This is a genomic window from Halobacteriovorax sp. RT-1-1 (assembly GCF_047085455.1).
Taxonomy (GTDB): Bacteria; Bdellovibrionota; Bacteriovoracia; order Bacteriovoracales; family Bacteriovoracaceae; genus Halobacteriovorax_A.
The window spans coordinates 690,656-748,326 of record NZ_JBKIXZ010000001.1 but is presented as its reverse complement, the minus strand read 5'-3'; the positions used below and the strand labels follow the sequence as shown (position 1 = coordinate 748,326).

Here is a 57,671-nt window from a genome sequence, read left to right as displayed (position 1 = left end):
ACGCAGCTCTATCGGATAATTTAGTTATCGCAGCAACTTGCTCTCCAGGACAAGTGGTTTCTGTAAACGCATCTAATGAACTTGAATGTGTGAATCAAACTGCTGCAGTAACTGTTGATTCAACGCTTGTTAACAATGCAGGGGTTATAGGTTTACCAAACCTTGTGACTGATAATACTACTTACTATTCTGTTGTTGTGGATGCGCAGGGACGTGTAAAAAGTGGTAACACAACACCTCCTTCAACAACGGCAAATGATATTCAAGACAACTTAATCGTTGATGCTGATATCAACACGAGTGCAGCAATTGCTTGGTCAAAAATTAATGCACCAACAATTGATAAAACATATGTCGGGCTTGCAAATGTTGCCAACGTTGCACAAATTCCGGCAAGTGATCTTGATAACTCAGGAACTCTAGATTCAGCGACACAAGTTCCAAGTGAACTTGCAGTAAAAGGCTACGTCGATACGACGGCACAATCCATGGCCGATGCAAAAGTTATTAACTCAATGGCAGGAACACAAACGGATACTGCCCCTTCTGTTGATTCAGTAAAAAATTATGTAACGGCCCAAACTAGTGCTATTACGTCATCTCAGTGGACGACAACAGGAAGTGACCTTTATTACAACACAGGTAATATCGGAATTGGTACAACAACACCAACTTACCCACTACACATTCAGAGTGCCACATGGGCCGAGATTGGAATAGAAGGTACAACTTCAGCAGCAGGAGCAAGCCTGAACCTTCTTGGACACGAAGATAAGAAGAGTGCAATAAGAATGCAAACAGGAAACACTGCAAGTGCTTACTGGGATATTATGGCATTCGGCTTAAACTCAGCAGCAACAACAAGTCGCAATGAACTTCACTTTAACTTCTTTAATGGAAGTAATAATACAGCTCTAGTCTTAGATGGTGACACTGGAAATGTTGGTATTGGTATGGATGAGCCTACTGAAAAACTTGATGTTGCTGGTAAAGTCAAAGCAACCGAGCTTTGTATCGCGGCCGATTGTCGTGCGGCATGGCCGACAGGTAATGCAGGAACTGTTACTGCCGTGACAGGGGGAACAGGACTTACAGGTGGAACAATTACGTCATCAGGAACTCTAGCAGTAGATGTTGGAACAACTAATGGTAAAATTGCGCAAGTTGGGGCCGGTGATAAGTTAGCAGATTCAATTATTAATTATAATCCTGCAATTGATGTTGCTTTAACAGGTTTTACAACAGGTGCAGCTTCAAGTGTATTAGCGACAGATACTGTTATTCAAGCATTTCAAAAAGTTCAAGGTCAACTTAATTCACACGCCTCTTCTCTTGCTGCTATTTCGGCATATGATACAGATGATATTGGAGAAGGTTCAACAAACCTCTATCACACTGATGCTAGAGCAAAGGCTGCAGCAATTGTTAACTCGACAGTAGGTAGCGAGACAGACCAGGCACCTTCAGTAGCTGCGATTAAATCATATGTAGATAATCGCGCAACTCAATGGACAACAGCAGGAAGTGATATTCACTATCCGACTGGAAATATTGGAATTGGTGTAACAACACCTTATTCTCTTCTTGATATTAACGGTGTGGATAAAACGGTTAGCCTTGCAGCAGCTAGAGACTTCCCTGCGATGCTACGTTTAAACTCAACTGATCCAGCGATTGGCGCTGAAACAAATATTCTTTTTACATCTAACTACTCTGGATCTTCAAAAGTTGCTAACGCATCAATTGCTTCAATCCAAGAAACTGATGGTGCGAATGCAGATTACGGACAAGCGGCTCTTGTTTTTAGAACAAGTGGGCCACTAATTGCAGATCTTAATAAAGAAAGAATGCGAATTGATGGTACAGGTAATGTTGGGATTGGTGTTGCATCTCCAGGCCACAAGCTTACCGTAAATGGTGGTGCAAACTTTGCAACAGCATCTGGTACACAACCATTCTATATTTCAAGAGCAGGTGCTACAGTAGAAGCCTTTTCTCTAACTGTTGGTGATACAGCATCTTTCTTTGATTTGATTGAAGATAATGGTGAACCTGACTTTCAAGATATGAATTTCCGCCTAATCTATGAAGGTGGTGCAACACATACCTATCTTAGAACTTTAGCATCAGGTCCTAATGCTGGTGATGTCGATGTTTATCTACAGTCTTCTGGTGGAAATGTAGCCATCGGAAATATTGCACCTACGCAAAAACTAACTGTTGATGGTGGCATGAATGTCACAACAGGCAATGATATCTGTATAGATGGTGCAGGCTGTTTATCAACAGTTGTTGCAGCAAGTGGAGAACAAAACACAGCTTCAAGTGCCGGTGGAACTTCTCTTTATAAAACAAAGACTGGAACTGATTTAGTATTCAAAGGTTTAACAGCTTCTAGTGATCTAACTCTAACGGCAAACACTGATGATGTGAATCTAGCTATTAATACTTCAAATGGTGCCAATGAGCTTCTAAGACTCGATGCGAGTGGACGTGTTCCTTCTTCAGTTATCGATGGATCTACTGTCCTTAGTACACCTCTAACAGGATACTCTGTAGGTGCAAACTCAGCTTTAGTAGCAACAGATACGGTTCTCGATGCTTATGGAAAATTACAAGCACAAATCAATGCAAACTATACTGCAATTACAGGATTAGCAGACACTGATGATCTTGCGGAAGGTGCGACCAATTTATACTTCACAAATGGACGTGCCCAAACAGCAGCAGTTGTAAATTCGACAGCTGGAACAGAAACTGTACAAGCTCCATCAGTTAGCGCGATGAAAAGTTATGTAACGACTCAAATTGGTGGAGTTAATCAATCTCAGTGGACAACGACAGGTAGTGATATTTATTATAACACTGGAAAGGTGGGAATTGGAACAAGTGTACCAACATCTGATCTACTTATAGTTCATGGAGTTCGTCAACTTAGTTCAACAGGTTTAGGCGGTCTAGTTGTTCAATCTGGAAATGATCAAGTCGGTATGCAAGTTTTCGATATTGATGGAGATGGAGCAACAGGAGATGACAAGATTCCTTCTGTTACGTGGGGAGATAATCCTTCTGACCCGTTAGTTTTTGCAAGATACACTAGTGGGAGTAGCTATACTGAGTACATGAGGCTGACGGGGACAGGTGAGCTAGGTCTTGGTACAGATGCACCATCTGAAAGGCTTCATGTAGCAGGAAACGTTCTTGCAGCAGCTTACCTTTATACTTCAGATGAAAGATTCAAAGAAAACGTTGAAACGATTATTGATCCACTTCATAAGGTAAACGCTCTACGTGGTGTAACTTTTGATTGGAAAACAGATGAATTTCCAGAAAGAAATTTTCCAAAAGAGAAGACTGTAGGTTTTATCGCTCAGGAAGTTGAAAAAGTTCAACCAGAGTTAGTAAAGACTGGTCAAGATGGTTATAAATCAGTTCAGTACGGTAATATTACGGCCCTTTTAGTAGAAGCAGTAAAATCAATTTCGCATAAAATTGATAAGCTCTTTAATAATGATGAAGAAGTGAAAAGAGAGATTGCTTCACTTAAAGAAGAAAACGAGCAACTTAAAGCAGATATGCAAGAGATGCGCAAAGCAATTAAAGAGTTACAAAAAGCAAATAAGAAATGAAAATTCAAATAGGTTTTCTATTTACTCTACTCTTCTCGCAATCTGTTCTTGCGATCAATACAGTTGATACTGGTTTTAAACTAGCAAGCAATGAACTTAAAACTATTGTGGCCCATAATACTTGTAAGAAAGTATGGAATACATCAACAACAAATGAGCATTTTGTTGCAACGAAAACTAATCCAGAGTGGATGAATTTCTATGCTAATGCACCATCTGATATTGTCGTTCGCGACTGTCAGGTTTCTTGCTCGACTTTAAATAAAACAGGATCATATCCTAGTGGACTTTATACAATCGACATAGACGGCGCAGGACCACTTGCTGCTCTAAGTGTTTATTGTGATATGGATAATAATGGCGGTGGTTGGACGAGAATTTACAGACACGATGTAGCTGGAGGATACTTTCCAACAACGAATTCGGCCCTACTCTACAATCAAGCAGCACCTACAGGAAACCTCTACTCAATTGTTCAATATATTGATGAGCTCGAAAGTCTAAATCGTTTTACATTTTGGATTAATTATCCGAATGAAGGTAAGAAAAATATTTGGTCACAATTTACAAATCCAATTTACGACACTCCTGTACGTGGCTATCGAGGAATTGATATTGAAATGAATAGCCAAAGGTGGGGAGGCCTTGAGCTTGGAAATAATAATTTCAGCTACTCTAATGGTGATCAATCTCTTATTGATGGCTCCGTTAACCACTCAAATTGGTACTTCGCCATTGGATCAGATGCTGCTTATAAAACGGGAATTCCTTCAGATCATAATAATGATGTGGGGACGCAATTAGCAGAGCTCTATCTTCATGATGAAGGGATGAGACCAATGTCATGTCAGCATCTTGTGGAACTAGGTGAATCCAAAGGTTCAGGAGTTTATACGATCTATCCAGATCAAGTAACAGCGACTCAAGTTTACTGTGAAATGGATATTGATAATGGCGGCTGGACTCTTTTCTATGCCAACGCTGCAGATCCTACAATGACGATAAAGAAGTCATATAATACGATGAAAAGCGAATTTGCTGGCATTAATATCACCAGCACAAATTACGCAGAAATTAATACCGTTGGTATGCATAATTTCTTTGATTTTTCAGCAACGCAAATGATGGCCCGTGATATCGGTAACTGGGGAGCGACAGATTTCTCGACAGTAGAATTTTTTAATCCTAATGACTTAAATCTTGTTCTCGACATCAAAGCAGGACCAAGTAGGACGACACCAGGAGATTGTGACATTATGACAGGTGGCTCACAATTTCGCTTTAGAAATAGCAATGGAACAAACTACTATTTAGATAGGCAAACTAATTGGGCCGGAGTTGGTTTTGGATGGGGAGACTGCTTCCCTACTTATACGCAAACACCAAATTCTGATGTACACGATTATCCACGACACTATATTTATCATACAAATGGTAGTGATGACCTTAACCGTGTTCGTGGCGTTGGTGGTTTCAACACAGGACAGGCAACTGTTAAGGCACGCTACTTTTTAAGAGAGAAATACGACCGTCCAAAGAACTGTATGGATATTCTCTTAAGTGGTAAGTCACGTGGAAACGGTTCCTACACAATTTATCCAGAAGGGACGGCCGTCACAGTTGATTGTGATATGACCACAGAAGGTGGTGGCTGGACAAAAGTATGGCACGGCTACCCTACTCACGCTATTCGTGGAGATACTTCAGCGGAAGTTTACTCAAGATCAAATTCAATTGCCTTCAATCAAATGCGCGTTGAAGGTGTGAATACAGATTTCAGTATCACTGACAATACTTGGGAGACGGCTTATTTAGACAAAACAATTCCTAACTATTTTCAACAAGTGGCCGCTCTTACAGATGCAAGTAAACCACAAGTAAAGTTTGCAGATATGGACGGTAATGAAAACGTAGGACTTGTTGGAAACTATTTCTTTCATGGCTACGGAAATAATTGGCGTGTTTTTTATTCATGCGTAAATGTTGACCCCAATACTACGGATCGAATTTTTATCGGTGGTGCCTATGGAAAAAGATGTACTCCAAGAGACTCCATGGCCAGAGCTGAAATCACAACTTGTACTTCAACCGGTAATAGTTACTGTACAAATGCTTACAATAGTACAGAGGTAGAATCAGGCCTTGGTCTAACATTAAAACAATACCAAGAAACACGCGTTTGGGTACGCTCTCTTCCTTCAATGAAGTCATGTCGAGAGTTTCTTGACCGTGGCTATTCAAGTGGCACAGGGGTTTACTTAATTGATCCAGATGGACCACGAGGTTCAAATCCGGCCTTCCCAACAGTTTGTGATATGACAACTCATGGTGGAGGCTGGACGCTTGTATGGGGAAATACTCGTGGTGGAACGAATAAGCCTACAACTGCTATTACATATGCTGATTCAATTTCAACTCTGCCAAAATGCTCTGCAGCCGCTGGAAGCGTAAGTGATACAACAGGAAAATGTAGTCTATTATCGACTACAAGTATTGCATCAAATAACACTAACGACTACCTAGACTACTTAAACTACTTCGTCGGTCTCTCTCATTGGGATAATATTGCTGGTAATGGAGATTTTCAACTACTCTATTCTTGGTCTTACGATTACGATCAGTCATTTTCACAACAGGCGATGATGACGGTGAAAAATTTTAATCCTGCGGATAAGTACCGTTTAAATATTGAATCCTATACTCAATTAATAGGTACAGTAAAAGCGGCAATTGCCACAAGTCATAATGGAATGATGTGGTCAACACTTGATCAAGATAACGATAATCATACTGGAAATTGTCCGTCATTCTATTCTGACACTCCATTTTGGTATGCAAACTGTTGGAACGGTAAGATCAATGGAGGAGGAGAAACTTCAGAAGGTGGTTATTTCAATGGTGCCTATTGGAATGGAACTGCTATGGAATTTGCTACTGACCCAGCAACTGCAATTGGTGCGGGGAACGGTTGGTTTATGATTCGAGAGTCAAACTCATACGGAGATTATAAGTCTTCATGCAAGCAGATTTTGGAAGAAAATCCAAATGCTCCATCAGGTAATTACACTATTAACTTCTATCCTGGTCAAAATGCTCTACGAAGCGTCTATTGTGATATGACAACAGATGGTGGTGGCTGGACATTAGTAGCACGCTCAAGTGGAGTTACAGATCTTGATAATTCAATCATGGTAAGCTCTATTGCTGATAACCTTATAACTGAAAGAACACTTCCTGCAACTAGAGCTTCAATTAATCCAGAATACTTCTCTCGTGCCAATGGAACAACTGATGCGATGTTTATCTCTCCTTCATACAATGCTGGTGCTCCAATAATTGAAAATGGCAATGGAACTTGGGATTATGACTATACTGATTGCGTGGGAAATCTACGCCATACAAGTCGTACAGCAGGATGTTCAGGACAAAATGCCAATGATAATTACAATAGTGCAGATGCCTTTAATATCGCAATCAATTCAGGAAATGAAGGTGTCGTGCCAGCTTATGGAACAGAAGTCTGCTATTCAGGAAAAGGTGCATGTAGCTTTGAGTTCTACCTACGTTAATTTAGTCTGCTAAAAGCTTTGCTAAGAAACAGGTCTTGCCATCTGATTCCCTAATACCTTTATAGACAATATCGTGAGCAACCTCACCTTCCTCATTACGTGCTCGTAAGATATCAATTTTATCACCAAGGTGTGTTTCGGCCATGAAGTTAATTTCAAATTCATTAAGCTTTGCCGTTTTATGAAGTTCAATCGGAATCGAATCAAGAATCCACTGTGAATACTTTGTATTATTAACGTGCATATTTAAATCAAGATCACTATTTCGTACTGTAATGGTATTAACTTTTTCAAAGTTATCCCTCACTTCTACTTTATGAGCAATATAATCAAGATGATAATCTGTACGAGGATTAATTCTCTCCATTGGAAAGTCAGGCTTTTTAACCTTTCTTGTCACACCATCTAAAATCATCCATACCGTTGAACAGTCCCCAATCTTCTCACCATTAAGGAAGATCTCAAATTCGCGAAAGGCATACATTCCCTCTGGTGCTCGAGACCACGTTTTAATCTCAATAACCTCATTCCAATGAGGAAATCTCTCCATGCGAAGCTTTTGTCTAACCAGTACCCAAAAGGATTGATCCTTAATCATATCTTCGATACCAAAGCCTGCCTCTTCGCCGTGAACAGTCGCAATATCTTGAAGATAGCCTAACATTCCAAAGAGCCCAAGGCGCTTGTTGATATTCACATTATTGATACTGACCTGATAAGTCTTTTGATAGATTGGATTTTTCATAGAGCTATTAAAGCAAAAGCGCATTGGTTTTGGCCAGTGTCTAAAATATGAACAGTATCCATGGCATTTTTGCATGGTTTTTGACCTTTTTCTTGGCATAGCAGTTGCATCTAATAAATTGAATCAAATTCTTGGGAGGAATTTATGAAAGCTTGTTACAAAAAGCTATTTATTATGAGTGCATTATTTCTATCGAGCACTTATGTGCAAAATGAAATGTTAGTTTCAGACAACTCATACCATAGTGGCCACTACCGCGAGATCGCAGGTGAGAAGCAAATTTCTGTAACATCTTATCAAGTCCACCAAAAAGGTATCTTTGACCTTTGGTTCGATACTGCAAAGCTATTTGGAAAAGTAGAGAATATCGTTAAAATTGAAATTAAAGATGTTGATGAAAAGCTAGTAAAAGATTTTAAAGATCTTTCAAAAAGATATGAAGAGCTTCAAGGTAAGTCTAATACACTAACTGAAGAGCTTGCAAAAAGTAGTGAAGAAATCACAAGTCTAAAATCTCAACTTGCTAATGTACAATCATCAGATCCTGTTGATGATAATATTCGCCAAGAAAAAATTAAGGCACTTGAAGAACTAATCGAGCAAAGAACTTCTGAGCTAGATACGGCCAAAGAAGCAATTTCAAAATTTGATGAAACAAGAGAGAAACTTCAGGAAATTAGTGAAAAGTTATCTTCTCTAGAACTAGAGAATGAAGAGCTCAAGAAAGAAAATGCTGTTTTAGCCTGTGAACTAGAAAATGCTAAATCAAAAATAGATACTGACGAAATAAAAAAGCTTCAAGATGAACTTGCAAAAATTACGGCAGAACTTGAGGAATATAAGAACGAGTCAGAACAGAAAGAAGTTATCGCAGAAGCAGGTAGCAAAGAGATTGATAAAGATAAAATTAAAGCAAAGAAGAAGGATAAAAAAGAAGATAAAGAAGATAAAGACGATAAGTTTTCAGAAGCAGAGCTAGCTCTTATCGAATATATCAGAGAAATGAAAGAGCAAGCAGAGTACCAGCGCCAGCAACAACAAGAGGCCATGGCCATGCAACAATTTGTAAGCATGCTTACATCTCAATTTACGCAGCCACAAGTTAACTCTTACTTTGGAACATACGATGCGCTTAACCAGAGACAAGATAGTTTCTCAAGTATGGTACGCGACTTTAGAGAACAGTCTTTTATGATGCAAGATCTTAATCGACTAAACAACTGGAACTATAGTTACAATGATTACTATGGAGCAAATGCACCAATGCTAAGAGTAAGTGAATCGATGCCTTGGGGTAATTACTACACTCCAGAACAATCGATTCAAGTACAAAACTTTGACTACTCTAAAAGTGGATATAATTGGGGAAGCAGTATTCCAAATCAAAACTTTAATATGGGAATCAATACTGCAAGCAGCTCTCCTATCTTAAATAATTTTACGACTGCTCTAGACGCTACTAACAGCGCTAATATAAAGCTTTTTTAATACCCTCCCCCCTTTAATTTGATACTGAAGGCCGAGTTTAACACTCGGCCTTTTGTTTTTTTCGGTAATTATTGCCGATTTTTCTAAACTTATTCATCTATGTTTCGAAGAGGTAGGTACTAAATCTAAAGGAATTAAGGTTAGAATGATGAAAGAAATAAATATGGAAGTTGCGAAGAAAAGAATTATCAAGAAATGTCATGTTTGTGGCCATGTGCACGATACCGCAACTGAAGTTCAAAAATGTCAGAGTTGTAAAAAGTCATTCTTACCAACAAAATACTTTGATAAAGTCCATGCAAAGAACTCTTCAGACTTTAAGCTATTGTTTTCAGATGTTAACGAGCTGCACGAAGAAGATATTATCAAAGGCATTACTGTACTTTGGTAAGACTTTATTAATTCTCGATCAAGTTCCAACGTGATATCGTTCTCTTATGGAGAACACTACACACGCTACTCAGAATTTTAATTTACATCCAGTCGTTCAAAGGCTCTTTGCTAAAAGAGAGATGGGACCTCAAGAGATTCAAGAATTCCTATCTTGGGATCTGAATTCCCTACCAAACTTTGGAGCACTCATTGATATTGATGTTGCCGCAGATGAAATAATTAAAGCTATTGATAATAATGAGAAAATTGCCATTTATGGTGATTATGATGTTGATGGGACGACTTCTTGTGCTCTCTTCTATCAATTTTTTCAAAAGCTAAATCTCGAAGTAGACCTCATTCAACCTTCCCGTTTTGTTGAAGGTTATGGACTTCATAATTGTTCAATTGATCGTGCAATAGAAGAAGGTATCGATTTAATGATCACAGTCGACTGTGGAATCTCAAACGTTGAGCAAGCCGCTTATGCAAAAGAGAAAGGTCTAAAATTAATTATCACCGACCACCACAAAGATGGACGCGAAACAATGCCAGAAGCGATCGCTGTTGTAAATCCTTCGCGCCGAGACGAGCCAGCAGATTCAGACATGAAACCACTTGCTGGTGTTGGTGTAGCATTTGCGATTTGTGTTGAAATTAGAAAGAAGCTCTTGGCCCGTGGACAAGATATCCCTTCAGTATATGATCTACTTCAATACGTAGCGATTGGTACAATTTGTGACCTTGCACCACTAAGTCCAATGAACTTAAAACTTGTTCGTCATGGAATGAGACTTATTAAGAACACTCAATATGAAGGAATTAAGGCTTTCTTTGATCCAACAGATCGTGGAAAAGATATTATTCCAAGCGAAAAACTATCTTTCAATGTTGGCCCGTTAATCAACTCTAAAGGGCGATTAGACCACCCAGAAGTAGCATTAAAACTTTTAATCTCAAAAGACTATAACGAAGCACGTGAGTACTATCACCAGCTTGTTAACTGTAATACAGAACGTAAGGCCATTCAAAAAGAAGTCTTTGAAGAGGCAAAAGAACAAGTCATAGACGAACTTAAAAGAGATGGCGAACTAGACATTGCAATTGTCTATGCTCCTCACTTTCATGAAGGTGTTATCGGAATTGTTGCTTCAAAGCTTGTTGAAACATTTAAAGTTCCGGCCATTGTTTTCAGTGATGCCGAAGATGAAGGTGTGATTAAAGCATCAGCAAGGTCTGCAGGTGATCTCGATATTTATCACCTACTTAATGAGCATCGCGATCTGTTCTTAAAATTTGGAGGCCACAAGGCGGCCGCAGGGCTTTCAATGCCAGTTGAAAATCTGGAAAAATTTAAAACTTCGATGAATGCAATGTTAAAAGAAATTCCCTTGATCCAAAGAACGGTACAAGATTTTTATGATCTTGAGATAACTCCAGATGAAATTGATCCAAATCTTCTTAGAGGGCTAGATGCGCTTGAGCCTTTTGGAATGGGAAATGCAAAACCAATCTTTAAATTAAAAGGTGCAAAGCTTAAAAGTTTTGATCTTCTAAAAGATGTACACGTTAGATGGAATTTTACATCAATAACAAATCAGAAAATTAATCTTAAAGGGATTAGTTTTAATTATATGTCTAAGTGGGGAGCTCTTACACCGAACGAAATTTATGAGCGCCAAAATGATCCAAGTGTTGAAATTGATGTCTACTTCACACTTGCTCTAAACTACTTCAATGGAAATAAGTATATTCAGCTAATGGTTGAAAGAGTGGACCTTAACTAGAGTTAAGGTCCGTATCTAATTATCTTTCAATAGTCACTTTTTCCATAACTACATCTTGCATTGGACGGTCATGCATACCAGTGCGAACCTCACCGATCTTCTCAACAACATCCATACCTTCGATAACTTTACCAAACACTGTATGGCGTCCATCTAAGTGTGGAGTTGCACCAAGAGTGATGAAGAATTGAGAACCATTTGTTCCAGGGCCAGCATTTGCCATAGAAAGAATCCCTGCACTATCGTGGCGAAGGTCTGAGCGACATTCGTCTTCGAATTTATAACCTGGACCACCCATTCCTGTCCCATCTGGACATCCACCTTGAATAACGAAACCAGAAATAACTCTGTGGAAAATTAGACCATCATAGTAAGGACCTTCTTTTGCAGGAGTCTTTTGTCTCCCTTCAATAAGGTTAGCAAAGTTCCATACTGTTTCTGGACATTCTTTTGCGTAAAGCTCTACTTTGAAATTTCCCATATTAGTTTCAAAGTTTGCGTATAGACGATCAAGATCCTCTTTGTGGGCATCTTTCTTAGTTCCAAAACCGAACATAATTACTCCTTAATAATTTATATATTTAAAGCGTCCCTTAATAAAATTCGGGCGTTTCTTATGAGAATAAACACGGCGTACTTTTACACTTGCGCTTAAGTATTGATCTAAATAAAAACTTTCCTCTGAAGATAACTCTCCCTTAGGCGTATAGTAAGTTAGATAGCGATAATCGACAAAGTAGGCACCTTCAAAATTTACATTAGCTTCTTTTAAAGAAGCCTTCACTTCAATATCATTCAGGCACAGGGAGACAAATACAGGTCTTCCTTCTAGCATTGATTTTGAGGACATTAATTTTTTTAACTGATCTAAATTCTCACGATAGCTATCAAACCAAATGATATTAACTCGATTAAATTTTGGAAGCTTGATATAGCCACCAGTGGCCGTTACAAAATCATTAGCGCTAAAAAAGATTTGCTCAACTTCTTTAAGAGTTGGGCTTCTCTCCATATTATGCGCACGTTCAGAGTACATACGATTAAAGGCAAATTGTATTTGCGAAGCGCTTTGATGATCTATTGAGAAACTATCCATTAGATTCAAAATATTTAAGTATCTCATATCTCTTGTGCGTTTACATTGTCCTTCTCCTGAAAAGTTTCTCCATTCAGGAAGAATTGGAAGCATATAAACGGCAGCACCCGAGTCACGATAGTATTCATCTGTTTGCACTCTTTTATACTCACGATCAACAGTCGTGGTACAAGAAAGAAGTGTTAATATGAATACGATATAAAGTAATCTCAATATAAAACCTATCTTTTAATTATTGCTTAGAGAAATATCTTAACATATTTTCTTTAATTTCATCTAACGTCATTGCATGAAGAGGATAGAAGCCTTCTTCATCCATTGCTAGGCCCCTAACTTTACTAGACTCAACACTTACACCCTGATCAACACAAATTCGATCACAAGCAAGAGTCTTAAGCTGTTCAGCTCCACCAAGTAGGTCACTGCCTTCAATCGTAACAAATAGACCCTTACGATCTAAAAGCTTATCAACAGAAGAAACGACTGCACTATTATAAATCATTAGCCTAGGCTTTGGTTCAGCCGGTGTAGGAGTTTTGGCCTTAATATGAGGCTCAAGAGATCTCCACTGCATAATCTTTTCTTCAAACTCTCTCTTCTCTTCGTCAAATTGCTGGCGATCCTTTGCTAAAAGGTCACTAAATTGAGAAATTTCATCTTTATATTCTTTAACCTGAGCTGAAGTTAGATTCCCGAAAGGAACTTCTTCAGCAGTGATTAGCTGGAGTGTTTTTGTTAGATCATTTAGATAATCTTCTTTTATTAGACTTAGAAGCCTTAGATTCTCAATACCAGTTCCAACTAAGCATAGATTTCTTGTCGCTTTAATATCTTCAAGACTAGCATGGTGTTCATTGTGATAAGTGATTCTTTCATCATCGGCAAGGGCAAGCTCATTAAGAGCATGAACTTGAGCTGCACCCATAGGATTTGCTATTGTTAACTCATTTGAGTAACAGATAAAATCAAAGTCTTCAAAAGATTCAATCGAATTTTTTAATGATTCAAGAACATCTTTACCAAGCTTTTCAAAAACTTCAGGGTTTTCTAATTTTTGGCGTTCAATTTCAGTTGTAGCATTTACCTTAAAAACGACGCGAAAAGTATCGGCCATACGAGAGCGACTCTCCAAGACAGAGTTCGGCGATAAAAAGCGCTTATGAACGCGAATCACTTCCACATTACGGTGGGCGATTTCCCTAAACTCTGCTTGCGAGTCTGTTGGAATTTGACCAATAATTTTAACGTGGACACCTAAGTCTTCAAAAAAACGATAAGCGGCAAGGGCCTTCTTATCACTACCTAAAATCGCGATTTTCATGGCCCGATCTTATAAGCTTAAAGGCTTAATGACAATTAGATACCATTAAATAAAAAGAGATTTCATCTCTCCATTATCCACTACTGAATACTCAGAAAATGCATAAATAAAGTTGATGAATTGCTCCATGGCCTTGAACGAGTGCATCGATTTATCGAACTCACAACCATATTGCATATAAGTGACACCGTCAGCACCTTGAGTTAGTGCGCTGTGACGAATTTTAACGATAACAGGGATATATGATCCTTTTGTAAAATAGAATTTAAGCTTTAGCTCATCCCCTTCTTTTAGCTTTGCATCTGTTTTATCTGTCCACGGAACATTGAAAGAAAGTCCATCATGAGAGATATCAACCATATTGATTGCATAAGAATAACCATCTGACTCAATTACCGAGTAAGCTCCCATAAAGTTATTAAAGCAAATACGCTCAAAGCTTCTACGCTTCTTCTCGATATTCTCTTCTCTCTTTGCTTGGAAGTTGATTACTTTGTTATCAGACATTATTACCCCTTATTACAGATATTTTTGCTGTCTGACTTATCGTCAAAAAGGCATAAATCATGAGGTAAATAAGAGATAAAACTTGCGCTAGGCAAGAAGGTCCAAATGTTAAAAACTAAATAAATTTAGATACTTATCGATATTTTTTCTTTTTCTGCCAAAATGGTGTCGAAGAAATCTCTGAGTGAATCAGTTGATAAGTTTCAAGCCTAGAGTGAACCATCAAACCCTCTTCAGTTTCAGGATCGTACTCTTCGCTAAAAAATGCACAACCTCGGTTCTCTGGCTCATGATTACAATTTGAATATTGGCAGTGACGAGCAATCTCTTCCAAATCAGGGAATAGCTCCATTAGATCATCTGGGTCAATATCATCTAGTGAAAATGATCGAATTCCTGGAGAATCAATAAGGTAGAAGTCCCCAAGATCCACAATCTCAGACCAAGTAGTCGTATGTGAACCCTTTCCAACTTTTCCAACCTGCTTAGTCTTTAGCTCAACTTCGCCATCTGATAAACAAGAAATCGTTTGTGATTTCCCAACACCTGACTGGCCAACAAAAAGGGCCGTCTTCCCCTTTAGGGCCTCTTTAAACTCACTCATCCCACCTTTAAGATATTGAGTCTCATAGTCCTTATCAAGGGCGCAAATCTCGAAATACTTCACACCAAGCTCTTTCAAACGCAGGATTTCATATTGAATATCAAATTCTTCTGGGTCATAGCCATCCATCTTATTGAAAACAATAATCGGCTCAACACCCCACTGAAAAGCACGCACAAGAAAGCGATCGATAATTCCTCGTTTAAATCTTGGCTTAGCAGCGGATGAAACAATAACCAAGTAGTCACAATTGGCCGCAGTAACTTTTCTTTTTGACGTTCTGACTAGAATTCTAAAGATCTCATTTTTACGAGGCATGGCCTCCTTGATGATATATTCACCAGTTTCAGCTATCGTATCTAAACAAACATTATCGCCAACAACTAGAGTTTCTCCTTTTTTTAGGAGATTACCAAGTGCCGTCGCCTTCACTACTTCCTTTGTTTCATCGATGAGACAATCGAAGTCGCGCTGGTGAGAGCGAATGATTTTAGCTTTTAATACGTTATCTGACATAGAATTCCACTGTGTAAACTTTCTATAAACTTTACCATCTCTTCAACATTTTTACATCTTATATTGACAAATGTGGCGAGTGCCATTATTTTAACTGAACACAAAGTCACTGTACGCACTCGTAGCTCAGCTGGATAGAGCATTCGCCTTCTAAGCGAACGGTCTCAGGTTCGAATCCTGACGAGTGCGCCATTTATTTCGACGACTTTCTATGAAACAACAATCTCTTAAATTTACTATTATCGTGGGATGCTTTTGGATCCTAATCATGGGTATTATTAATCTAGTCTTTAAACCATATGGAATTGACTATGATTCAGGTTGGGCCGCCACTTCGGCATTCTTCATTGCAAGTGCCCTGATCTTCAATTACTTAACGAATTCAATTCAAATCTCGAAAGATCACGTAAAGTCTTACTTGCTAGTAATCATAGTCTTCTTGGCCATGGCGCTTTCAATTAATTACATCTTTCCAATTTCAATTATTAAGAAATTTGAAATCATTAATTCGAAAATAATCTTTCCACTTTTTAGTTGGAATGTTTTTGTTTCAAAATCAGCAGATATTATTTTTCAGCAATTACTAATCAATATTCTCATTGAACATTATCTAAAATTCTATAATCGAAGAGATAGTGTAAAATATTTTGGGATATTCTTTGCAGTAATCCACCTGCCTCTATTCTATGTATTTGGACTTAAGGCCTTGTACTTTATCTTGCCGTCAATTGCAGGAGGAGTGCTCTTTGCCTATCTTATTTCATATTTCTATCGCGGCTATCTGCTATCGCTAGGGTTTCACTTCACTTTTTATTTAGGTCTGGGTGTCTTTTTAAGATATTTAAATTAATTTAATCGTCTAAACCATTAAATTTACTTAATTGAAACTTTGACAGTTAAAGGAATTTTCATGAGCTGACGATAAGTAGTGCATGAAACGAATCACTCTAGCATTACTTTCAATTTCTTTCTTTATTTCGTGCTCACCTAGCTATCATGTGGCATATGATGTTGATACGTGTGTAGAGGTATTAGATAATCGCTACACAGGAACAAATCGTTCTCCAAGCTCAATCTATAGAGTGGATGATGTCGTTATTAATCAAAAGAGTAAAGAAGCAGAAATCAAAGTAAGTTCGTGGTCTCATTCCCAATGGTTTTATGAAGGAAAGAAACCACATTACTTTTTCCAAGATACGAAATTGTTTTCTTATCAGGAAGTCGATTGTCCAAAGAAATTCGGTGAAGAATATCGTAAGAAAAATCTAGGTATTGATAAGCGAATCAAAAAAATTGACCTCTAGCCTTATTCAATTCGCTTTAATAATCTATCGTAAGCTGTTTTCTTATAACGAACAGAGATTGCCTGCCAAATATCGACATTTGAATCTTCAATAATTTCACCTTCACCATCTTCTTCCATTGCAGCAACGGCATCAGCATTGGCAGCAAATTCAGAATTCTTCTGAAGCGCATATTGATCTGCAGCTCCCTCTCCAAAGTCAAATTTAAAACCACCATTATTGGCCGCGCCAGCTGCATCAAGACCTTTCCCACCTTTTGCATCAACTGCTAGCCCATCTTGTAGCTCTTCCTCTTCATCATCATTACCAAAGTTAGAACCTTGGTTTGGTTGAGAAAGATATGGAAGTGCAGACATCAGGCCACCTGTTCCACCTGCTCTCTTATTTAAGCCTCCAAACTTTCTTCCAAAAGAAGCTAATAAGTTCTTAGCAACAGGCTTCTTCTTATTCGCCTTCTGTGCACGCTCTAGTGTTTTCTTCATAACTGCATTTGCTTTCTTATTTAGAGCGTTTGCAGATGAACCAAGAGCATCAAAAGCCTCTTGCGTAGTTGGAGAAACAGATGAAGTATCTTGAATACCGTTTGCAGCATTTACAAGTGATCCCACTAAGCTATCAGGCATACTAAATCCAGCAGCATTTAACTTATCTGTTCCACTTACAATATACTTTTTAGCGTTTGGACACGCCTTTGAACCGTTATTAGTCGCGATTTTTGGAAGACCACCAATACATTCAACTTGTTCACCAATTTGCTGAGGAGTATAAGCACTTAGCATTGTCGTTTTCTTTTGTAGAGTCTTTGCTTGAGCACTAGTCACAGAATCAGCAGATCTAAACTTTGCTAAGATAGCATCGATCTTATCAATATTCTTTTGTATCGCATCCGCTTCACTCTCCATTGCTTTTGCTGAAGCTAGAGAAGTACCACTCATTGCAATCCAAAGAGTCCCTCTTTTTATACTTGAAAGCATAAACGTATCCATTGCAGTACCTACAGGTAATTTATAAGCAGCAATTAATCCACCAAGGGCACCAATTAGACTTCCATAGTTACCGGCTTGAGCTTTACTAATTAATAGGGAAAGAAGAGATGCGTAGAAACCTGCTTTTGCGCTTGGTTTAGCTTCTGATACCTTATCAATCCCTTTCGATTGACCTGAGTTCTTTACCGTCTCTTTTGTATGCATTAAACAAGCTGACTCAAGAGTTGCTTTTGTTCCTACAAGTGCTCCATTTGCTGTTTGAATCGTAGCATAAGCAGCATTTAACTTAACAAGAAGAGCTGCAGCCGCTGCTGCACCAGGACCAGTCGCTGCGGCAGCTTTTGTCGTTGCCTTAATCTTGGCCTCACATTCTTTTATTTGAGTTGCTGCGTATGTGTCTCCACCCAATGTACATGTCTGCTTACTTGATTCTTTAACCGTAATTAGCTCAGTTAAAAGAGTGTACTGAGTAGCTGATTCACCTGGTTGTAATTTTAAGGCTTCAATATTCTCTGTTGTTACGGCCGTCGCTTCACATGCAGTCATCGGAGCTTTAGCACCTGCCGCTGTTGTGTTAAAACACGCAGCTGCACCACCTTCTAGGGCCATAATTGTTTTAGCTCTCGCATTGACAGCAGCAGCACATGCCTGTGCTTGAACTAATTCTCCATTCCCTTGAACAAATGCAATACCAGATGCTACAGCAAATGCCGCAGCAGCTGCTTTTTGATATTTTGACTTATCTTCTGCTGTCCCCTTGATTTCCTCTAGGGCCGCTTTCTCTTCTTCAAGCATTTGTTTTTGTGAAACATCAACTTGTCCATCTTCATCAAGTCCTTCATATTCAATTCGATCTTTTCGGTCTTTAAGAGAAGTATTTTGTTTGAAGGCACTCATTAGTTCATTCACTAATAAAATACCTGCACCTAAAGCAGCAGCATAAACATCATAAGGCTTACTTGGTTTAAAGAATAACCAGATTTTTGAAACTAAGAATGCAATCGTAAGCATAATAAGAGGAGCAAAAAGTTGATTGTTGAAAATTCCAAGTCCACCGCTTGCTTCTTCTTTCGTATAGGTCCCACTATTTTGCTGACGCTTGCGGGCCATACTATCGTTATCTGATTCTTGTGCATTCTTTAATTTGAATGACCCATCACCTGACATCGAACGATCTTCTTTCGGAAGTGTACTTTGTGCCATCGCCTGTTGGCCCGTGATATTAAAGCGCGCTTGCTCGATATCAATTGCAATATTGAGATTAATCATCGTGAAGATGATGGTCGCCGTTAATAATTTATTGAGTACGTTTAAGCTTCTCATAAGAATCCCTCTTTAATAATTTATATTTTATTATAGGGCCTTAAGAGTTCCTAAAAAAGCGGGAACTTAAGTGCATTCTCTTTAATATTAGCCACTTAGCTAAGATTAGGAATGCCAAAAAATTGAGTTATTTGAGAATAAATGAACGGTTTTTCTTCTCTCTCACAAGAGCGACCCTCTGCTTGTCCATCTTACGTCCACGATAAGTGGGAACATTAGGATCTGAGGCAATATCGATTTGTTTTTGAACCATAACCTTAAAGGCATCAATCATCGTATCCTCATTACCATCAAGCTCCTCGACTCCATACTTACCTAATTCTTTCACTAGGACGTGTACAGACTCAACAGTTGAAAGTGCTTGCTTATGAGGCTGGTGCTTAATGAGGAATGCTGATTCCTTATCAGAAGAAAAAGAAATTCGAGGAAGCTCATTGATATTTGTTGAAAGCTTCATCATTTTCTTAGCACATGGCCAAGTCCCATCGATCACAAAGATCAAAGGAATTTTATTCTTTAGTAATTCAATGTCTTTGTTTGAAGGTGCAGAAATATTAAGAGCATCTTCACCTGGATAGAGAACCATTGGATAATATCTTTCATCACTTAAAAGATCATTCACCTTCTTATCATTAGTAAAATCAATCCCCATGATTAGTTCACTATTAGCTAATCCAGTATGAGTTATACGACCTGTACCCAGCTTCTCTTTCTTTGCTTCCATTGGATGAATAAGAATGACAATCTTAGAGCGAATTTGAGATGTTTTGATAAGGCTACATACACAAAGTGTTTTGGGCCTTGAACAGCCCATACACTTTATGCGATATGAATTTGTGTCTTTTAAATCTTTAAGCATATATTAGAATAACTGATCCCACTCTTCCTGTGAGAATCCTCTTAGAGTTTTCTTACCTTTTTCTAGAATAGGTCTTTTTATTGCAGATGAATTTTCAACAAGAAGAGAAATTTGCTTTGCCTTTGTTGCTCCTTCAAATTCTTCTTTAATTTTTCTAAAAGTTGGTCCACGCTTATTAGCAGGAAGCTCTCCAAAAGCTTCATCCCATCTCTTTAAATCATCTTTTGTTGGTGGTGTTTTTTTATAATCAATAAACTCGTACGATACACCCTTTGCATCAAGGTACTTAAGAGCTTTTTTTACAGTATCGCAATTTTTTATTCCGTAAACTTTCATCATAAATCCTTTTTTAGAATAACAACCTGGCGACTTAAAATCTCTAAGCTCGCCCCAAGTTCCTTAGCAATATATCGAAAGACTTCTTCGTTGTAAAAACCAACATGAGTCTCGTCACGTAGATACCACCAGTTAGAGAACTTCTCTTTTTCTTCAGGGATAAAGTAAGTCATCACTCCTAAGTGGCCACCTGGTTTTACAAGATCCCAGCACTTCTTAATATCTTTTGCTGGCTCATAGAAATGCTCCCACACTTCTGTAGAAGTAACAAAGTCGTACTGTTTTTCCAAAAGCTCAGGTCTATTTGCATAGTAAATGTCGTAGTCTTCAACATGATGCCCACGCTTTTTCATTTCTTTAGAAATCGTAGGCCCTGGTCCACAGCCAAAGTCTAATCCACGACTATTTTCAGATAATCTTTCACTTAAAGGCAGGATTAATCGATTCAAGAAATCAATATATCCTTGATCTTCACAATTATTTTCATGAGTATCGTAGCGAGATTTTTCAATTTCACTATTAAGCAATTTAGAACGATCTTTAAAAACGTAAGAACAATTCTTACATTCAAAATAATCACTACCTAAAGTATTCGCGTATAAATGAATTGAGTTACTATGACATAATGGACAGTGCATGAAATATTTTTATTACATCGCACCACTAATGAAAAGCTCTTTTAGCCTTTTAAAGCTATTCTTCTTGAAGTTCTTCTTCATTGATTTAGATAATTTTTGTTCCCCTAATTTATTTAGAGACTCAACAAGCATTTGAGGTAATGCGCCACCTTGCGAACTGAGATTAAAAGCCGCCATCGTTACAAAATCGGCCTTACTAGTCTTGAGGATTCTAATCGTAGCAAACTCACCATTTGATGTATCACAATGTTTTGCATCACTTATGACATAATTCGTGCGACACACACTAGGTCGATCTGAGTAAACACGGCAAGTACCCTTATCATCTAAGAATACACAGCCCCTTTGCTTATAAGGAATTGAAAACCAAGCAGCAGAATCATTTCCAGCAGCATATTGGATCGCCAGTAATTCAACATCAACCCTTATTCCATCTTCCAAAATTCGCGTGGCCAACAGCTCCGCCTCATCTTTATTTACGGATACTTGAGTATGGCAACAGGCAGAGCAACCCTTCCGACAAGAAATCATTGCTGCGGCAACAGGATCTGACTTAGCTTCATTCGTATAATGATCAATGATTTCATGAGAAAGCTGAACCCTCTCAATAGGGCCAGCCCTCTTTTGTAGGCGCTTATAGACAGAAATATAAAACTCTCTAAACTCATTTAATTGTGAGTATTTCTTAAAAGTTTCAAGTGCTCTTTGCGGATAATTCAGCTCGACCTCCTGGTCACGGCTAACTCTCTATCACTATTATATTCTAAAGCTCAACTTAAGCTTATCGCTAGGCAACAATGTTCATTTATAAAGTGAAAATGTTCGGCCATAAAAGTGTTTGGCAGTTAAACCAATTTATAGTAAATTTCAAACAAGCGTTTGAATCAAACAATTGTTTGAATATATAAGGGAGTAATTTTATTATGAAAGAGTACTTACGCCACGGACTCAACTTCTCAGTCCTCATGGTACTGATTACTGGCACTTCATTTAGTTGGGCCAATTCCCTTCCTGTCCTGCTCAGTGAGGATAAGCTCATTGCCTGGGCCGAGGAAGAAAACTTTAATCAATTAAGGATCTCATTAGAGGAACTTGCCAAGAAACAAGAAAGAGCAAAGTATGATGAAAACTTTGGTTTCAAATTAGATGCTCAAGCTAATTATCAAGAAACGAAAGAGAAATCTTTTGCACAGTTTATTCCGGTAACCTCTCCACTAGCAGATTTTCAAATGAAATTAAGTAAGAATTCTAAATACGGTCTTTCTTACGGAGTCTTGGTTAATGCAAATCAATACTCAAATAATTTCGTAAAAGATGGAACGACTTCTTCTGCAGGTGCATTCTTAGCTTTAGATATCTACAAGGATTTCCTAGGTTCAACTTCAAGAGCACAGGACGCAAGCCTTATGGTTCAAGAAGAGATTGCAAAGAGACAAAGAACAATTTCTTCACATGCATTTATTCAGGAAGTAAGAAAGCTATATTGGAAAATTGTAGCAAATAACGAATCAACTAAGATTGCTAAGGCACTTCTAAAAACAACAAAAGAGCTAGAAAAAGACACAAAGAAGAGATACCGCAGTAATATCGCTGACAAAGGTGATCTTTCACGTATTAGCTCTCAGGTTGAAGCTCGTAATGGCCAGCTATATCTACTTGAGTTTGAAAGAAATGAATTACTTAAAACACTTAAGTCTCTCTTTCCTGAAAAGCTAGGTGGTAAGACAGTACAATTAGAATCTTATGATCTTGATAGTACGGTTGAAGAAGTTATGGGTTGTACTCAAACTATTGCTCAACACTCGTCTTCCCTACCACTTGAGTATACTGAATATGATGAAGTTCTTGGACTACTTCAAAAAGATTTAGAACTTTCTCAAAAAGTTAATAATAACTACGACAAATCGGATCTAAAACTAACGACTCAATTTGAAGTTGTTGGAAAAGAGTATAGTTACTCAAATAGTTTTCAAGAAATGACTGACAATGGAGATAATCGTTTTTCAGTTGGTATTCAATGGACTATGCCGATTGGTGGAGAAAAGGATAAGACAAGAGAGATTCAAGACAAAATTATCAAACGTCAAAACCTTGCTCAAGCACAAGAAGTGAAAGGAAAGCTCGATGCGTTCCATGCACAAACACTTCGATCAGTACTAACACTACAAAATGTTATTAGAGCTCAAAAAAGAAATGAAGTTCACCTAAGAGAAACATTAAAAGACTCTAAGAGAAAGTTTAAACAGGCCCGTGTTACATCACAAGACCTCTTGATCGATGAGAACCAACTTTTAAACTCAAATCTTGATGAAGTTAGTACAAAGTATCAAGTAATAGAAACTATTATCAATTACTTCACAGTTTTCAACCAAACACCGTGTAAGTTAAATAGAAGAGTTAAGCTATGAATCAATTATCAAAATTCTTTATAGAGAATCATAAGTTTACGATCGTTGTTACGTTTTTCCTTTTAATCTATGGATTAATGGGATTAAACAAAATGACATCAGAATCATACCCAACAGTTTCCTTTGCTACAGCAGTCGTAACGACAATTTATGATGGTGCTTCAGCAAATGATATTGAAATTAAAATTACAAAACCGATTGAAGATGAAATTAGAACTGTTTCTGGAGTAAAAGACGTTAAGTCAACTTCTCAAGCAGGTTTATCTAAAATTATCATCCGCGTTGATATGGATAATGTTGACAGTGTTGATGATGTAATGAGTGATCTACAAAAGGCAGTCGATCGTGTATCTGATCTTCCACAAGATCTACAAGATGCACCGCTCTTCCAAGAAATTGCTTCGGATGAAATTCCAGTTTATCAAATTGCTCTTGTTGGACCAAACAACGTCAGAGAAAGAGATGAAGTAGCAGATATTCTTAAAGAAGATATTGAAGATATCAAGGCCGTAAAAGGCGTAACACTTGATGGCTTTGCAAAGAGAAAATTTGAAATCATTCTTGATCTTCAAAAACTTGAAAGACAACACATTGGTATCGACGAGGTTTTAAATAAACTACGTCTTAGAAATGTGAACGTTCCAGGTGGTACACTTAAAACTGACAATGACCAAAAACTTGTTCGTATTGAAGCAAAAGTTAGAAATGTTGAAGAGCTTAAAAATATTCTTATTCGTTCGAACTTTTCTGGGGCAAATATCTTTTTAGAAGATGTTGCTCAAGTAATCGATGGAAAAGAAGAAAAGAAAGTAATCACTTCATACAATGGTGAAGAAGCGACTCTTATCACAATCTCTAAAAAATCAGGTGAAGACACAATCGCGATGGTTGAAGAGATTAAAGCTCATATGGAGAAGTTTGAAAAACGCTATCCTGAGTACAAGTTCTATGTATACAACAACGAAGAATTAAAAGTTGTTAACAAACTTGAAGTACTAGCTTCCAACGCAGTTTCAGGTCTACTGCTTGTAATCTTCTTCTTATTTATTTTCCTTCCTGGACGTATTGGACTTCTAGCAAGTATGTCTCTACCACTTGCTGTATTCGGTACTCTTGGGTTTATGCCAGATTATGGACTGACACTAAATGCGATGACAGTTCTAGCGCTAGTTATTGCTCTAGGTATGCTTGTTGATAACAGTGTTGTTATCAGTGAAAACTTCACTCGTCTAATGAATGAAGAAGGATATAGTGCTAAAGAAGCAGCCCTTTCAAGTGTTAAGTCTCTTTGGCTTCCAATTACGGGAACAGCGATGACAACGATTGCGGCCTTCATCCCAATGCTAGTAACGAAAGGGATCATGGGACAATTTATTATGGCGATTCCAATCATCGTAACTGTTTCTCTGATTCTTTCATTAGTTGAATCATTCTTCTTACTTCCAATGAGACTTGCAAAGTACTCAGGTTCAGCAAAGAAGACTGGTACAGAAAAGAAAGCAGACTGGTTTACTAAGTTTCAAGCAAAGTTTGAATCGTTAATGACTATCGCGATTAGACACCGCTATATTTCAGCATTTTTCTTTACAACTATTATTATCGGCTCACTTGTTTTCATGGCCGTTGGTAATAAATTTATTCTCTTCCCAGCAGATCAAACAGAAATTTACCTTTCTCGCTTTGAAGCTAAAAGAGGAACTCCTGTTGAGAAGACAGAAGAATATATGCTTGAAGTAAGTCGTAAGATCAAAGAAAAGATCGGTGACCAAGCTAAGCATATCGTTGGTTTCTCGGGGAAAGCTGCTATTGGTTTCTCTGATCCAAAAGATAAAGAAGGTAATAACGTAGGTCTACTATTCATTTACGTAAATGATTATGCAAAATTTAATATTGCTGAAACGCAGATGCTTAAGAAACTTCGTGAAATTAAAGTTGAAGGACTTAAGTCATTAACATTTGAATCTCAAGTTAACGGTCCACCTGTTGGTGAAGATATTCAAGGTACATTCAGAGCAAATAGTTTTGATCAACTTGATGCAATCATTGGTGAGATTTCAGGAGAGCTAGGAAAGATCGATGGAATTCTTGATCTAAAAACTGATGATGTATACGGTGATGAAGAAGTTTACGTAGATATCGACTATGTTCGTGCAGATCAGCTAGGTGTATCAGCTTCTCAAATTGGTACGGCCATTAGAGCAGCTATCGCAGGAAGTATTGCAAGTACTGTAACATTAGATAATAAGGATGTAGACCTTGAAGTACGCTTTAAGAAAGCACTTAGAGGTAAACCAAATGATATTCTTAACATTCAAGTTATGGATAATCGTGGAAACCTTATTCCACTAAAGTCATTTGCCAAAATTCGTAAAGAGAATGGTACTCCAAATGTTAAGCGTTATGACTTCAAAAGGTCTAAAACACTAATTGGCTCTGTTGATAATATTAATGCGACATCTGCAATGGCAAATATCAAGCTAAAGCAGATCTTTGATAAGGTTTCAGCTAAATATCCAGGTGTTTCACTACGCTTTGGTGGTGCCGCAGAAAGTACGAAAGAATCACTGGAGTCACTCGCTCAAGCAGGTGTCCTTGCAATTATTGCTATTTTTGCAATTCTTGTATTCCTGTTTAAGAGTTTTCTTCGTCCAATGATCATTATGATGACAATCCCTCTTGGATTTATTGGTTTCTCAATTGCCTTTGCGACGCCAATCCTTAGTGGTTACCCTGATCGTTCACGTCCAATCAGCTTCCTTGCCTTAATTGGTATTATTGGTCTAGCTGGGATTATCGTAAACTCAGGTATTGTTCTAATCAGCTTCATTGATGAGTTAAGAGCAGAAGGAAAACTTAGTTTAAATGAAATTCTTGTTAAAGCTTCTGGCTTACGTTTGAGAGCTGTACTTGTTACTTCTCTTACGACTGTATCGGGACTATTACCGACAGCTTACGGAATTGGTGGTTCAGATGCCATGCTTGTTCCAATGACGATGTCGATGGCATGGGGGCTAACTTCGGGAACAATTATGACTCTTATCTTCATTCCATGTGCTTACGCAATTATTGAAGACTTTGTTGAGTTTACGGATAGAATTTCGAATAAGATTTTCAAGAAAGGAAACACAGCTCAATCAAATAATGAAGAAGCTCCTACTGAGATCGTAGAGACGAAAGAGGTAGAAGTATAATGAGCAAGACAACTAGAGATTTAATTTTAGCAACTGCGAGTCGGCTTTTTGCCGACCGCGGTTATGATAATACTTCAATTCGTGACATTGCAAAGGAAGCAGATGCGAATGTTTCTGCAATAAATTACCACTTTAAATCAAAAGCTGGACTTTATGCAGAAGTATTAAATGAAAACGTTTTACGTATGCGTGATAAGCTAGACGAGATCAAAGGACAGATTTCTTCAACTGAAGACCTGGCCATTGAAATCTACAAATACTTCATGGATGAAAGTAATACTTTCTTTAATTCCATGAAACTCTTTCTTATGAATACACTTCCACTGGATGAAGCAATTATGCCTCCAACATGCCTAGAGGAACCAATGGGGCCTCCTGGGACACATGTTTTAATGGAACTGATTCAGAAAGAAATTAATTATTCTGGTGATGAAGAAAAGCTCATCTGGGCCGCTAGAAATATCATGCATAATATCATCATTATCTCTCTTGTTGCCCAGTCTTCTTTTATCAAACTCATGAAAGAAAAGGTCTGCAATTTCTCTGAAGAGGAAAAAATTGAGTCTATTAAAAGAAATGTTCGTTCAACTTTAAATTTTATTAGATAAATCCGATCAGACACATAGAAGGAATTTTTTCTATGTGTCGATTATTTGGATTTAGATCAGTTATATTAAGTCAAGTTCACCAAAGCCTTGTTCAGGCTGACAATGCCCTTGAGGTACAAAGTCGAGAACACCCACATGGTTGGGGCGTTGCCTACTATGTAAGAAACTCACCACATATTATCAAATCTACTTGTGCTGCACTCGAAGATAAGATCTTCAAAAAGGTTTCTGGTGTAGTTTCATCACAAACCGTACTTGGACATATTCGAAAGGCCACCATTGGAGAGACTAATATTCTTAACACTCACCCATTTCAATATGGGCATTGGACCTTCGCACACAATGGAAATATTAAAAATTTTGATGAGTGTCGTGACAAGATTCTTTCACATATCCCAGAGTATTTTCAAAAATTTATTTTAGGGACAACTGACAGTGAGGTTCTCTTCTACTTTCTCCTTTCAAAGATCTCAAAAGAGATCAACTTAAGTGAAGAAGAAATTGATATCGAATTTGTCACAAATATTATCAACAGTGCAATTGATGAGCTTATTGAAATTATTGGCGAATTGAACTTTGATCCAAAAGCTCCACCAACAGATAACTTCATTTCATTTATCTTAACAAATGGAAACCTTATGCTTGCCTTTAATGGTGGTAAAAAGCTTTACTATTCTACATATAAGAATAAATGTCTCGATCGAGATACCTGTAGTAGTTTTTCCCCAGAATGTGAGGCACCAACTAAGACAGGTTTTGTAAACCATCTAATCTTTTCAAGTGAGCCACTATCTGGTGACAATATTTGGATTGATCTTAAGCCTATGGAAATTATGGGTGTAGATTTTAAAATGAGATTATTTAACAAAAGCCTTAGATAGCTCGATAGAATTTCCCCGAGTTTAAGTACTCATGGTAATCATCCATTTTATATACCTTCATTCTACTGATCGAGTAATCATAAATAACAGATTGGAGCATCTGAGGGTTTAATCGCGATGTAGCAAATGCTTCCCAAAGGGCCTTGTACTCATTCCCATCAATAGCTTCATCAGCAAATAAGATATGACAAATTGCGAGATACTTAAGCTTTGAATCTTCTTTCTTAATACCTTTGAAAACCCTTTCAATGTACTTCTTATTTAAAAAGCCATTGATTTTTTCAAGGTCATAACGATCATTTAAAACAAGATTAATTATCAGAAGAATCTCTTCTTCTACGACCTTACCTGATAAGATTTCATCGATACCCTCAACAATCCCTTTTTTTCTTCCAGATTTAATAAAATCAGAAAAAGTTGTCAGTCTATTCTCATCTAATCTTAAGAAGTGTTTCGCAAAAGTTAGAAATAGCATATTGGCCATATCGTAAAGCGGTTTCTCTTCGTGCCATATTTTACGTATAAATTTACGATTTTTCTTAAAGACAGTTGGTACTTGAATAAGGACACTAAAGAGCCAAAATACCTGTTCTATATTATTAACGACGAAGTTCGCATCGTAGTTATCAAAAAACCACTCTTCTTCTTTTTCAGTTAATTCGTGATCTGCGAGAAGGACAATCAAAGAAATAAATGGAGAGACAACTTTCCAGCTATCGTCGTGAAACTCACCAAGATGCATCTTCTTAATAACTGATTTAACAGCTGCAATTTCCCTTTTATTTACTTCGCCATCAGACTTTACAGCGGCAATGACTTCATTACGCATCTTTAGAATTTCATCTTTAGAATATGCATTTACTGCCAAAACATTCTTAATATCAAATGAATGGATTGGAACCTTTGGCATGTGTCCACTAATATGACGTAAAATATTTCGAAGGCTTTCAAATTCAGCTTGATCCAAAACACCATCATTAGAATATGAGATCATTAATGAGAACAATAAGGCATTTGAGTAATCTCTAAGTCCTGCTCTATTAAAGTAATGGGTACGATAAAATCCATCTCTGATATATTCAAGATCTTCTTCTTTAATCTCTAGATGTTCATAAGCTTCACGTAATACATTTGGCGCTTTCTTATTTCTAATCTTCGTACTAAATACGTCAAAAAGGCGAAAGAAAATCTGCTTCTTTTCCTCATAAGTAAACTTAGCATTGATATATTTGAATGAGCTTTTCCATCGATTGTAAAAGGATTGATCTTCATCAATTTCATTAATAATTTTTTCAACTTGATTATAGGAGCTAAAAGACCATGAATAGAAATAAGCAAAGAAATTCTTTCGAAGTACCTTATCAATATGTAAATCCTCACATATTTCATGGCACATCAATAGAATGACATCTTCTTTAATCAACGCTTACCTCTTTTCTTGCCATCGAAAATCTTAATCTTAGGCACATAAGTATAACAGGCCCCTAAATAGAAGGAACATATAATATAATAAACCCAAATCATTGCTACGAGTAGGTTATAAAAACTTCCGTAGTCACTAACTAAATCATCTTTAAAATACTTAAGATAAACCCAATAAGTCGATTTGCCGATGAAGAAGCACATAACAAATACGCATGCACCACAGAGCGCATCTTTATAGCTAACCTTGATTTGTGCTGAGACCTTATATACAAGAGCAAAGGTTGTAATTGTAAATGGTAACAAGAGTAATTCAATAAGATAATAAAGTTCATTTGAGTGTTTTGTTACATTTGATAACAAACCAACAATCACATTCTTTTCCATCAAAAATGAAACGATTAGAAAAAAGAGAGCTAAGACAACACCAAAAATAGCAGATCTTAGATCATCTTGAATCATTCCCCCGTCAATATCCACTTTTGAAAGAGTATTAATTCCAAAAATAAATGAAGTACTAATACCTAAACAAGCAAAGAACCAAAGACCAAGCTGATGCCAGTCCACAAATGAGCCCTTTACCTGCTCTTCTACTAGATGCTTAATAGCATTTAAGACAGAAGTATCAATTTGTGGAAAATTTGAAAAGATCATTGAAATGATATGTTCTTTTGCCGTATCACTATCACCTAGATAAGCACCAATAATTGAGATAAGAATCATGATCGCCGGGCCAAAACTTAAGATCGTAAAGAAAGTTGTTGCACCGGCCAGTACTTCTCCTTTTCTCTTTTTAAATAAAAAAATTGAGGCAATTAAGCGAAGTACGAATGTCTTACAAAATTCAAGAAAGTCTTTTTCAATTTTGTCAGGATCGAGCCTAACGGCGTTCATATATTTTTTCATTTGCTATTCAGGTACGAATACCTGACTCCCTTTCTCTTCTTTTCATCGATTCCTATATATATTCATCGGTTATAAATCCCTGAATTTTAGTTTGTTCATTCTTTTTTTTTCCGCAATTTTAAGTACCTACAAAAGTTAGCCGATAAGTATGATTAGCTGATGGTCAAAGATTACCATCTCAAACTGCTTTTAAAATGGTGGTAAAATACTAAGGTGGCCCTGGTCACTTCTAGGATGGAGAAAATAATGAGTAAGTTAATTATCGCAATTTCATTAATGTATTTATCGTCACAATTTTCTTTTGCAAGAAAACCAGCGGTAGAAGATACATATACTTCTTCAATCGAAGAATATAAAGAAGTTGAACCTTCAAAAGCAAAAGGATATGACTTCTCTCCAACGAGAAAACCCTCTACAGCAAAAACAGAAAGAGTACATAGCCCAGAACTTTTAAAAGTAGAAAGTTATACAGAAAGTAATGCCTCAGAAAGCTTACTTTACCTTTTCTTTATTCTACTTCCAATTGCAGTTAGTGCTTATACATTCTTCAGAGCGAACAAAGATTCTTACGCTAATAACCTAAAGCGTGAAGAGACTACTGATCATTCAAATGTAACTCACCTCTCAGATAAGAGAAGTACAAAAGAGAAAGACAAAGTTAAGAAAGCTTCGTAAAAATCCTAAAAAAGAACCAATTTATTTTTTATATGTTTGAGACCACTTACTCCCATTAACATGGGAGTAAGCCTTATAGACTGAACCACTAGAGATAACGACATCTAGTTGTCCATCATTATTAACATCCATAAAGTTAACTAAATGCGCCCTCTTATAAAGGCCATAATTATCTTTGTTCTCTTGCCAAATTTGTCCGAAGTTATGAATTTTAATATTATCTAATTTTCCATTCTCAACTACGATACCCCATAAATTGGAAGAACCATATGTATTGATATAGTTAGTATTACCATTAAATTGGTAGAAGAGTGTTGCTGTTTTATTTTCTGAAATCTTTCTTCTTTTAATTCGATAGATGTGAGAATTAAATCCTGAAATTGGAAATCGATAACTAAAAATTAATCTTTTTTGAACATCATAAATCTGTAAAGTCGGGATACCATCAACAATTGAGGTTCCAATATACTCTCTTACAATGTCGCCATTTATATCAATTTGGTAAAGTGCGGAATCTTTCTTGTAATGAGTTTTAGCTCTCTTCTTCTCTTCCTTTTTGCTACCTTGTGTATAAAAATCATCGAGAAGCCAGGCATCCTGAGCAATACTATTTGTTGAAAATAATAAGATCGGACATAGGCCAATCATCAATTTTAATGACAACATATGTTAATTATATCATCGAGTTCAAATTCCAACATCCCCATGCTCTTTTATTCCCCTATTTCGTCAAAAACAGCGACAAACAATATCCTCGAGGGCCTAGAAGATTGACGTATGCTCGACTAATTCGATAATATTTTGCAATAGGACACACAGAGGGGACATAATGCAACGCCAGATTGGTTTTATTAAAAATCAGAATCAAATTATTATCAGAGATTTAAATAGCAACACAAAAAGCAAGATTGCTGACGTGTCAGAAGTATCTGAAGAGAAATTTGACTGCATCTTTTATTCTCCTGAATTATTAGAAGAAGAGGTTGTCCATAACTTTCTAAAGAAAGAATCAAAGTACACTCCACTACATGAAGGAAATAATTTTTTTGAAAGCTCTGAACAATTTGAAGCAGAATCAAACGATAAACTAAAACAAGTATTTGATAAGATTTCAAGTAACTGGATTTTGCAAAATAATATTGTTCTACTAGAAGAGCTATTCGAAGTAGTGGATCACCTAAAAGCTCTATGGCCAAATGATAGAACTGCCTTTTTCGAAGAACTGTGGCATATTTTCAAAATCAACCTAGGTGCTAATAATCTAAAGCTTATCTATAATGATATCGAAGACGTTTCAAAAAATAGCGATAAAAAGGCACTCGTTCACATAACGATTGATGGGGACAAAAAACCAAACCCAGTTAAGGGAAAAGAGTTTGAAGCAAAGTTAATGAAACACTTTGAAGAAGAATTCGTAAATGCTTTTCAAATTGTAGAATACAGTGAAGAAAAGGGTGAATTAACTATTTGTGGAAATATTCTAAAGAGTCCATTTATTATTATGGCCAATATTGGTCAAATAACAAAGCTTCAAGAGTCAGTTCTTGCAACACTAATTAAAGCATTATCAAGATAAAAAAGGCCCGCTAAGCGGGCTTTTTTTTTATAATAATTTACAAAGATCGACGACCTTGGAATTTTGAATTTCGAAACTTACCTTATGTGGTACAGAGCTCTTTGCATCCTTAATAATGACTTCATATTCCTTTGGAACACTATCACCTTGTGGACTTATTCCAGTTGCAAATGGAATCCCTGGAACAAAGCGGATAGGTAATCTCTCTTCTCTTTGCTCTCCAAAAAGTTCAAAACTGATCGTTCCCTTTAAACAAGCAGAACTTGTTTGTAGATATCCAAAGTATGCTTTTGGCATCGATTCAACTTGAATATTACGAGACTCTCCATCCTGAATTGAAATATCTTGGACAATGAAGTGCTCACGCCCTGTCTTCTCTACACGAACAGTTAATAGTTCATTTGCATTTACTTTTATACGATTTAAAACATCAACACTTTGTTCAGATCCATTGATATAAAGTTTATCTTTATTTCGACTGAAGTTCTTAAGCGTTATCGTTCCACGCTGGTTACTTGTAGGCTCACGCTTTGTTTTAGCCTTTGGCTCTACTGTCGTTGCAACCTCAGTTGGAGTTGTTGATGAATTTTTCAAGAAAGGAATATGATCCTTAGCAAAGTAAACTCCAGCAGCAATTGCTGCCACAGAGGCAACATGAATGAAGTAGTTCTTTTTCTTTGCTTCAACTTTCTTCTTTTTCTTAATTCTCTTGATCTTAGTACTAGCACTAGTCTTATTAGAGCGAATATCAATCTTATTAATTTTTGTTTTTGATGACTTTGAGGCCATATCAAGTTTAGGTAATGAACCTTCTACTTGAATATCTGTTTGTTCATCAATATCAAGTTCAAAAAGTGCCTCTTTTTCTTTTCTCTTCTTAGCTACAGATGGTTGAGTTGCATCAACACTATCATCACTACTGTAAGGCTTACCTTCTGTTTCATTTTTATAATCTTTAATATATGGGCCAAGCTCAATCTGACCAAATTCATACATTCTTTCACGGTCAACTTTAATCTCATCTTTGAATAACTCTTTAGCAAAGTATGAAAGATCTGAAGAGTTGAAGTCTGGATAAGTTGAGTATAAGAACTTATTTAAAGCTCGAGCAAACTCTTCAAGAGATTGGTAACGCTTGTTACGATCTTTATGAAGGGCCTTTAAAATAATCTTATCAAGTTCTTTTGGAACCATTGGGTTAATTGATGAAGGTACAGGAATTTTACATTCTTGAATCTTCTTTAATACCGCTAGATCATTTGAAGCTTTGAAAAGCTTTCTAGAACATAGCATTTCCCATAATGTAATTGCTGTAGCAAATAGATCGTAACGTGGATCAAGATCTAAACCATCTAAGTATTCAGGAGCAAGGTATGATAACTTACCTTTAATAGTTCCCGCCTGAGTCGCTTCAGAGTTAGTTTCAGACTTTGCAATACCAAAGTCGATTACCTTTACTGAGCCATCAAAAGTTAACATGATATTATGAGGTGAAATATCACGGTGAATAATATTTGCAGGTTTCCCTGTTAGTTTATCAGTGAATGTGTGAGCGTAGTGAAGGCCTTGGGCTGCTTGAATCGTAATAAAAGCTGAGATTTCTACAGGAAAGACATAGTTATGTTCTTTAAGTTTATCGATATATTGCTTTAAGTTTCTACCATCACAATATTCCATCGCAACAAAAAGCTGACCATTATGAAAACCATAGTCATAGGTCTGAACGATATTTGGATGTAATAATCCAAATGTCGTCTTAATTTCATCCATGAACATAGTTTGAAATGCTTCGTCAGATGAAAATTGTGGCTGAACCATTTTGATTGCTACAATTTTATCGGCTTGCTCCCCCAGAAAGCGAGCTCGACAAATTTTGGCCATACCACCATCAACTAGGTGATCTAGAATAAGGTATCGACCAAATCTATCAAATTTCTTTTCTTCACTCATTACTAAAGCTCCTCGAATTTTTATCGGAACTTCAGAGTGCAAACTTTAGATAAGTTTTTGACTAAAAATGCAGAGTTTTCACTCTATAATTTGGAAAATGAATCTTTAAGTCACCGATATCAGATGTAGCACAAAGTGTTTTACTCTTGTATAACGACAAAAAGAATTTATTGAAGTCTGGATGGTTTGCAATGGCAAGATCAAAGTCATTAGTTACGACAGGCTGAAGCTCTTTCGATAAAACTTGATTATAAAACATTGCATGAGAAATTCGGTCAGAGTCTAAACTAAATGTGATAGCAACATAGACATCCTTACACTCTTTAAGGCGTCTTGACTCACCTTCAGAAAACCATTGCCAAAACGGAGAGCTTGGCTCGATTTTAGTTAAGAAAACATCATACATTAAATTAAGCTCTGAATACCAAGAGAGGCGTTGAAACTTCAAAGGATCATTCCAAGGCTTACCACCAGCAGTACCACCCTTGATAATAGATTCTCCGCCTTTGACAAAGTTCTTTGTCATATTTCCGCAAGAAGTTAATAAAACCAGGGCAAAAAGAGCTAAAATTTTAGTTTTCATGTATCCAATTATAAGTTTCTTTGAAAATAATGTCTTGTTTTTTTATGGTCTTTACAGAATTAAACTCAGGGATTTCAACCTCTTCTCTAAATTCACTCATGATTGTCTCAAAGATAATACTGTCTTTATTACTACTAAAGATTAAGTTTCGACATTGCATGAAATAGACGTTCAATTGAACTTTTTTCAAGATTTGGTTAAGAACAACTAGAGTCTTCTTTGTTACAAAGTTATTGGCCGTTAAGTCATTGCTTTGCTTTGATAGCTTAATATGAGAGCGTGACAAGAAATTTGGTTGCCATGGTATTTTAGATATTAATTCATTTTTTAAGTTCTTATTATATTCAGTTCTAATTTTAGGATTTAAGAATATATTACCTTTTACATTATCAAATAGCGTGGAATAAAAAAGAGAGATTAATGCACCTTGATTAACGGCCAGAGTATAAATCTCCTCACCTTGCGCAAGTTTACTATGTTGATATAGTTCATTTAAAAAATTCTTAACGTGATTAATACTTTCAAAGTGTCCACGTGTGCCAGAACTTAGGCCATGGCCAATATAATCAAAACAAACAACATTCACCCCTTCTTCCACAAGCAAGGGAATTAAACTATCGTAAGTATAGTGGCCTCCGCCAATATCATGAAAAAGAATGAGGGTTTTTGCTTCCTCATTACCTGAATGATACTCACGAATATAAATCGAAGTATCCATCTTCAATTAACCGATATAGCTTTTAATCGAGCTTTCAGCTTCGTCTGAGAGATTAACAAATCGGAGAGCAAAACCTTGGTTCTCATTAAGATGTCTTACTACTAGGCCCGAGGCAATAAAGTGGTAATCAGTATTTTCAGGGTGAACATTTAATGTGACCTCATCACCTACATTAAATGGAAAATTCGAAACAAGAACTTGCATACCACCGATTGAGATGTCGCGGCAAACTCCTTCAAATACTTGTTGAGAATCATGAAAGAACATACGAGCAACAAATGGTTTTCTTTGATTTAATCTTCTTTCATCATCTGTAATTAATGGAGGAACAGTCCCCATTACCTTCTTAGCAATTGGTGTTTCTGCTAAGAAAACCCATTCGTTTTCACCAGGTATATAAGCAAGAGTTTTTTCATTAATACGATTTTGCTGATAAGCCTTTTGTAAATCAATTACACTAAACGGCCCATACTCAACTTCTTCCATTCCTCGATCAAGACCAATTTTAATCGTAATTATTTTTTCATCATCTTTGATATCATCCCATGAATAAAGAACGACGTGCTGATCATCAATGACAGGAGGCATATCGAGCTCTGGAGGAAGTTCATCCATTACACGCTTATTTAATAAGTGTCCTAGCTCAGTTGCTTCTGAAATAAGTTTCCAATTATCAAATCCTTTAGTCCAAACATAGCTATCAGGTGTCAGCTTTCCTTTTCCAAATAGGACTTCAACCTCTTCCAATTCAACAGGTCCTACTCTTTCACCTTTTTCAACGTAATACCATTGTGCCATTTTCTTCTCCATTTGATTTGCACTTCCTATTTTAACCTGTTGATATCATTAACAAAATTAATGAAAAATATTGCCCCTAAGAAGCATCAAATGGGAATAATACTTTAGTAAAAAAGGCTGAATTATATTTAAGTTTTAGTTTTTCTTAACCGAAGAGTTAATTGATGAAAAAGATCTTACTTGTTTTGACATTATTATTCATGGCCTCTTGTGCGAAAGAAGAATTTGCAACACGCAAGAATTCTAACTCATTTGGGACAGACCCTACTCAGACAGTAAACAGTGAAATGTGTTCTAAGTTTACTTATATTAGGCCACCTGTTGACCTACTCTTTGTTTGGGATAACTCAACAAGTACCAGCTTTATTAGTAGCCAGACTAAAACAGCACTAAATAATGTTGTAAACAATATTGCGGATCGATTTGATTACCAGGTTCTTATGGCGCCTCTTATTGGTTCAGGTAATAATGGCACATACTTTTTTTCTCGCTCAGGAATTAATCCTTCAGGAGTTACAACAATATCTCGCTATGCCGCTTCAAATGTTATTTCAAACTTTAGTCCCCAATCAGGAACAAAAGAAGGCGGTCTTTCTCGTATTAACGAACTTGTAAAATTAAATCAATTAAATGGTGCCCTTAGAAAAGACGCCTATACAATCATTGTTATCATGTCTAACGAGGATGATAACTCATGGAATACAACGGGTGTAAACTTACCAAATAACCACTCACTATCTGTAAAGTATCGTAAGGCCATGGCCCATGACCTTCTATGTATGCGTGGTAATTATAATGGAGCACTTTACTCTCAATCACTATATACAAGTGATGATAAACAAATGCTTGGAACAACTCGTAGTACAGCTGCAACGTTTAACTCAACTTGTAGTAATGTTGGTAGCTACGAACTTAATTCATCGATGATGAGACTGATTTCTTTAGCTCCATCAATTGACCCTAGCTCTTACAATTGCCCACAAGTATCAAAAGGGAAAAGAAACTATAATTATCACGGAGCCAGTGATCTTATTTACAATCAACCATATGATAACTTAAGCGGAAGTAATCCATACCCATTTCCATACTCATCATATTCGTACAATGGATTCGGTCAAAACGATAATATTAACGTATGTACTCAGAGTAACTTCAATAATATTTTTGACCACGTAAACAATTCAATTGTTGATGCAATTCTTAAACACAAATACAACTACTGGAAAGTAGCAGAGCCAGGTGCTCTTATCGATACTAGTTCTCTAATTATCACAAAGTATGTAAGAGGAAGCTCTCAAGCTGGAACACCAATTCTTGAAGGAATGAGCAACGGCTATACTTATATTGGTGAGAGAGGAAACTTTGCAACTAGATACTCTCCTTCAGTTGGAGAAGAACACTCTGGCCACATTATTCGCTTAAATGGAAATGCAATTGTGGAATATCCAGAATGTTTAGTTGTAAGCTATCAAACACCACAAAACTTTTATGGTTACGTAAAACTTAATAGTAAGCCTGTTGAAAGTTCGATTACTCTTAAGATTAATGGGCAGACTATTAATAAGAGTTCGACAAATGGATGGCAATTAATGAAATCAGGATCTAATCCTGCTTATTATTCAAACTTCAATATTAAGGTGACAAGTCCAACAGATGACACTCCAGCGACACCTGTTATGAACGAAACTGGTTACTTCTTAAAACTTTATGGAAATGCTGTTTATAGTGATGGTGCCAATGTTGAAGTAAACTTCTATCCAACTGGAAACTAATAACTATTACCGGCCTTTTCTTCATTTAAACGTTGCCAAGCAACTTGAAAGATTAGGCCCGGTAAAATTTTAATCAATTTATCCATATCAACAACATTAGTCATATTACCTTTGTCATCCACGAAAATATCTTCCACAATTCCCGCTAATATTGCAGGACGAATATCTTCAGCGTTAACAATCGCTTCACCTTCTCTAAGCTCAGCAATAACTGCAGATAAATCGGCAGAAGACTTTCCTTTAGTAATACCTTTTGCAAGAAGTTGATTCTTCATACGAGAAAGAATTAGATTGCACTTCTTCGTTGTTTTTATTTTCTTATCATCTGTTTTTATTTTTTCAGCATTAATAAAAGCTACAATACTTCGAAGATTTTCAAGATTAGGTATTTTGACAAGCTTTGGTTGCCCATCCTTGTCATCTTCCATAACAATTAAACCTTCTCTTTTTAAAAGTTCTATCATCTCTTCAAACTTAATTTCAGAAACACCAAAGATATCGAATAGGTAATAACGAATTGAACTTATATGAATTCGATGAGCACCATCCTCACCTTTTTGTGCGTGTACTTTTGATGATAGATAAATCCCTGCAAGAATTCTTAGTACATCTGTTGTGTGAAAGAATACATACTCGCCAACTTTACCATCTTTACCAAAACCAACAGAGTTGGTCTCAAGTGCCTTTACACGATCATTCGTCTTTCTCAAACGTTCAGCAAGAGTATTAACGATTGTTTTAAACCACGGATTAAGACCCTGCATTGTTTTATCGAATGCAGAAAATGTAACGCGAACAACATCTGTAGGAACAATGGCAGCAGCAGAACAACTTCTTCTTGATCCCTTATCATCAAAATAGGCCATCTCACCAATAACTTCACCAGCACGAAGGATTGCAATTTCAACAAAGCCCTGTCCTTTTGGAATATAGAGTCTTATCTGTCCTTTTTGAATAATATAAAGAGAATCCGCTGGATCGTTTTGGTTGAAAAGAACTTCACCTGCTTTGAATCGAACGATACCAGATTTGTGTTGTTTTTGTGTTTGAGCTTGGGCCATCCATAGTCCTACTAAAAAGCAGGACTACGAAAGTCCTGCAAATTTATTTAATTTTTTCTAATATCAATGATAACGCCTCACCGCCACCGATGCAAATAGAGGCCAAACCGTACTTTGCATTTTGGTTTTTCATAGCAGTCATAAGTGTTACCACAATACGAGTACCAGAAGTTCCAATTGGGTGACCAAGTGATACACCAGAACCATAGATATTAAGTTTTGCGTGATCAATTCCCATTTCTGCCATCGCTGCCATTGGAACAGCTGCGAAAGCTTCATTGATTTCAAAAACATCAATATCTGAAAGTTTTAGTCCAGTTTTCTCAAGGTTCTTCTTCATTGCTTCAATTGGAGCAGTTGTAAACCAAGTTGGCGCTTGAGCGTGAGATGCCCAACCAACGATTTTAAATTCTGCTTGGTCTTTATATTCTTCACCTGCAAGAACAACAGCAGCAGCACCATCATTAATAGTTGATGCGTTAGCAGCAGTAATTGTTCCATCTTTTTTGAAAGCTGGTCTTAGACCAGGAATCTTATCAAACTTAGCCTTGAATGGTCCTTCGTCTTCAGAAACAACTACGTCACCTTTACGACCTTTGATTGTTACTGGAGCGATTTCATCTTTAAAAATCCCAGCTTCGATTGCAGCTTGAGCTCTTTTAAAAGACTCAATTGAATAAGCATCTTGTGCTTCTCTTGTTAGGTTATATTTTTCAGTACACTCTTCTGCACAATTTCCCATTGCTTGGTCAGAATAAACATCCCAAAGTCCATCCCATTGCATAGCATCTTTAACTTCTGCTGCACCAAATTTTGCAACACCAGTTCTAGAGTTCATAAGCAAGTGAGGAGCTTGTGACATATTTTCCATACCACCAGCAACAACAACTTGATTGTCACCTGTCATAATTGACTGAGCACCAGAGATAATTGTCTTCATCCCCGATCCACAAACTTTGTTAATTGTTGTACATGGAGTTGCTTCGCTTAGACCTGCAAAGATTGCGGCCTGACGAGCTGGAGCTTGTCCAACACCTGCCTGAACAACGTTCCCCATAAATACTTCATCAACCTTATCTTTTGCGATTCCCGCTTTTTCAACTGCAGCTTCAATTGCCGTTGCACCTAAGCGAGTTGCTCCAACTTCTGCAAGTGAGCTTAAGAAACTTCCACTTGGTGTTCTAGCACCAGAAAGAATATAAACACTCATTATTTACTCCTTTTTATTTAGTCTTATTTAAAGTCCAGATATATTGACACACAAACAGTGGCTTGTTAATTATCTTCTACTTCTATATAGATTTTCGTAGCGTTAAAAAAGGATATTGCGAATGCTTTCAAGAACAAACGGGCCATTTTTAATTGATCTTCCAAATGAGTGGGCAGATTCTGTACTTGAACTTCTTCAAGATACGTATCGCAACGAGTTATTTGATGCTAATAAAGTTTTTGAAGTCTATGGAAGATTGCACAAAGGTGAAGTTCTAGTAATTGCTTCTCTTGTGGACACATCAAACCAAGCAGCTGCTGCTACAACATACTTTGCCTCAATGGATCTAGAAGAAAACGGTGACCACACTAAGCTTCTAGAAGGATTAGTGGATTCAATCGGTGCCTTCTTTGATCAATTCTTTGCAGACGAAAACTGGGATGATTACCAGGATATGTGGAAAGAAGAAACTTTCAAAGGTACACAACTATACTGCAAAGTGACAAGAGAGAATGTTGGCCTAACAATCCAGGCCGATAGACTACTAAACCAGTAACACGTCGCACCTATAGCTTTACCCTCGTTAACTTGCCAGAGCCTCTAATCTCTAATAGCATTTTTATATAAATATTCATTAGAGAGGGATTTTTATGAAAAAGCTATTATGTTTAGCGCTGCTACTTTTTTTAACTCAAAAGATTTGGGCACAAGAAGAAAGACACCGCACAGTGGAAGGCCAAATTAATTGGGGACCTTTTGTTAATTGTGAAATTTATAATAATTCACATAGGTTTATGACTGTTCTTGATTATCAATACACGATTACATACACGAATGGATTTCAAAGAACTTTTAACTACCGTTGCCAACATGGTTGCAACGTTAGAAGCTTTGATTTCACAAGGTTCTCAGGGCCAACAAATCATCCAAATATCATGGCCGCAACTTGCCGAGCTCATGTATTTAAAGAAAGAAGAAATCGTCGTAATTAATATAGCGAAAAAGAAAGCCTCCGAAATGGAGGCTTTTTTTATTTGAATAATTTTGCTCTGTACTTAGGCTTAATTAAATTTTCAACTGAAAGAATCTCATCTAATTCTTCTTCTGAAAGTAACTTCTTCTCAAGAACTAATTCTCGAATTGATTTCCCCGTCTTTACGGCCTCTTTTCCAATAACGTCACCCATGTGGTGGCCAATAAATGGATTTAAATATGTAATGATTCCAACTGAGTTTAAAACCATATTTGTTGTATGCTCTTCATTAGCTGTAATCCCTTCAACGCACTTCTCTTTTAATGTCGTAGCAGCATGACTAAGAAGATCAACTGATTCAAATAGAGATTGAGCAATAACTGGCTCCATTACATTAAGTTGCAGTTGTCCTGCTTCAGCGGCCATTGTAATAGTCATATCATTTCCAATAACTTTGAAACAAACCTGATTTACAACTTCTGGAATAACTGGGTTTACCTTTGCTGGCATAATAGATGATCCGGCCTGGAGCTCAGGAAGATTGATTTCATTAAACCCACAACGTGGACCTGAAGAAAGAAGTCTTAGATCATTACAAATCTTTGAAAGTTTAACCGCTGTTCTTTTTAAAGACCCAGAGATCATGACATAAGCACCACAATCTGATGTTGCCTCAATTAAGTTTTCCGATTTTACAAAACTTTCTTCTGTAAATTTTGAAAGAAAACCGATGGCAAGATCAGAATAACGATCGTGAGCATTTAGTCCTGTTCCAATTGCTGTCGCACCTAAGTTAACTTCTAAAACAAGGTCACGACAACGAGAAAGAGAGCGCACTTCTTCACGAAGATTAACTGCCCATGAGTGAAACTCATCTCCTAATGACATAGGAACAGCATCCTGTAATTGTGTTCTCCCCATTTTTAAAACTTTTTCAAACTCAACTCCCTTCTTTTCAAAACTATCTGATAGCTCTTGAATTCGCTCAATTACTTTAGTCATATAAAAGAAAACTGCGACACGAAAACCAGTTGGATAAGCATCGTTTGTTGATTGAGATTTATTTACGTGATCGTTTGGATTTAAGACACTATAATCGCCACGTTTATGTCCATTCATTTCAAGAGCAACGTTAGCAATAACCTCGTTAGTATTCATATTTACCGAAGTACCAGCTCCGCCTTGAAAGACATCTGATGGAAAGTATTTTAAGTAATCATCAAGGTTTGCTAGGATTTCATCACAAGCGCTAATAATCATATCGCACTTATCATCTTCCATTGTACCAATTTCTTTATTAGCAGCTGCTGCTGCCTTTTTAGTAAGAACCATCCCCTTAACAAAATTAGGGTAGTCTCCAATTTTTGCATTTGATATTTGAAAATTATTTAGGGCCCTTTGCGTATGGATTCCATAAAGCATTTCATTATCTATTTCTAATTGTCCGAGTAAATCTTCTTCAATTCTTGTCTTCATAAAATTCTCCAATAATAGAAGTATTTAAGCACAAGAACATAAAAAAGGCCCTCAAAAGAGGGCCTTAAAAGCATAGGAGTATGAGTTATTTATTAACCCTTGATTCTGAAGACCTCTTGCATCATTTTATCTGCTGTAGAGATCGTCTTAGCATTAGCTTGGAAGTTTCTTTGAGACGTCATTAGGTTAACGAACTCATTTGCAATATCAACGTTTGAAAGTTCGATCGACTTTGAAAGAACTTGTCCACGTCCTGCTTCACCTGGTTTCCCCATTGCTGGTTGACCAGAGTTTTTAGATTCTTTAAAAAGGTTTTTCCCCATTTTGAAAAGACCTTCGTTATTATCAAATTTTGCAATAGCGATTTGAGCGATATCTCTTGTTTCACCATTGTCATAAACTGCAGTAAGGATACCATCATCGTTGAACGATAGAGATCCAAGAGTAGCAGCTGATGCACCATCTTGAGTGTGTCTAGCAACTGCAGACCCTGAACCATACTGAGTTGAAGCATCAGTACCATCTCCACCTTCAGAGATTGATTCACCCCATGAGAATTCAATTTTTTGACCTTGTTGTGCACCTTTATTGAAGTTGAAAGCATTTGAAGACTCTACTTCTTCTTGAAGCTGACCTTTGTCGTTGAAGATAAGTTGACCTTGTGCCATTTCAACCATAGTTCCTGCTTCACCACCTTGAGCATCAGCACCGTCAACCATTGCACGGTAAGTCCAGTTATTATCAGCAGTCTTATTATAATAAACAGTAATTAATCTAGCTGTACCTACGTTATCGTATACAGTCATTGAAGAAGAAAAGTTTGAAGTTTCTTCTGGATTATTTGGATCAAATTGCTTAACAGAAGCTCTTGAGTCTAAGTTCATAGAAAGCTTAACTTTTTCAGTTGCTTGAGCTGGAATCGTTGTGTTTCCTAACTTAATCTCACCTTCTTTATTTGTAAGTGTTCCATCTTCATTTGATTTGAAACCAATTACTTTATATCCATCACCGTTAACAAGCTCACCGTCTTTGTTAAAGTGCATTGAACCATCTCTAGAGTATCCATTTCCGAATGGAGCTTTTACCTTGAAGAATCCATCACCTTGAATAGCAAGGTCAGTGATCGACTCAGTTCTTGCAACATCACCTTGAGTCATGATTGGCTTAATGTGAGCTAGCTTTGTACCAGCACCGAACTGATCTCCACCTTCGATCCCTTTTAGAGAGACTGCAAGTACATCTTGAAATTCAGCTCTAGAAGCTTTAAAACCATGTGTCCCAGCGTTTGAGATGTTGTCTGAAACAACGTTCATTCCCGCTCCAGAAGCGCTTAAACCAGATACACCAATGTTAAATGACCTTAAAATACTCATTCGTCCCTCCTAGACTAAAACTAAATCTAAACTGCTCTGTTAGATCCAGATCTAAAAACGACTAAATGGAATAAAGATTTTAAAAGATGTGTTTACAACGACAGGCAAACACGAAGCTTCCGTTAGGACCAGCTAATTAAATCTTAAACCAATACAGTCGAATCAATTTTTGTAAATACGTTACTCTCTATACTTCCCTTATCAATGGCCGTTACCACCTTCTTGGCCGGTACATCCACGATATAGGCTGCTTTATCTGTAATTACTAAAGAATCCTTTCCACCCTTACTTTGAAGTTTTTGAAAAGCATCCTTAAGTTTAAAAAACTCGTTACTATCAATATCAATATTTCGCTCTTGCAATCTCTTCGCTGCATGAGTCGAAAGTTGAATTCCGTGTTCTCTTTGAGTTTGCGCTAACTGATCTAACTGATGCGCTTTATTGATCTTCTCATTTGAGATCTGCTCATTTAAAAGATTTTTAAATTCTGATTGAGCAGCTTCGTTTCCACCAACATTACCAAGACGGTTACGAAGATCAACTTTCTTCGAACCAGGAATCTGGCTTACATTTGGAATATGAAAATTTGAAATATCTTTAGTTCCCATTTATTTCCAATTATTGGTTAGCGGAATTGTTAATATTATTATAGTTTTGTGCCGCCTTCTTTTGCAACGCGGCAATATTTTTATCGTTCACTTCTGAACCTGTATTAGAAGCTAGTTTGAAGCTATCAACATCACGTAAGAAAACTTTTTTTCCATTTTCTAATGTGAAAATTGTCTCTCCATTTTCAAAATCAACACCATTAACAACACCAGTCGATTTTGTTTCACCCTTAAATTTATTCATGTCCTTATCAAAGGCCCAAACTTCAAGTGTGTAATCACCTTTTGCAGCTCTTGTATTATCAAGTTGACGGCCATTCCAAGCAAGAGTGTGTTGTCCTCTTCCAAGATTTTCTGCTTCAACCTTTCCAATTAACTGGCGATTTTTATCATAGATATTAACCATAACATTCTTAGCTTCTTTATCTAAGAAAAATGGAACATCTTTTTTATACGATTGGCCATCATAACTAACTGAGGCACCTTTCGTTAAAATTTCTTTTCCTAAGAAACTAGCACCGAAAAACTTGAGCTCTTGAGGGTCATTCTTACCCATTTTATCGAGCTTAGCATTCATATTTGTCATCTGCTCTAATTGAGAGAATTGTGCAAGGTCAGCAGATAGCTGTTTTTGATCCATCGGCTTCATTGGATCTTGATTTGTAAGCTGGTGAGAAAGAAGCTTTAAGAAACCATCTTGGCCCATTTTATTGTGCTCTTTTTCATCAACAAACTTTTGATCAACAATATCATTACCAGCAATACGGTTTAGTTGCTCACCAACCGATTCACCTCGACTATTGCCCTTCGTTTGACGTGGGCCCATACCGATTTGTGAAAATGAATTTCTCTGTTGTGGTTTTCCAATTTCTGGCATTATGCACCTATGCGTTCGCTATACTCTTGCCATCTTCTTTGACGGCCTTCTCTTGCATCTTGAAAACTATCAAATGCAAAAGAATCTTCACTATCTAATTGTCTCGCATATTCAGACTCATTTCCACTCATTTTTGAAGAGGAGATTTTGTCCGCTTGCCTTTCACTATTACGCTTTTCATTCTTAAAGCTTTCAGATTGTGAAGCAGTATCGCTCATTTGACCAGACGTGGCCGTATGGATCTTAAAGTCAGCTACTCTGATTCCTTTCATATCAAGATTTTTAAGTAGCTTAACTTCGTTTTCCTTAAAGAATTCTTTCGCTTCAATTGTTGAAGCTTCAATATTTAATGCAATCATACCATTAGCGTCTTTATTGGCCGTTACATTAAAATGTCCAAGTTCATTATGCTTTACAAGAACTTGTAGAGACTTACTATTTTCAATTCGATTCATTTCGATATAGTTAGTCACTTCTTTAATCATTTGATCAGCATTCGTTACGTTTGAAAGATCAAGAACTTCTGGTGCTTTCGCAAGATTGATTTCAGCTTTAAAATCATTTGCTGTATTCGAATTTCCAAGTGCACCAATTAAATTATTTTGAACCTGTTGTGGTGCTCTTCTATCACCTTTTGCTGTAATATCTGATGAAAAGTCTTCAACCTTAACTTCATTTTTCATACGAATAATTGAGTTATTCTTCTGTGATGCTTCTTTTGTAAACTTATTCATATGTAAGCTATTTGAAGCTTTCATTTCATTTGCAGGTTGATTATTTAATACTTGGCGATTAGCAATAAAATCTGCACTACTCGTCAACTGATTACTTTGTAAACTAGGTGCTTTCTTACCTTTAAGTAGGTTTGTTGGTGCCATTCTTAAAAGATTCGTGTTTTCACGAGGAGCTTCAACTTCTCTATCTGGTGAAACTTGCGCTGTTTCAATAATTGCTTGTGTGTGCTTACCTAGTAGAGCATTAGTCTTAACACCATTTGAAGCTAGTTTTGGTGCTTGCTTGTTTTCAGTTGAATTTTCTAATTTTGAGTTAACAAGTGTTGTTTTTGCTTTTTGTAATTCAACAATATTCTTTGTTCCAAGAATATTATCAATATCACTGTGCTTACCAACTGGTCTATTCTCTGCTGTACCTGCTGAGCTTAAAGTTGAAATTAAAGATGTCGGTGTTGAGTGTTTGGCCATGGCCTTTGCAATCTTTGGACTATTTGAATCTTTAATTAGCGAGCTAGTATTTGCTTTTCCCTCTTTAAGAAGCTCTCTTACTTCTTGATGAGTGATTTTTTCGTTAACTGGATTTTTAAGATTATGCTTTTGCGATTTTGACACTAATCCCTTGGCCACATTCGTAGTCAGAAGTGATTCTTGTCCTTTGGACTCCCCACCATGAAGAAGTTTACTAAACTCTTCTTTTTGTCCTTTAGAAAGCTTCTTATTGGCATGACTAGAAAGCAGGTTATCGAGAGAAACAGTTTTCGCACTAGTCTGCGACTGCTCCTTCATCCCCTTTGCTTTTAAGTTATGTCCAAGTAAGTTTTTAAGCATTATTCTTTGTCCCTTTTTTAACGCCTTGCAATATCTTTACATAAATTCACAAAAAAATTAACCATGGAAAAGTTTACCCCTACTTCTTCATCGTCATGTATTGCTTTTGTAAACGCGCTGAAACTTCTTTATCCATCATGTTAAAGATCTTCGAAACCTTAACAGGATCGAGCTCTCCGAGAATCTTGATTGAGATAGAAGGATCTTGCTGAGAAAGTAGATTTGCCGCTGTCTGAGGCCTCATATTAGAAACAACATCAACCATGTGAATAACACGCTTTTGTTCATCAGAATCTTTCTTATCAAGACATGATAGGAAATTTGTTTGGTAAGTTTTAAATTCCTTAATTCGACCTTCAAGTTCTTTTTGATTAACAACAACTTGTTCTTGTTGATTCTTTAAGGCCTTTTCACGAATTGCCAACTCTTCTTCCTTTTTAAGAAGCTCTTTTGAGAATTCAATCAACTTTGAACGCCCTATTTTTTTCATTTTCTTCTCTAAGGCAACTTCAAGTGCCTTATCAAACTCTTCTTGTGAATATATTTTCTTCTCTTCTGCAATAGCTGAAAGTGAAGATGAAATAATCAAAACTAAAAGTAATAACCTTTTCATTTAAGCTTCCCCGGCCAATTTTTGAGCATGCCTTTTTGCCATCATTAATTCATCAATCGCTTCTTGGCGCTTCTTCTCAATGACCCTATTTTGTTCTGTTTCAAATTCATTTTTTAAATTATCAATTACTTTAACTTCACCTTTTGCAACAGAAAGCTCTTTTACTTTCTCTTGATACTGTCTTTGAACTGCATGTAATTGATTTTCTAAGACTTTTATTTCGTCTCTTTTTGATTGAATAAACATTGGAAAAAATTGAGCATTCCTTCCCGATGTATATGTATCAAAGAAAGCCTCTTGGGCTTTATAAGTTTCTTCAATATCGAGGTTACATTTTGCAATAGCTTCGTTTAAACGGCCTTTTTCGATATTAATCTGCCCTAATTCAAGTTTAATTTTTTGTTCCTTGAATTCTCTTAGTTTTAATAAGCCTTGTAGTTTAAACTTTTCTCTACGCAATTATATTACTCCTCATATGAGTTATAAGCCTCTTCTGCATACTTTGCGAGTCCAACCATCGAATCATATAGTTCATCAATTGATTGATAATGGTCCTCACCTTGCATTTGTTTTAGTAGATCATTTAGTTGATCAATGATAATCATCGCCTTATCAACCTTAGGGTTTGAACCTTTTGAATAAGCTCCAACGTTAATTAGATCTTCGTTATCTCGATAAGCTGACATAAGATCTCGCATATGTCCTGCGACTACTCTATGTTCGCTAGAAACAACTTTATTCATTACCCTTGATAATGACTGTAAAACATCAATTGCAGGGAATTGGTTTTTTGATGCAAGAGCACGAGATAAAATAATGTGTCCATCACTGATCCCCCTTACGGCATCAGCAATCGGCTCATCCATATCTCCCCCTTCAACAAGAACAGTATAGATCCCAGTAATGGTACCAGCGTCAGCTTTTGTTCCCGCGCGCTCCATTAATTTTGGAAGCTGTGCAAATACAGTTGGAGTGTATCCCTTTTGACCTGGAGGATCTCCAGCACTTAAAGAAATTTCACGAGAGGCCATAGCAAAACGTGTAATCGAATCCATCATTAAGAGAACATCTTGATTTTGATCTCTAAAATATTCTGCAAATGTTGTAGCAACATAAGCGGCCTTCATACGAATAAGTGCAGAAGTATCAGAAGTTGCAACTACAACGATTGATTTCTTTAAACCTTCTTCACCTAAGTCATGTTCGATAAATTCACGAACCTCACGGCCACGCTCTCCAATTAGAGCGATAATATTAACATCAGCTGATGACTTTTGCGCAACCATACCAAGTGTTACTGACTTACCAACACCAGAACCGGCCATAATAGCTAAACGTTGTCCTTTTCCAGCTGTCATAAAAGCATTAATTGCATTAACACCAGTATCTAGCATTTCACAAATTGGTGGACGCTCTAATGGATTAATAGACTCACCAAAAATAGATCTCACTTCATTAGATCTTTTAATCGGGCCCTTTCCATCGATTGGGTTTCCTTGGAAGTCGATAACACGACCTAGATATTGCTCTCCAACGTTAACCTTTGTAACAAGCTCTTTTAAGTATACTTTTGTTTCTGAGTTAATCCCTGCGATTTCAGAATAAGGCATTGTTAAACATTTTGGGCCATCGATTGAAACGACCTCTCCAAGACAACGATCACCAAATTCAGTAACAAACTCGACGTTTGAACCAATAACGGCACGTGATAGGTTTACTTCATAAAGCATACCCTTTGATGCACAAACCTTCCCTACTTTCTGGTAAGGAGTTGCGTATTCATATGCCTTATGAATTGCTTCAAGGTCTAATGTTGAAAAATTATTGTGATTCATCCGAGTCGTCCTCTGAACTTGCTAAGCCTACTGCTTCAAATAACTTATCTAGACTATCAAGTTGAGTCTTTAAGCTACCATTGACAATACCGTTTTGAGATTCAACGACAATACCAGGTGCCTCGATATCAAAGTCAATTTCGACACGAGTGTTAGTAAGCTCTCCAAGTTTTGCTTGAACAACTTCTAAAACCTCTGGCATTTGTTCGAAATGCTTTTCATTGACTCTAATAAGAAGATTTTCTTTTGTTTGTGCTTCGACAATAAGCTTTTCGAGAAGACGAATAATATATTCCCCATCATCTTTAAGCTCTTTTAAAACAATCCACTTTGCGATTGTTCTAAGTAGTGTATATGTTTGCATTTTCTGTGCAGAAAGAAGTCCTACTTGAGTACTAAGAACTTCTGAAACCATATCGTTTAAAAGAAGAATCTTCTCTTCCGCTGCTCCAGCAAGTTCAACCTTAACTTCTTCACGTCCTTGCTCTCGTCCAAGCTCTAACCCTTCACGATAAGCGTCCTCTTTAACAGCTTCAACTTGACGGGCCACTTCTTCTTGTACGGCCCTAGCAAAATCATCTTCTTCCTGTGCTCGCACACCTCTATGCTCGTGAACAATTGGATTTAAGTCAAAACCAGTATCTTTGGCCATTTGTCTTTCAACGCGAATAATCTTTTGCTTCTCTTCGATTTCACGAATCGACATTCCTTCGAAATCTTGAAACTCAAAATCCTCAACACTAGAGTTCAGAGGTTTTTGAGAGAAAGAGTGAAATTCATATTCTTTTACTTCACGAGTCATACTAAGCTACTAACCTTATCTTATACAAGGGCATCGCCATCTCCACCACGTGAGATAAACGCCTTACCTTGTTGTTCAAGTTCTTTACATTTGTGAACGATCTCTGCTTGAGCTTTTTCAACATCAGAAAGTTTTGTCGGCCCAAGAGCATCCAAATCTTCCTGTAGAAGAGTTGCTGCACGGTTAGACATATTTCTAAACAGCTTCGCTTTAATTTCTTCAGGTGCCGTTTTAAGAGCAATAACAAGTTTTTGCTGATCAACTTCTTTAAGAAGTGCTTGAATACCACGATCATCAACATAGACAAGGTCTTCGAAAACAAACATGAGCTTACGAATTTCTTCTGCAAGTTCTGGGTCTTTTTCCTCAACTCGTCCCATAATATTCTTCTCAGAATTCTTATCCATAAGGTTAAGCATATCTGCGATAGGTTCAACACCACCAAGTTGATTTGTATCAATTGTTCCAAGTGTAGAAAGTTCAGTCTTAAGAACATCATCAAGTTGTGCAATAAGTTCAGGAGAAACGAAGTCAAGGTTTGCTACCCTTAATACAACTTCGGCCTGAAGTCCCTCAGGAAGACGTCTTAGGACATCAACCTTACGCTCTGCTGATAAGTGAGCAATAATAAGCGCAATTGTTTGTGGGTGCTCATTAATTAGGAAGTTAGCAAGTGTTCTAGTATCAACTAGCTCCAGTGATTCTAGTGTCTGATTGGCACCAACATCAATGATTTGACCAAGAAGTTGCTTAGCACGATCTTCACCAAGAGCATTAACAATAAAGTCACGAGATGAATTATCAGAGAAAAGTAGATCATTTTCTTCGTTTAGTTCAGAGTAGAACTCCTCTAAAACACGCTTGATCATCCAAATTGGCGCCTTCTTAACATTAGACATCGCATTAATAAGACGTTTTACGTCGTTATCGCGCATATGTGCGAATATAAGTTGCGTCGTACTCACACCAAGAGAACTAAGCAGAAGTGCTGCTTTGTCCTGTCCTGATAGTAGCGAGTATTCTACATCTGGGTCTAATGATTGATCGGCCACTTTTCTCTCCTCTTCCTTAAAGGGCTCTATTATTTACTATTCTCATTACGCAATCTGCTTATCAGATTCCGTACTATGAATCATATCATGCACAATCTGTGCCGCTTTTGCAGGGTTTCCTTCAACCAGTGAAATAATCTTCTCACGTAGCATATTCCCTTCAATTTTCTCTGGATTAAGCTTTTCTTCAATCTGTGGAAGAGCATCCTCAAGTCCAGGTAGTTTTTGATTTGCTTGAACCTTTTCTAGTTCTTCTAGAGTTCTTGGTAAGAAATCTTCAACAGTTTCTACTGCGTTGTCTGTTACCCACTGGATAAATGGACGAACAACTACGAAGAAGAATAGTGAGATCGTTAAACCAATTGCAAGATACTTGAAGATATTCTTGATTAACTCTCTATTTTCACGCTCACGCATAAGAGCATCAATGGCCTCAAGATCTTCTTGTTGAAACTCCATATTCTTAATTGTGATTACATCACCACGACGGTTATCAATACCTAGAGTTGAAGCAACGATCGCTTGAAAATTTGCAATATCTGCTTCCGACCATGGCTCATACTTAGTTACCGTCTTACCATCTAACGATTGTGTTACACGTTTACCGTCAACCATTACTGCAGCAGAGATTTTTCTAACAGATGCAGTTGGTGATTTTGAACGAGTAACTTTCTTTGGAACATTATAGTTACGAGTTGCTAGTTCTTTTTTAACGTCATTTCTTGTCTCAGGAACACCTGGTTGAGGCTGCTCTCCAGGTAGATTTGAACGTGCTCCAGGAATACCTTGTGGAGAAGGACGTGAGCCTTGAAGGTTTTGAGTATTTGTTACTTCAGAGAGAACTGCCTTATTTTCAGAATCGTAAGTTGTTTGAGTCGATACACTTTCAGTAAAGTCCATATCAACAGAAACTTTAGCAATTACCTTTCCTGCACCTACGACTCTCGTTAAAATATCTTCAATTTGTTTTTCATACTTTCTATTTAATTTAGACTCAAGAGCAAGACGATTTGCTGTATTAGCAGTCATAGCATCACCGATATTTTCAGAAAGCTTCTTTCCTCTGTGATCTAAGATGACAACACCTTCTCCTCTCATTCCTTCTACAGATGAAGCAACAAGTGAAGAGATACCTTTAATCTCTTGTTCTGTTAGAGTAACTCCACGGTTTAGCTCAAGAACAACTGAAGCCGTTGGTGGTTTCTTCTCAGATACAAACGGAGAAGATTCAGGAATATTTAAGTGAACACGTGCTCTTTTAACACCTCTTAGGTGCTTAATTGTCTTAATTAGCTCACCTTCAAGTGCTCTTTGCTTATTTACTTTTTGAACAAATGAAGTTGTACCAAAAGATTGATTATCAAATACTTCATATCCTACTGTTCCAGAAAATGAAAAACCAGAAGTCATCATTTTAAGACGGACAGTTTCAATCATATCTTCAGGGATACTAATTGTTTTACCATCTGCAGATGTCTTCTTCTCAACATTGTTCTGACTTAAGAAGACTTCAACTTTAGTCATATCTTCTTTATTAAGATCAGAGTAAAGAACTTTATAGTTAGTATGAGTGGCCCAAAGGACAACACCTAGTAGGAAGACTAGAATAACCCCAGTAACAGCAAAGAGAGAAATCTTCTTTCCTGCATCAAGTTCTCCGTAGAACTCTTTGAAGTTTCTAAGCATTTTATCGAAAAAATCTTTCACGTATCCTCCTGACACCTGAAACTCTTAATTCATCCTAAACTAAGAGATCATTAACAACTAGTTATTAACTAGACTTGCATTCTCATTACTTCTTTATAAGCATCAATTACTTTGTTACGAACTTGGTTCATTGTCTTAAAAGCAATTTCAGCTCTTTCAACAGCTAGCATTGTTTCGTGGATATTCTTACTTTCACCACTTACTAATTTTTCAATAGCTGTGTTAGCTTCTTTTTGTAAATTGTTAACATCCATGATCTGATTTGCTAAAAGTTCAGAAAAAGACTGACTCTTCTCAGATGGAGTAACCTTAGATAGCTCATCGAAGCCCTCTAATTTAAATTCTTCCGCGCCACCAGTTGGACTAGTCCACTCGCGCATTTTATGTGAGTTAAAGACGTCATTCATTGTAGTAATATTATTGATCGCCATGGTTTAACCCCTTTCCTTTATACTTCTTAGTTTCCACTTCCAATTTCAAGCGCTTTCATCGCCATACTCTTAGTCGTATTCATTACGTTAATATTCGCTTCATAACTTCTTGAAGCTGAAATCATGTCTGCCATCTCTTCCATTACATTAATATTTGGATAGGCAACATACCCTTGCTCATTTGCATCAGGGTGATTTGGTTCATATTTTAAGATTGGTGGTTTATCGCTCGAAACAACTTCTGTTGCATGAACAGATTGTGCTACTTCGCCCATCTCACCTTCTAAAATATCAGAAAAGCTTTCACGAGCTGGCTCGCTTCCAAAAGCAACTTCTTTCTTACGATATGGACCACCTTCGGCCGTTCTTGTCGTCTGGGCATTTGCAATATTTGAAGAAATCGCGGCCATGCGCTTCTTATTTGCAGCAACACCTGATGAACTAATTTTTAAACTCGTTAGTAAATCCATTATCTCCCCCTACTCTATTTTTCAGAGTTAATTGTATATTTCAGCATCCCAAGTTTCTTATTCAGTAACTTTACCGATGCATCATACAAAATTTTATTTTCTGCCATTTTGGCCATTTCAGCGTCTCTGTCGACAGTATTCCCGTCTTCAGAGACGATTCCATTTGGATCATCATAAATTTCAGGTTGAAGATTTTCAAAACCACCATTGCCAACGTCAAAGTGTTTCTCTTCAGAGGTCAACATTTCAAGATTCCCATCAACGTCTAAAGCTCTTGCAAGTGCTTCTTCAAAGTCAACTCGCTTTGCTTTATAGCCAGGTGTATCTGCATTAGCGATATTCGAAGTTAAGACCTCATGTCGGATCTGCCTTAAATTCAAAGATGCAGCTAGTGCTTTTAATGTCTTATCCTCAACCCTCATGATGAAACCTTATCTTAAGTTAACAAAGTATGAGTTTCCGTCTCCACGGTACTCATTGATTTTGTTTCTTAGTGTTCTAATTGAAACACCAAGAATCTTTGCAGCTTGAGTTCTGTTTTCAGAAGTATGGATAAGTGCCTTCTTGATAAGTAGCTTTTCAGCTTCTTTAAGAGACATTAGTCTGATTCCTTCTGAATCATCTTCAGAGATAACATTTACTGCTTTCTTCTCACCGATCTCAAGGTGTTCAGCTGAAACTTCATCTCCTTCAAAGTTTGCAAGAGCATTTTCAATTACTGCCTTAAGTTCTTTTACATTGTGAGTCCAGTAGTGAGAAAGAATCTTATTCATAGCATCGTCTTGAACGCTAACTTCTGCACCACCAAGAGTAGTTTTGATAATATTTTTTGCGATGTACTCTAGGTCACCTACTCTCTCTCTAAGTGGAGTTAGAGTGATTGAGTTAGATGAAATGAAAGTATATAGTCCACGGTAAAAACGACCTGCACCAACAAGCTTAGATAAGTTCTTAGTTGTTGTAGCAACCATTCTTACATCAATTTCATAATCAGTTAATTCACCAAGAATCTTGTGAAGCTTCTTTTGAAAAGTATCTTCTAGACCATCAACATTAACTAGAACAACAGTTCCACCGTTAGCGTTTTCGAATGCACCTTTAATGAAACGTCCTGTTTCTGGGTCTCTATAACCTAAGATCTCATTCTCAACTTGGTTTGCTTCTGCTGCGCAGTCTACAGTTACAAATGGCTTTCCCTGTCTTGTTGAATTTTCATGGATAAAACCAGCTAGTGTCTTCTTACCAACACCTGCTTCACCAACGATAAGTACTGGTGCTTTTGTAACAGCAACATTGTTTGCAACTTTGAGTGCTTTAACAATTTTAGGATCTTGTCCGAAAATTTCTGCTGTAAACGTATTCATCTGACCTCCTGTCTGTCATTGCCCGATCCGTGGGCTAAAATTTTATAGTGTACGTTTTTTCAAGTTAATTAATGTCAGCTCTGTCCTGGCCAACTCTTTCAGATAATCTTTAGCTTCACTATCTGAAAGTATTTCATTTAATAACTTTTCCCCAGTTGTGAAATCATTCATTCTTAGGCTTTCCTTTCCTAATAAGAACTTCACACGGTTTTTATAAAGAGAAGTTTTATACTCATTTAAGAATGTTCTTGCCTCATCTGCAGCAATCTTATCTGTATTCTTAAATAGGATTTCAATTCTTTGGTAATTTACTCTTTCTCTTAATCCCTCAACAACTGTATCAGCGATCTGGAATGAGCTAGCATCTTTTAGAAGTGCAGTTGATACCTTCAGGTATTTATCGAACTTCTTACTCTCATAGATTGATTCAAGGTAAAACTGGATTGAGTCAACAAGGTCTTTAGCATCAATTGAATTTGCATTTGTTCCACTTGCGTAGAATTTCTCATACTCTTTTTCAGCTTTTGAAAACTCTCCTCTCTTATAGTGAGCTAGAGCTTTATAGAATGTGATCTTTTCGAATCCTGGGTAGTCTTTTTCTGTACTCGCGATAATACGATCTACTGAAGAGTAATTTTTTAGCTTTAGATTTCTTAGAATTTGTAGCTCGTTTTTATACAAGTCCAATTTCTTAACTTCCTTGCGAGAAACCCATAGAGGGAAAGTATGAGCAGTTTCCTTTTTGCTCGCTATCATTTTCTCATACATTTTTTGAAATCCGTCCCACAGTGTAAGATTTATATACGATTTCGCGATAATAAATTGTATTTCAGGGTCTGCACCGATCTTAGCAAAATAAGTATCTTTGTAGATTTCCCAAGCGCGGATAGCACGAGCAAATTTTCCTTCATCAAAGTTAGACTTAATGATCCCGTACACAATTTCTGCACCATCAGCTTCAAAAACCTTCTTTTCACTAATTTTCATTCCTGCAATAGGTAGAGCTGTTAAGAAAGTCAGGGCCTCTTCATACTGTCCATCAACAATGAACGTTCTTAAACGAGTTTGCCAAAGTAGCATTTCGAGTTCTTTATTAAGTTTCTTATCAGTACCCTTATCAAGGAAAACTCTTGTTTCAATATCTTTTGAATCAGGCTTAAACTTTCTAATTGTACGAAGACCTACATAACGAATACGGGCCTCAAGGCTCACTTCTTGGTTTTGAGCTCTATTAATTGCATTCTTATAAAGCTCTAGTACTTCATTCTTTGGACGATCCTGTAGATCAGCAATAAGGGCCATACGAAGTCTTGCTTGAGCCGCTTCACTCACATATGAATATTTAGCGATGAAAGTATCGTAAATTCTAAATGCTTTTTCATATTGAGAAGTTCTAAAGTAAGCTTCAGCTGCGTTATAGTAGATTGATGGTAGGTATTCACCCTTAGTAGTTTTTGCAAAGTTCTCGTAAGCATCAATCACTTTTTCTTCATCATTTTGTCTCAGATAAGTGTACATCTCGTACGCTTTAAGCTTTTGCTTAGAAATGATCTTAACTAATGTCTTATCTTGAATTAAATTTTCTACTTTCTCAACTTGATTAAGGTTTGCAAGAGAAGAAAGAATATACTCTCCCATATACTCTAATTCTTCATAATCAAAATTTTCTTTTGCATCACTAAAGAATCT

52 protein-coding genes and 1 tRNA gene (2 of these 53 running past the window's edge) are annotated in these 57,671 nt (G+C 36.9%); 17 read left to right on the top strand and 36 right to left on the bottom strand.

What is annotated here, in order from left to right:
• Window positions 1–3,629, top strand: the 3' portion of a protein-coding gene (locus tag ACMAWV_RS03730; RefSeq protein ID WP_412469919.1) for a tail fiber domain-containing protein. Its footprint begins 424 nt before the window's first position; the window shows 3,629 of its 4,053 coding nt (coding positions 425–4,053); its start codon lies beyond the left edge, outside the window; it ends in the stop codon at window positions 3,627–3,629.
• Complete coding sequence (locus ACMAWV_RS03725) at window positions 3,626–7,198, top strand: fibrinogen-like YCDxxxxGGGW domain-containing protein (protein ID WP_412469920.1); 3,573 nt, start codon at window positions 3,626–3,628, stop codon at window positions 7,196–7,198. Before ACMAWV_RS03730 ends, ACMAWV_RS03725 begins: the two co-directional genes overlap by 4 nt.
• Before the next feature lies 1 nt (window position 7,199).
• On the opposite strand, the gene ACMAWV_RS03720 is transcribed toward ACMAWV_RS03725, so the two are convergent.
• The gene (locus ACMAWV_RS03720; RefSeq protein WP_412469921.1) at window positions 7,200–7,943 is read right to left on the bottom strand and encodes an acyl-[acyl-carrier-protein] thioesterase; all 744 of its coding nucleotides are present in this window, start codon (window positions 7,941–7,943) and stop codon (window positions 7,200–7,202) included.
• A gap of 144 nt (window positions 7,944–8,087) precedes the next feature.
• On the opposite strand from ACMAWV_RS03720, the gene ACMAWV_RS03715 reads away from it, so the two are divergent.
• The 3 genes from ACMAWV_RS03715 to recJ all read left to right on the top strand — a co-directional run bounded on the left by ACMAWV_RS03715 (window position 8,088) and on the right by recJ (window position 11,590).
• On the top strand, window positions 8,088–9,431 hold the full coding sequence (locus ACMAWV_RS03715; protein WP_412469922.1) for a hypothetical protein: 1,344 nt from the start codon (window positions 8,088–8,090) through the stop codon (window positions 9,429–9,431).
• Window positions 9,432–9,576: 145 nt separating this feature from the next.
• The gene (locus tag ACMAWV_RS03710; protein WP_021265840.1) at window positions 9,577–9,822 is read left to right on the top strand and encodes a hypothetical protein; all 246 of its coding nucleotides are present in this window, start codon (window positions 9,577–9,579) and stop codon (window positions 9,820–9,822) included.
• Between the two features lie 46 nt (window positions 9,823–9,868).
• Window positions 9,869–11,590 carry a single-stranded-DNA-specific exonuclease RecJ gene (gene recJ, locus ACMAWV_RS03705; RefSeq protein ID WP_412469923.1) on the top strand — a complete coding sequence of 574 codons (1,722 nt, stop codon included), beginning with the start codon at window positions 9,869–9,871 and terminating at the stop codon, window positions 11,588–11,590.
• Between the two features lie 19 nt (window positions 11,591–11,609).
• Here recJ and ACMAWV_RS03700 read toward each other — a convergent pair whose 3' ends face one another.
• The 5 genes from ACMAWV_RS03700 to rsgA all read right to left on the bottom strand — a co-directional run bounded on the left by ACMAWV_RS03700 (window position 11,610) and on the right by rsgA (window position 15,634).
• A complete protein-coding gene (locus tag ACMAWV_RS03700) occupies window positions 11,610–12,146 on the bottom strand; it encodes a peptidylprolyl isomerase (protein ID WP_103218989.1) in 537 nt (178 codons plus the stop codon).
• Between the two features lie 9 nt (window positions 12,147–12,155).
• A complete protein-coding gene (locus tag ACMAWV_RS03695) occupies window positions 12,156–12,899 on the bottom strand; it encodes a hypothetical protein (protein WP_103218988.1) in 744 nt (247 codons plus the stop codon).
• A 19-nt stretch (window positions 12,900–12,918) separates the two neighbouring features.
• Entirely contained in the window at window positions 12,919–14,007 is a 1,089-nt protein-coding gene (locus ACMAWV_RS03690) for a hypothetical protein (protein WP_392990836.1), read from the bottom strand.
• A 45-nt stretch (window positions 14,008–14,052) separates the two neighbouring features.
• On the bottom strand, window positions 14,053–14,514 hold the full coding sequence (locus tag ACMAWV_RS03685) for a PilZ domain-containing protein (RefSeq protein WP_103218986.1): 462 nt from the start codon (window positions 14,512–14,514) through the stop codon (window positions 14,053–14,055).
• 133 nt (window positions 14,515–14,647) lie between these two features.
• Window positions 14,648–15,634, bottom strand: a complete 987-nt coding sequence (gene rsgA / locus ACMAWV_RS03680) for a ribosome small subunit-dependent GTPase A (RefSeq protein ID WP_103218985.1) — start codon at window positions 15,632–15,634, stop codon at window positions 14,648–14,650.
• 115 nt (window positions 15,635–15,749) lie between these two features.
• On the opposite strand from rsgA, the gene ACMAWV_RS03675 reads away from it, so the two are divergent.
• The 3 genes from ACMAWV_RS03675 (at window position 15,750) to ACMAWV_RS03665 (ending at window position 16,938) form a co-directional block, all read left to right on the top strand.
• Window positions 15,750–15,826, top strand: a tRNA-Arg gene (locus ACMAWV_RS03675).
• Window positions 15,827–15,845: 19 nt separating this feature from the next.
• The gene (locus tag ACMAWV_RS03670) at window positions 15,846–16,484 is read left to right on the top strand and encodes a hypothetical protein (protein WP_412462973.1); all 639 of its coding nucleotides are present in this window, start codon (window positions 15,846–15,848) and stop codon (window positions 16,482–16,484) included.
• 82 nt (window positions 16,485–16,566) lie between these two features.
• Window positions 16,567–16,938, top strand: a complete 372-nt coding sequence (locus ACMAWV_RS03665) for a hypothetical protein (protein WP_412469924.1) — start codon at window positions 16,567–16,569, stop codon at window positions 16,936–16,938.
• Between the two features lie 2 nt (window positions 16,939–16,940).
• Here ACMAWV_RS03665 and ACMAWV_RS03660 read toward each other — a convergent pair whose 3' ends face one another.
• The 5 genes from ACMAWV_RS03660 to ACMAWV_RS03640 all read right to left on the bottom strand — a co-directional run bounded on the left by ACMAWV_RS03660 (window position 16,941) and on the right by ACMAWV_RS03640 (window position 21,611).
• Window positions 16,941–19,247 carry a hypothetical protein gene (locus ACMAWV_RS03660; RefSeq protein ID WP_412469925.1) on the bottom strand — a complete coding sequence of 769 codons (2,307 nt, stop codon included), beginning with the start codon at window positions 19,245–19,247 and terminating at the stop codon, window positions 16,941–16,943.
• Between the two features lie 127 nt (window positions 19,248–19,374).
• A complete protein-coding gene (locus ACMAWV_RS03655; RefSeq protein ID WP_103218981.1) occupies window positions 19,375–20,106 on the bottom strand; it encodes a tRNA-uridine aminocarboxypropyltransferase in 732 nt (243 codons plus the stop codon).
• Between the two features lie 3 nt (window positions 20,107–20,109).
• Window positions 20,110–20,442: an arsenate reductase family protein gene (locus ACMAWV_RS03650; protein WP_233189733.1), complete on the bottom strand. Its 333-nt coding sequence runs from the start codon at window positions 20,440–20,442 to the stop codon at window positions 20,110–20,112.
• Window positions 20,442–21,080: a class I SAM-dependent methyltransferase gene (locus ACMAWV_RS03645; RefSeq protein WP_103218979.1), complete on the bottom strand. Its 639-nt coding sequence runs from the start codon at window positions 21,078–21,080 to the stop codon at window positions 20,442–20,444. Before ACMAWV_RS03645 ends, ACMAWV_RS03650 begins: the two co-directional genes overlap by 1 nt.
• Before the next feature lie 12 nt (window positions 21,081–21,092).
• Window positions 21,093–21,611: a YkgJ family cysteine cluster protein gene (locus tag ACMAWV_RS03640; RefSeq protein WP_412462975.1), complete on the bottom strand. Its 519-nt coding sequence runs from the start codon at window positions 21,609–21,611 to the stop codon at window positions 21,093–21,095.
• A gap of 392 nt (window positions 21,612–22,003) precedes the next feature.
• Between ACMAWV_RS03640 and ACMAWV_RS03635 the strand changes: the two genes are divergently transcribed.
• The 4 genes from ACMAWV_RS03635 to ACMAWV_RS03620 are packed head-to-tail and all read left to right on the top strand — an operon-like array spanning window position 22,004 to window position 28,168.
• Window positions 22,004–23,488: a TolC family protein gene (locus tag ACMAWV_RS03635; RefSeq protein ID WP_392990827.1), complete on the top strand. Its 1,485-nt coding sequence runs from the start codon at window positions 22,004–22,006 to the stop codon at window positions 23,486–23,488.
• Window positions 23,485–26,679: an efflux RND transporter permease subunit gene (locus ACMAWV_RS03630; protein ID WP_412462976.1), complete on the top strand. Its 3,195-nt coding sequence runs from the start codon at window positions 23,485–23,487 to the stop codon at window positions 26,677–26,679. Before ACMAWV_RS03635 ends, ACMAWV_RS03630 begins: the two co-directional genes overlap by 4 nt.
• Window positions 26,679–27,287 (top strand): TetR/AcrR family transcriptional regulator, encoded by a 609-nt coding sequence (locus ACMAWV_RS03625; protein ID WP_103218975.1) that lies wholly within the window; start codon window positions 26,679–26,681, stop codon window positions 27,285–27,287. Before ACMAWV_RS03630 ends, ACMAWV_RS03625 begins: the two co-directional genes overlap by 1 nt.
• 32 nt (window positions 27,288–27,319) lie before the next feature.
• Window positions 27,320–28,168, top strand: a complete 849-nt coding sequence (locus ACMAWV_RS03620) for a class II glutamine amidotransferase (RefSeq protein WP_392990823.1) — start codon at window positions 27,320–27,322, stop codon at window positions 28,166–28,168.
• Here the strand turns inward: ACMAWV_RS03620 and ACMAWV_RS03615 are convergent.
• Together ACMAWV_RS03615 and ACMAWV_RS03610 are read right to left on the bottom strand one after the other, a co-directional pair.
• Window positions 28,161–29,591 carry a hypothetical protein gene (locus ACMAWV_RS03615; protein WP_412469926.1) on the bottom strand — a complete coding sequence of 477 codons (1,431 nt, stop codon included), beginning with the start codon at window positions 29,589–29,591 and terminating at the stop codon, window positions 28,161–28,163. The two genes, ACMAWV_RS03620 and ACMAWV_RS03615, sit on opposite strands and share 8 nt — an antisense overlap.
• Window positions 29,588–30,484 carry a YihY/virulence factor BrkB family protein gene (locus tag ACMAWV_RS03610; protein WP_412462978.1) on the bottom strand — a complete coding sequence of 299 codons (897 nt, stop codon included), beginning with the start codon at window positions 30,482–30,484 and terminating at the stop codon, window positions 29,588–29,590. The genes ACMAWV_RS03615 and ACMAWV_RS03610 overlap by 4 nt, the downstream gene beginning before the upstream one ends.
• A 258-nt stretch (window positions 30,485–30,742) precedes the next feature.
• Between ACMAWV_RS03610 and ACMAWV_RS03605 the strand changes: the two genes are divergently transcribed.
• The gene (locus tag ACMAWV_RS03605; protein WP_412469927.1) at window positions 30,743–31,171 is read left to right on the top strand and encodes a hypothetical protein; all 429 of its coding nucleotides are present in this window, start codon (window positions 30,743–30,745) and stop codon (window positions 31,169–31,171) included.
• Between the two features lie 21 nt (window positions 31,172–31,192).
• Here ACMAWV_RS03605 and ACMAWV_RS03600 read toward each other — a convergent pair whose 3' ends face one another.
• Window positions 31,193–31,837 carry a hypothetical protein gene (locus ACMAWV_RS03600; RefSeq protein WP_146037909.1) on the bottom strand — a complete coding sequence of 215 codons (645 nt, stop codon included), beginning with the start codon at window positions 31,835–31,837 and terminating at the stop codon, window positions 31,193–31,195.
• Window positions 31,838–32,000: 163 nt separating this feature from the next.
• On the opposite strand from ACMAWV_RS03600, the gene ACMAWV_RS03595 reads away from it, so the two are divergent.
• Window positions 32,001–32,747 (top strand): hypothetical protein, encoded by a 747-nt coding sequence (locus ACMAWV_RS03595; RefSeq protein WP_103218969.1) that lies wholly within the window; start codon window positions 32,001–32,003, stop codon window positions 32,745–32,747.
• A 27-nt stretch (window positions 32,748–32,774) separates the two neighbouring features.
• On the opposite strand, the gene ACMAWV_RS03590 is transcribed toward ACMAWV_RS03595, so the two are convergent.
• The 4 genes from ACMAWV_RS03590 to ACMAWV_RS03575 all read right to left on the bottom strand — a co-directional run bounded on the left by ACMAWV_RS03590 (window position 32,775) and on the right by ACMAWV_RS03575 (window position 36,796).
• Window positions 32,775–34,697 (bottom strand): serine/threonine protein kinase, encoded by a 1,923-nt coding sequence (locus ACMAWV_RS03590; RefSeq protein WP_103218968.1) that lies wholly within the window; start codon window positions 34,695–34,697, stop codon window positions 32,775–32,777.
• 61 nt (window positions 34,698–34,758) lie between these two features.
• Entirely contained in the window at window positions 34,759–35,280 is a 522-nt protein-coding gene (locus ACMAWV_RS03585; protein WP_103218967.1) for a hypothetical protein, read from the bottom strand.
• The gene (locus tag ACMAWV_RS03580) at window positions 35,270–35,998 is read right to left on the bottom strand and encodes an alpha/beta hydrolase (RefSeq protein ID WP_103218966.1); all 729 of its coding nucleotides are present in this window, start codon (window positions 35,996–35,998) and stop codon (window positions 35,270–35,272) included. Before ACMAWV_RS03580 ends, ACMAWV_RS03585 begins: the two co-directional genes overlap by 11 nt.
• Before the next feature lie 6 nt (window positions 35,999–36,004).
• A complete protein-coding gene (locus tag ACMAWV_RS03575; RefSeq protein ID WP_158246935.1) occupies window positions 36,005–36,796 on the bottom strand; it encodes a GYF domain-containing protein in 792 nt (263 codons plus the stop codon).
• 164 nt (window positions 36,797–36,960) lie between these two features.
• Between ACMAWV_RS03575 and ACMAWV_RS03570 the strand changes: the two genes are divergently transcribed.
• Window positions 36,961–38,568: a hypothetical protein gene (locus ACMAWV_RS03570; RefSeq protein WP_412469928.1), complete on the top strand. Its 1,608-nt coding sequence runs from the start codon at window positions 36,961–36,963 to the stop codon at window positions 38,566–38,568.
• On the opposite strand, the gene ACMAWV_RS03565 is transcribed toward ACMAWV_RS03570, so the two are convergent.
• Entirely contained in the window at window positions 38,565–39,629 is a 1,065-nt protein-coding gene (locus ACMAWV_RS03565; protein ID WP_412469929.1) for a Crp/Fnr family transcriptional regulator, read from the bottom strand. The genes ACMAWV_RS03570 and ACMAWV_RS03565 overlap by 4 nt on opposite strands.
• A gap of 43 nt (window positions 39,630–39,672) precedes the next feature.
• On the bottom strand, window positions 39,673–40,839 hold the full coding sequence (locus ACMAWV_RS03560) for a thiolase family protein (RefSeq protein ID WP_103218962.1): 1,167 nt from the start codon (window positions 40,837–40,839) through the stop codon (window positions 39,673–39,675).
• 121 nt (window positions 40,840–40,960) lie between these two features.
• Here ACMAWV_RS03560 and ACMAWV_RS03555 point away from each other — a divergent pair, with 121 nt between their 5' ends.
• Together ACMAWV_RS03555 and ACMAWV_RS03550 are read left to right on the top strand one after the other, a co-directional pair.
• Window positions 40,961–41,395 carry a hypothetical protein gene (locus tag ACMAWV_RS03555; protein WP_103218961.1) on the top strand — a complete coding sequence of 145 codons (435 nt, stop codon included), beginning with the start codon at window positions 40,961–40,963 and terminating at the stop codon, window positions 41,393–41,395.
• Between the two features lie 94 nt (window positions 41,396–41,489).
• Complete coding sequence (locus ACMAWV_RS03550) at window positions 41,490–41,831, top strand: hypothetical protein (RefSeq protein ID WP_103218960.1); 342 nt, start codon at window positions 41,490–41,492, stop codon at window positions 41,829–41,831.
• A 38-nt stretch (window positions 41,832–41,869) separates the two neighbouring features.
• Here ACMAWV_RS03550 and aspA read toward each other — a convergent pair whose 3' ends face one another.
• From aspA to ACMAWV_RS03470, 16 genes are all read right to left on the bottom strand, one after another.
• Window positions 41,870–43,288, bottom strand: a complete 1,419-nt coding sequence (gene aspA / locus ACMAWV_RS03545; RefSeq protein ID WP_103218959.1) for an aspartate ammonia-lyase — start codon at window positions 43,286–43,288, stop codon at window positions 41,870–41,872.
• A 92-nt stretch (window positions 43,289–43,380) separates the two neighbouring features.
• Complete coding sequence (locus ACMAWV_RS03540) at window positions 43,381–44,661, bottom strand: flagellar hook protein FlgE (protein WP_103218958.1); 1,281 nt, start codon at window positions 44,659–44,661, stop codon at window positions 43,381–43,383.
• 143 nt (window positions 44,662–44,804) lie between these two features.
• On the bottom strand, window positions 44,805–45,269 hold the full coding sequence (locus ACMAWV_RS03535) for a TIGR02530 family flagellar biosynthesis protein (RefSeq protein ID WP_103218957.1): 465 nt from the start codon (window positions 45,267–45,269) through the stop codon (window positions 44,805–44,807).
• 10 nt (window positions 45,270–45,279) lie between these two features.
• Complete coding sequence (locus ACMAWV_RS03530; protein WP_412462981.1) at window positions 45,280–46,146, bottom strand: flagellar hook assembly protein FlgD; 867 nt, start codon at window positions 46,144–46,146, stop codon at window positions 45,280–45,282.
• Window positions 46,146–47,708: a hypothetical protein gene (locus ACMAWV_RS03525; RefSeq protein ID WP_412469930.1), complete on the bottom strand. Its 1,563-nt coding sequence runs from the start codon at window positions 47,706–47,708 to the stop codon at window positions 46,146–46,148. The genes ACMAWV_RS03530 and ACMAWV_RS03525 overlap by 1 nt, the downstream gene beginning before the upstream one ends.
• Before the next feature lie 79 nt (window positions 47,709–47,787).
• Window positions 47,788–48,321: a hypothetical protein gene (locus tag ACMAWV_RS03520; protein ID WP_103218954.1), complete on the bottom strand. Its 534-nt coding sequence runs from the start codon at window positions 48,319–48,321 to the stop codon at window positions 47,788–47,790.
• The gene (locus ACMAWV_RS03515; protein ID WP_412469931.1) at window positions 48,322–48,780 is read right to left on the bottom strand and encodes a flagellar FliJ family protein; all 459 of its coding nucleotides are present in this window, start codon (window positions 48,778–48,780) and stop codon (window positions 48,322–48,324) included. It lies immediately after the preceding gene.
• Between the two features lie 5 nt (window positions 48,781–48,785).
• The gene (locus ACMAWV_RS03510; protein WP_392990805.1) at window positions 48,786–50,156 is read right to left on the bottom strand and encodes a FliI/YscN family ATPase; all 1,371 of its coding nucleotides are present in this window, start codon (window positions 50,154–50,156) and stop codon (window positions 48,786–48,788) included.
• On the bottom strand, window positions 50,143–50,958 hold the full coding sequence (locus ACMAWV_RS03505; RefSeq protein WP_103218951.1) for a FliH/SctL family protein: 816 nt from the start codon (window positions 50,956–50,958) through the stop codon (window positions 50,143–50,145). Before ACMAWV_RS03505 ends, ACMAWV_RS03510 begins: the two co-directional genes overlap by 14 nt.
• A 20-nt stretch (window positions 50,959–50,978) precedes the next feature.
• Complete coding sequence (fliG, locus tag ACMAWV_RS03500; RefSeq protein ID WP_021266524.1) at window positions 50,979–52,010, bottom strand: flagellar motor switch protein FliG; 1,032 nt, start codon at window positions 52,008–52,010, stop codon at window positions 50,979–50,981.
• 45 nt (window positions 52,011–52,055) lie between these two features.
• Window positions 52,056–53,717 (bottom strand): flagellar basal-body MS-ring/collar protein FliF, encoded by a 1,662-nt coding sequence (gene fliF / locus ACMAWV_RS03495; protein ID WP_103218950.1) that lies wholly within the window; start codon window positions 53,715–53,717, stop codon window positions 52,056–52,058.
• A gap of 68 nt (window positions 53,718–53,785) precedes the next feature.
• Window positions 53,786–54,148: a flagellar hook-basal body complex protein FliE gene (gene fliE / locus ACMAWV_RS03490; RefSeq protein WP_199177570.1), complete on the bottom strand. Its 363-nt coding sequence runs from the start codon at window positions 54,146–54,148 to the stop codon at window positions 53,786–53,788.
• A gap of 26 nt (window positions 54,149–54,174) precedes the next feature.
• Window positions 54,175–54,618, bottom strand: a complete 444-nt coding sequence (flgC, locus tag ACMAWV_RS03485) for a flagellar basal body rod protein FlgC (RefSeq protein WP_021265925.1) — start codon at window positions 54,616–54,618, stop codon at window positions 54,175–54,177.
• Between the two features lie 14 nt (window positions 54,619–54,632).
• Entirely contained in the window at window positions 54,633–55,040 is a 408-nt protein-coding gene (gene flgB, locus ACMAWV_RS03480) for a flagellar basal body rod protein FlgB (RefSeq protein WP_021266076.1), read from the bottom strand.
• A 9-nt stretch (window positions 55,041–55,049) separates the two neighbouring features.
• Window positions 55,050–55,982: a sigma-54-dependent transcriptional regulator gene (locus ACMAWV_RS03475; RefSeq protein ID WP_103218949.1), complete on the bottom strand. Its 933-nt coding sequence runs from the start codon at window positions 55,980–55,982 to the stop codon at window positions 55,050–55,052.
• A gap of 42 nt (window positions 55,983–56,024) precedes the next feature.
• A protein-coding gene (locus ACMAWV_RS03470; protein WP_103218948.1) for a tetratricopeptide repeat protein crosses the window boundary here: on the bottom strand, window positions 56,025–57,671 show its 3' portion. Its footprint extends 1,029 nt past the window's final position; only the last 1,647 of its 2,676 coding nucleotides appear in the window; the start codon falls outside the window, past its right edge — the gene reads right to left on this strand; the stop codon is at window positions 56,025–56,027.

Excerpts from the sequence above, each read along its gene's own strand:
- ACMAWV_RS03505 (WP_103218951.1), bottom strand. The coding sequence starts at position 50,958 with ATGACTCGTGAAGTAAAAGAATATGAATTTCACTCTTTCTCTCAAAAA.
- ACMAWV_RS03710 (WP_021265840.1), top strand. The coding sequence starts at position 9,577 with ATGATGAAAGAAATAAATATGGAAGTTGCGAAGAAAAGAATTATCAAG.
- ACMAWV_RS03635 (WP_392990827.1), top strand. The coding sequence starts at position 22,004 with ATGAAAGAGTACTTACGCCACGGACTCAACTTCTCAGTCCTCATGGTA.
- ACMAWV_RS03720 (WP_412469921.1), bottom strand. The coding sequence starts at position 7,943 with ATGAAAAATCCAATCTATCAAAAGACTTATCAGGTCAGTATCAATAAT.
- ACMAWV_RS03520 (WP_103218954.1), bottom strand. The coding sequence starts at position 48,321 with ATGAAAAGGTTATTACTTTTAGTTTTGATTATTTCATCTTCACTTTCA.
- ACMAWV_RS03625 (WP_103218975.1), top strand. The coding sequence starts at position 26,679 with ATGAGCAAGACAACTAGAGATTTAATTTTAGCAACTGCGAGTCGGCTT.
- recJ (WP_412469923.1), top strand. The coding sequence starts at position 9,869 with ATGGAGAACACTACACACGCTACTCAGAATTTTAATTTACATCCAGTC.
- aspA (WP_103218959.1), bottom strand. The coding sequence starts at position 43,288 with ATGAAGACAAGAATTGAAGAAGATTTACTCGGACAATTAGAAATAGAT.
- ACMAWV_RS03685 (WP_103218986.1), bottom strand. The coding sequence starts at position 14,514 with ATGTCTGATAACAAAGTAATCAACTTCCAAGCAAAGAGAGAAGAGAAT.
- flgB (WP_021266076.1), bottom strand. The coding sequence starts at position 55,040 with ATGAGGGTTGAGGATAAGACATTAAAAGCACTAGCTGCATCTTTGAAT.
- ACMAWV_RS03645 (WP_103218979.1), bottom strand. The coding sequence starts at position 21,080 with ATGCACTGTCCATTATGTCATAGTAACTCAATTCATTTATACGCGAAT.
- ACMAWV_RS03660 (WP_412469925.1), bottom strand. The coding sequence starts at position 19,247 with ATGAGAAGCTTAAACGTACTCAATAAATTATTAACGGCGACCATCATC.
- ACMAWV_RS03700 (WP_103218989.1), bottom strand. The coding sequence starts at position 12,146 with ATGTTCGGTTTTGGAACTAAGAAAGATGCCCACAAAGAGGATCTTGAT.
- ACMAWV_RS03570 (WP_412469928.1), top strand. The coding sequence starts at position 36,961 with ATGAAAAAGATCTTACTTGTTTTGACATTATTATTCATGGCCTCTTGT.
- ACMAWV_RS03655 (WP_103218981.1), bottom strand. The coding sequence starts at position 20,106 with ATGCTTAAAGATTTAAAAGACACAAATTCATATCGCATAAAGTGTATG.
- ACMAWV_RS03550 (WP_103218960.1), top strand. The coding sequence starts at position 41,490 with ATGAAAAAGCTATTATGTTTAGCGCTGCTACTTTTTTTAACTCAAAAG.
- ACMAWV_RS03525 (WP_412469930.1), bottom strand. The coding sequence starts at position 47,708 with ATGCTTAAAAACTTACTTGGACATAACTTAAAAGCAAAGGGGATGAAG.
- ACMAWV_RS03670 (WP_412462973.1), top strand. The coding sequence starts at position 15,846 with ATGAAACAACAATCTCTTAAATTTACTATTATCGTGGGATGCTTTTGG.
- ACMAWV_RS03600 (WP_146037909.1), bottom strand. The coding sequence starts at position 31,837 with ATGTTGTCATTAAAATTGATGATTGGCCTATGTCCGATCTTATTATTT.
- ACMAWV_RS03530 (WP_412462981.1), bottom strand. The coding sequence starts at position 46,146 with ATGCCAGAAATTGGAAAACCACAACAGAGAAATTCATTTTCACAAATC.
- ACMAWV_RS03540 (WP_103218958.1), bottom strand. The coding sequence starts at position 44,661 with ATGAGTATTTTAAGGTCATTTAACATTGGTGTATCTGGTTTAAGCGCT.
- ACMAWV_RS03665 (WP_412469924.1), top strand. The coding sequence starts at position 16,567 with ATGAAACGAATCACTCTAGCATTACTTTCAATTTCTTTCTTTATTTCG.
- ACMAWV_RS03605 (WP_412469927.1), top strand. The coding sequence starts at position 30,743 with ATGAGTAAGTTAATTATCGCAATTTCATTAATGTATTTATCGTCACAA.
- ACMAWV_RS03510 (WP_392990805.1), bottom strand. The coding sequence starts at position 50,156 with ATGAATCACAATAATTTTTCAACATTAGACCTTGAAGCAATTCATAAG.
- ACMAWV_RS03630 (WP_412462976.1), top strand. The coding sequence starts at position 23,485 with ATGAATCAATTATCAAAATTCTTTATAGAGAATCATAAGTTTACGATC.
- ACMAWV_RS03620 (WP_392990823.1), top strand. The coding sequence starts at position 27,320 with ATGTGTCGATTATTTGGATTTAGATCAGTTATATTAAGTCAAGTTCAC.
- ACMAWV_RS03715 (WP_412469922.1), top strand. The coding sequence starts at position 8,088 with ATGAAAGCTTGTTACAAAAAGCTATTTATTATGAGTGCATTATTTCTA.
- ACMAWV_RS03555 (WP_103218961.1), top strand. The coding sequence starts at position 40,961 with ATGCTTTCAAGAACAAACGGGCCATTTTTAATTGATCTTCCAAATGAG.
- ACMAWV_RS03610 (WP_412462978.1), bottom strand. The coding sequence starts at position 30,484 with ATGAACGCCGTTAGGCTCGATCCTGACAAAATTGAAAAAGACTTTCTT.
- ACMAWV_RS03650 (WP_233189733.1), bottom strand. The coding sequence starts at position 20,442 with ATGAAAGTTTACGGAATAAAAAATTGCGATACTGTAAAAAAAGCTCTT.
- ACMAWV_RS03535 (WP_103218957.1), bottom strand. The coding sequence starts at position 45,269 with ATGGGAACTAAAGATATTTCAAATTTTCATATTCCAAATGTAAGCCAG.
- ACMAWV_RS03595 (WP_103218969.1), top strand. The coding sequence starts at position 32,001 with ATGCAACGCCAGATTGGTTTTATTAAAAATCAGAATCAAATTATTATC.
- fliE (WP_199177570.1), bottom strand. The coding sequence starts at position 54,148 with ATGGCGATCAATAATATTACTACAATGAATGACGTCTTTAACTCACAT.
- ACMAWV_RS03560 (WP_103218962.1), bottom strand. The coding sequence starts at position 40,839 with ATGAGTGTTTATATTCTTTCTGGTGCTAGAACACCAAGTGGAAGTTTC.
- rsgA (WP_103218985.1), bottom strand. The coding sequence starts at position 15,634 with ATGTCAGATAACGTATTAAAAGCTAAAATCATTCGCTCTCACCAGCGC.
- ACMAWV_RS03590 (WP_103218968.1), bottom strand. The coding sequence starts at position 34,697 with ATGAGTGAAGAAAAGAAATTTGATAGATTTGGTCGATACCTTATTCTA.
- flgC (WP_021265925.1), bottom strand. The coding sequence starts at position 54,618 with ATGGATTTACTAACGAGTTTAAAAATTAGTTCATCAGGTGTTGCTGCA.
- ACMAWV_RS03575 (WP_158246935.1), bottom strand. The coding sequence starts at position 36,796 with ATGGCACAATGGTATTACGTTGAAAAAGGTGAAAGAGTAGGACCTGTT.
- ACMAWV_RS03475 (WP_103218949.1), bottom strand. The coding sequence starts at position 55,982 with ATGAATACGTTTACAGCAGAAATTTTCGGACAAGATCCTAAAATTGTT.
- ACMAWV_RS03585 (WP_103218967.1), bottom strand. The coding sequence starts at position 35,280 with ATGAAAACTAAAATTTTAGCTCTTTTTGCCCTGGTTTTATTAACTTCT.
- ACMAWV_RS03580 (WP_103218966.1), bottom strand. The coding sequence starts at position 35,998 with ATGGATACTTCGATTTATATTCGTGAGTATCATTCAGGTAATGAGGAA.
- ACMAWV_RS03690 (WP_392990836.1), bottom strand. The coding sequence starts at position 14,007 with ATGAAAATCGCGATTTTAGGTAGTGATAAGAAGGCCCTTGCCGCTTAT.
- ACMAWV_RS03640 (WP_412462975.1), bottom strand. The coding sequence starts at position 21,611 with ATGATTTCTTGTCGGAAGGGTTGCTCTGCCTGTTGCCATACTCAAGTA.
- ACMAWV_RS03565 (WP_412469929.1), bottom strand. The coding sequence starts at position 39,629 with ATGGCCCAAGCTCAAACACAAAAACAACACAAATCTGGTATCGTTCGA.
- ACMAWV_RS03725 (WP_412469920.1), top strand. The coding sequence starts at position 3,626 with ATGAAAATTCAAATAGGTTTTCTATTTACTCTACTCTTCTCGCAATCT.